Raw genomic sequence first — 56520 nt, forward strand, 5'->3', positions numbered from 1 at the left:
TATTATCATATCACCTTAGTTGGTGGTAAGTCAACTGTTTTTTAAAATTCTTTTTTAAATTCTTTTTTCGCAACCACCGTTATCAGCGGCAGGAATATAATATAACATGCTATAAAACATAAAGTCAATGAAAATAGAAAAAAACTCTTTTTTTTTTAAAAGAACAGTTTCTATTAAATTTTTTATAAGAATAATAAACAGATATCCATCAAATCCAGCCTTTCTCCTTTGCCATCCGAATCGCCTCAATGCGATTTTTCGCCTCTAGCTTTTGAATAATTTCAGACATATAATTTCGAATGGTTCCGGATGAAAGAAAAAGCTCTTTCGTCATTTCCTTTGTTGTTTTTCCTTCAGCAGCTAATACTAAAATTTCTCGTTCGCGTGTTGTTAATGGATTGGATTCATGAATCGTATCAAACATTAACTCAGGATTGAATACTCGCTGCCCTTTCATGACATTACGAATCGCTGTTGCTAAGTCTTCAATCGAACCGTCTTTTAATAAATAGCCATGCACACCCAGTTTAATAGCACGTTCAAAATAACCTGGCCGAGCAAAAGTTGTTAAGATAATAACTTTGCAAGCTGGCAAGACGGTCTTTAATTCTTCAGCTACTTCTAATCCGTTTTTTACTGGCATTTCAATATCCATCAAACAAACATCCGGTTTTAGCCTTTTAATTAAACCAACCGCTTCCTGTCCATCTGCGGCCTGCCCGATTATTTCCATATCTTCTTCTAGATTAAGTAGAGTACCAAGTGCACTAAGCAGCATTCGTTGATCTTCTGCAATAAAGATTCGAATCATACAAAAGCCCCCTCTTTCTGAATAATTGGGATGGTAATAGCTAGTAAAGCCCCATTTTGATTTGATAGGTGGAAATGGCCTTCAATTAATGCTAACCGTTCAGCGATTCCTTTTAACCCACTGCTGTGCATGTCTTTACTTCCTATTCCTATTCCATCGTCTTTCACTTCGATGTGAATATTCGCCTTCGACATGAATATGTTCATCGTACAATTTTTGGCTTGGCTATGTTTAACCACGTTGGTTGCCGCTTCACGCAAACACATGCTAATAATATTTTGCGTAAGGGGCGAGATAGCAGAAAGATCACTTTCTCCTTTGTAGTGGTAAGAAATATGAGCCGCCTTCAAAATCTCTTGAACATGAACTAATTCTTCAGCGATCGTGATCGCCCTCATGCTCGACACAAGCTCCCTGACTTGCTTCAAAGCCGCCCGTGATATTCTCTCAATTTCTTTTGCTTCTACCTCTGCTTGATCCGCATCTCTTTTAATTAACCGTTCAACTAGTTGACTTTTCAAAGTAATGAGCGACAATGTATGACCTAATGTATCATGTAAGTCACGTGCAATCCGCACCCGTTCCTCCCGCTTTACGAATTCTTTAATTTGTTCATTCGCTTCATCTAATTGTCTTTCAAGCTTCATTTGTTTATTCATTGAACGAATACCAAATGGAGCCATCAACATAATCAATAAAAACGGAAGAAAATAAGCATATTCAAGGCGCAGTCCCCACTTCAAGAAAGGAAGGCACTCCACTAATACAAGGAACAAGAAAGCGAATTTAAATTTTCGCTGATCTTGATCATTATTTTCATACCAGCCGATAAAATGTGCTGGAAAGAAGCCCAGAAATAACATATTCACATTAATAAAAGTACCCAAAATAAACACTGTCGCCATTTGAATTCCAAGCCAATAAGAAAATCGTTGTTTTCCGACAGAAAAGTATAGTTGACGATAGGTAACTAGAAATATGAGAAGTAAAGCGGCACTCATGAAGGCTTTAGGCCTTGGTTGGTTCATCACATCATAAACAGGCATACATAAGTATAATAGAAAAATATAAGGGGAAATCCCGAATTGCTTCGGGAAGAATTGAATATGCCAGTTCGTAAGCTTCATTTTTTCGATCACACCGCTTCTTGTTTTTTTCTAATATAGTTAGATAGTAACATGAATAAAAGAAAATAAGAGAATAAAACAACAATATTCTTCCAATTAGGCGCCTCGCCCCGAATAATTTGCCAAGCTCCACTGCCATAGTGATAGGAAGGAAGCCACTCACCGATGTTTCGCATTACTTTCGGCATAACCTCCATCGGCATCCACATACCACCAGCCATCGCTAAGATGATATATAAAAGGTTGCTCACTCCAGAAGCGGTTTCTACTTTTTTCATCGCTCCAAACAAAGTCCCTAACGCTAAAAAAGGAAAGGATCCAATTAAAATCCACAGACCACTCCCTAGCCACTCAGTAGCAGTAAGTGATACATCATTAACAAACGCACCCGCTGCAAAGATCACAATAATCGACAGTAAATGAACCAACGTTTGTCCTACCATTTGCGCAATGAAGTAAATAGTATTTGAAAGCGGCGTTACTCGCATATAAGTGGACCAGCCGAGCGAGCGCTCCTGAACCATGCGAATGCCCAATGTCATAATCGCAGAACCCATCACACTGAAGGCGGTCATCGACATTAAATAATGCGCTTGCCAAAGTTTCGGATTCGGTACATCGGTATTCATTACTTTTGTAAAAATAATATAGAAGAAGATTGGCATTAATAACGACCAAAACACGAAATAAGGATTACGCAAAATTCGAATGATTTCCGCTTTGCATTGCATGAATAATACCTTCATCTTAAATTGCCTCCCCCCTCATGAGCTGTCAACTGTTCAAAAGCCGTTTCCAACCTTCCTTGTTCAACTTGAATATCACGAGCTCCTGTTTTTTCAGCAAACAGCTGTGCCAATACGTCATCTGAATTATTTGTTTCAATGTAAAATCTTCCGTTTTGTTGGCGTACTTGTTGCACACTGGGCCAGGCTTTCATTTGTGTTAGGGGTATAGCTGTATTGGCTTGAAAAGAAACCGTTCGAGTTAAAAATTTAGCTTTTATATCGGTAGGTTTTCCATCAGCAATAATCTGTCCTTCTTTAAACAATAAAATTCGACTAGCCACGTCGTCTGCTTCCTGAAGATAATGGGTTGAAAAGATAATGGTCTTCCCCTCTTTCGCTAACTGTTGAATCGTTTTCCAAAAATGTTTACGAGAGGTCAAATCCATCCCAACTGTAGGCTCATCTAAAATAAGCAAATCTGGATTCCCCGCTAACGCTAACGCAAAGTTCAAACGTCGTTTTTGTCCTCCAGAAAGCTTTTCTACTCTCGTCTTTAAATCCTCTTCATTTAATCCCGTTAAAGCAATTAACTTGGTTAAAGAGTGCGGATGAGGATAGTAATGACGAACTAAATCGAGCAGTTCCTTTACTTTTAGCCCGTGCATTACACTGACATCTTGCAACATCGTTCCTAGCTTTTCTCGCACGCTTTTTTCCTTAGGCTTCTGATGAAACACTTCGACGTTTCCGCTTGAAGGATTCAAAAGCCCTAAGATCATCGAAATCATTGTCGTTTTTCCCGCACCATTCGGACCGAGAATAGCAACAATCTCTCCTGAATGAATAGAAAATGACACGTCATCAACTGCTTTTTTATCATGAAACAACTTTGATACCTGTTCTGCCTTAATCACTTCAGTCATCTTTCAGCACCTCCATATCATTAAATGTATAGCAACTACACTCTTGATTTTAGTCAATGATGTCATTTTTAAAAATGACAAATGTCATATTTTTCCGAAAACATTACAAAAAACCCTTCTCTTCTTTATTTGTTTAAACGGCTAGAAATCTGTTAACACTAGCAAAAAAAGGATTGTATTAAGGAGGAAGCAATGAAAAAGTCTAATTACGTTTTCATCGCAGTGATAACAGCCATCATCACCGCTGGATGTAATTTTAATAGCCATAGTAATTCAGCAGGTGAAATTGTAGAAACGAGTCAGCAAATGCCAGACTTAACGAATGGAATCAGTAAAGTCCAAACATCTCTAAATGAACTAGGAGAAGCAGTAGAACAGTCATCAAATAAGGTGAGAAAGATCCAAATCCTCGGACAACAACTTGAAGAAAATTGGGATACTATCGAAAAACAAGTAGAAGAAGCATATCCCGCAGACTATAAAAACATCGAAGAAAGCCTTTACCCTCTGATCAACGAGGCTAAAAAAGATCAGCCTAACATCAAAAACATAAAAACCTTACTTACCGACACAAAAAAGAAAATCAACACCTTCCAAGAAACTGTCGGGGCGTGACAGGCACGCCCCGAGTTTTGTCGAATCAAAAAACCCCCTTTTTATACCATTCTTCTATAATGGTATAAAAAGGGGGAATTAATTTGAGGTTATTTTTTAAAAGTTTAGGTTACTTCGTTTTGTTAGTGATTTTAACTGGTTGTGCAAGGGGAAAAGAGCAACAAGCCACTACTAACTCCACTTTAACAATCAAACCGTATGAATTAACAGAAAAAGAAGAATTACTTATTAGTAAAACCGGTGATCCAAACGTGTCTTTCTTCACGCTAGATGGTAAATTAAAGAAAGGTGAAGACCTCAAATTTTCCATAGAAATGTATGAAAACGGGAAGTTCAAAGAAAGTCTCCTAACTACAACAAATGAAATTGACAATAAATTTAACGATACTATCATTTCCTTTAGCGTAAGAGATCATGGTCCTGAGGCTAAAATGGTATCATTTGTAGCTGGGACCCCAAGCAGTGTAGCATCTACCGTCCATCCGAACAAAATGACGAATTTTTCCTATAATACGCTAGTTGAAGATAAAATCAAGCTAAAAAAAGACAAACCAGTTTATTTAGCTATCTGGCAAGGGACAACAAAAGACCATTTCTCCACCTATACTAGTGAAAATGGAAAACTTCCTAACTTAAAAAACGCAGAATTAGCTTTTGCTTATAAAGTCATGTTAATTGAAAAGTAAATGAAACCTTTCATCGTAAAACGCGTATATTCTACTAAAAAGGGAGGCGACAAAATGAATAATCACGAAATTGATTACAAGATTCACGGCGATGATATGCAATTTGTTGAGGTGGAGCTAGATCCACAGGAAACGGTGATTGCGGAAGCCGGTAGCTTAATGATGATGGAAGATGGCATTCGTATGGAAACAATCTTTGGAGATGGCTCTGCTGATCAAGGAAGCGGGTTCATGGGGAAACTGTTTGGAGCAGGAAAACGTCTCATCACTGGTGAAAGTCTTTTTATGACAACCTTCACAAATGAAGGAAGTGGAAAAAAACATGTTTCTTTCGCATCTCCTTACCCTGGGAAAATCATTCCGATGGATTTAAGCGAACTTGGCGGAAAAATTATTTGTCAAAAAGATGCGTTTCTAGCAGCGGCTAAAGGCGTTTCTGTTGGCGTTGAATTGCAACGAAAATTAGGTGCCGGTTTCTTCGGTGGTGAAGGATTTATTATGCAAAAACTTGAAGGGGACGGAATGAGCTTTGTTCACGCTGGTGGTACAATACATAAAAAGACACTCGCGCCTGGAGAATTGATTCGAATTGATACAGGCTGTTTAGTAGCCATGACACAAGATGTTCATTACGATATTGAAGCAGTCAAAGGAATTAAAACCGCTTTATTCGGCGGCGAGGGCTTATTTTTTGCCACATTGCGAGGCCCGGGAACGGTTTGGGTACAATCATTGCCATTCAGCCGCTTAGCGAGCCGCGTCTTCGCTTCAGCACCACAAACAGGGGGCTCCTCTAAAGGAGAAGGCGGCATCGGCGGATTATTTGATATGTTCAGTGACGACTAAACGCAAACCTTTTCACCCTAGAATCTACTCTAGGGTGGTTTTTTTGCTTCAAACCATAAGTTCAAATGGAGATCATCTCCAACTTGTTTTATAATTACTTTTATTAACTGTATAAGGGGAATGAGAATGAATAGAGAAATCATTGAATTAACAAATGAAACTCAATGGAGACAAGCGTTTCCGTTAATGGCACAATTGCGACCTACATTGACGATCGAGAGATATCTCGAGTTATTACCAAAAATGATGAAAAACAATTATCGCCTATTTGCCATGGTGGAACAGGATCAATTCCTTGTATTAGCTGGAGTAGACCTAATCACCAATCTTTATAACGGCTACCATGTTTTTTTATATGATTTAGTCGTTGATGAGAACCAGCGATCTCGCGGTTTAGGTGCTGAGATGCTTGAGTTTGTACACAACTGGGGAAGAAGTCAAGGAGCGGAGTACGTTTCATTAGAGTCTGCCCTTCACCGCGAGGCCGCTCATCGTTTTTATGAAAATCATGAGTATGATAAATGGTGTTATTCGTTTAGAAAGAAACTTTAAGCCTGGCTATTATTTTCTTAATCTTCTAAAAAAAATAACAGAAAGTGAGTTTATTTCATATGATCAAGCTAGTCAATTTCGCCACAGGATTGCCTAAAAAAGTGAAATACGGTCAAGATAAAGAAATGATTACAGGCATCTGTAAGGACAACGTGGAGGAAGCTTTTTTAACAAAGGATGGGTTTATTGGTGATGGCGTAGCTGATTTAAAACATCATGGCGGCCCTGATCGCGCCGTTTGTGTATACTCTCATGAGCATTACAAGCTATGGGATCATGAATTTCAAACGACGCTTCCTTCCGCGGCATTTGGCGAGAATTTAACTGTTACCAATATGCTTGAGAAAGATGTTCATATTGGCGATATTTATCAGTTAGGAGATGCCGTCATTCAAATTACGCAAGGGCGTGTCCCTTGCAGTACGATAACGAAAAGAACAAGCGTCACTCCTCTGCTTAAAAGAATCGTCGAAACAGGCTTTACAGGTTATCTGTGCCGCGTGTTACAAGAAGGAACAGTCCAAGCAAATTCAAGTATTACCTTGTTAGAACCCCACCCTCAAAAAGTGTCGATACTATTTGCCAATCAAGTTTATTTTCATCGCCCAAAAGATATCGAGGGCATGAAACAAGTATTAGCCGTTCCAGAACTAGCAGATGAATGGCGCAAGCAGCTGGTAAAACGATTAGAGAAACTAATCGATTGATAAAAATGGAACGCACATGAATGGAGGGATAAGTGCTCCATTCATGTGCGTTCTTTGGTGTTTGTGTAGTTTCTTTGACTTTTTGGGGACTTTGTTCAACCTTGGAGCCGCTTCTTTTACTCTTTGCTCGTCTTCCAATTCACTAAAAAGATCCCGACAAAAATGAATGCTCCTCCAAGCATAATATACCACTGCGGCTGTTCACCTAATAGAAGCCAGCCTGTAAGCACTCCAAAAAACGGAGCTAAAAAGAGAAAGGCACTTGTTTTACCCGGATCTCCTTTTTGAATTAAATAGAACCAACCTGCAAATTGAACAATGGAGGCCATAAACGCTAGCCAAAGCACAACTGCGACAGAAGTCATATTCACATCAATCAAGGGGGTTTCTAATAGAAAGCTAGCCATGAATAAAGTGATGCCGCCAAACAACATTTGATAAGCAGTCAGTACCCACGTATCTAATGGATATCCCCAAGATTTAATTAATAACGTCGCAATTGCCCAAGCGACGGCTGACGAAAGACCGTACACCGTTCCAACCTCTAGATTTAATTGTCCCCCCATCGTGATAAACACGCCCACAATGCCCAAAACGACACCAAGCCACTGTAACACCCGATACTTAACTTTGAAAATGATTGTTCCTAATAACACAACAAGCAATGGATTTGTAAATGTTAATATCGCTGATTCTCCTGAAGTGATCGTTCGCAAGCTCATAAAGATACAGCCCATCACCGCTGCCGTTTGAAAAAAACCGATGACCGCCATTTGTAGCCATTGTTTCACTGTTTGAGGATGCGGACGATTTAATACACGAACCGCAACGACCATTACCACGCCAGCAATCGAAAAACGAAGAGCGACTAACAAAAGAGGAGACACATAAGTGAGTCCAATTTTCCCCACCGCAAAAGAAGAACCCATTAAAGCTGTCGTCAGCACTACTAATAGACCAAAAACGAACGGATGGACTGCTGCTTCCTTACGTTCATGCAACTTCGCAACACTTTCGGCTTGAACTCCCACACACTCACACTCCTATTTGTCCCAAAGAGACTAATTTACATCAATTATACAGAATTTTCTAATTTTTAGAAATGTTTATTTGTACAATTTTATCAATAACAAAAACTACTCTTTGGGAACAGCTACTTTTATTTCATATATTTGAACTATCATCAAAGAAGAAAAAGCCAACCCTTTCCCTAAATAACCTATTATAGTAAAATATGTTAGTGCGGAAAAAGAAAGGAGAATATGAACAGTAATTAAAGATATAGACAAAATAATACAACATTAGTAAAAAAATGGACATAAAACAATATAAGCCTAAAGGATTTTCAGAAATGATTTCGAGAACAGCGCTCTTTGTCACGAAAATATCAACACTAAAAAAAGAGAGGTGAAAAAGCTGTTACTAAAAGAGCAAACATAAACAAAAACATTGTTAGAGTTCAAAAACTTCATGCTCGTTTAGCGAAATGGGGTACGAGGAAGCAGGAAATTTCTAAAAATGTATGTTTGTTTATGTTTTTAGTGGCAGAATACTATGACAACAATAGGAATTGATTTAGGTACAACTAATAGTCTAGTAACCTATTGGACGGATGATGGATCAAAAATCATCCCTAATGTACTTGAAGAACACCTGACACCATCTGTTGTCAGCGTTGGTGAAAACGGTGAAATCTTCGTGGGACATATCGCTAAAGAACGACTCACTACCCACCCTCATACAACTGCGGCTACATTTAAGCGATTTATGGGGTCAGATAAAACTTATGAATTGGGAAAATACACTTTTTCTCCTGAAGAGCTTTCCTCTTTTGTGATTAAAGCTTTGAAATTAGATGCCGAAGCCTTTTTAGGTGAAACAGTCACTGGAGCCGTCATCAGTGTTCCAGCTTATTTCAATGACATGCAGCGTAAAGCAACAAAACGCGCCGCTGAAATTGCCGGATTGAAGGTAGAACGACTGATTAGCGAACCTACAGCTGCCGCACTGTCTTATGGATTACATCAGGCAAAGTCAGAGACAAAATTTCTTGTATTTGATCTAGGTGGCGGTACTTTCGATGTATCTATACTAGATTTCTTTGAAGGAATTATGAATGTGCAATCAGTCGCTGGTGACAACTATTTAGGCGGTGAAGACTTCACTAATCTTCTTGTGACGTATTTTATAGATTCCCATGAGCTCCAGTTGGATTTTCTTGACTCTAAAAGCCTTTCCCTCATTCGTCATCAGGCTGAACGCTGCAAGCTGATCTTAGGCCGCGAGCCTTTTGGAGTCATGAACGCTACCATTAATGGTGAAACTTATACATCTCGCCTCACGCGAACGGATTTCGAGAAGCTGGCCACACCATTAATTTTACGCCTGCGATATCCAATCGAACGAGCTCTTCGTGATGCTTCTTTATCACCAGATGATTTAGATGCTGTTATTTTAATTGGCGGAGCAACTCGAATGCCGATGATCAAGTCCGTTATTGCCAAAATGTTCGGCTGTATACCATATTCTAATATTAACCCTGATGAAGCAGTTGCTTTAGGTGCGGCGGTGCAAATCGCCTTGAAGGAACGGAACGAGGCGTTAGAAGAAATGATATTGGCTGATGTTTGTCCTTTTACTCTAGGAACAGAAATAGTCCAAGAGATCGGAACAGATCAAATAGAATCAGGATATTTTTTCCCAATTATCGAGCGAAATACTCCTATTCCTGTCAGTCGAGTGAAACGACTTTATACCGCCCATGATCAGCAAAAACTTCTCACCATAGACATTTACCAAGGGGAAAGTCGCAGGGTGGAAAATAACGTGAAATTAGGTGGGTTGGAAATTAAAATCCCACCTGCTAAAGCGGGAGAACAGTCTATAGATGTTCGTTATACATACGATATTAATGGCATTCTTGAAGTAGAAGTGATCAGCACAACGACTGGAGAGAAAAAGAGAGCTATCATTGAAAACAATGGCGGAAGCCTCACTCAAGAAGAAATTGAAGCACGTCTGTTAGAACTACAGGAGATTAAGGTTCATCCCCGAGATCGCATTGAGAATAGATTACTAATAGCTAAAGGAGAGCGTCTATATGAAGAGTTGACTGGTGATAGACGTACAGAAATAACCTTACTGTTACAACAATTTGAAAGTGTATTAGCGACACAAAACGAGAAAGAGATTAATAAAGCCGCAGAAACATTAAAAGAAGTATTGGAGAATATGGAAAGATGGATAAACTACCTGTGACGATCTGGGAAACTCTAGAGATAGAACCTACCGATAATATTTCGATTATAAAAAAAGCTTACGCGAAAAAATTAAAAACCCATCACCCTGAAGATGATCCTGAAGGGTATCAGCGACTGCGAGAAGCCTATGATTCAGCTATAAAAAAAGCAAAGCAAATGGGGCTTGACTCCTCCTTACAAGAGGACACTAAACAGGAGGAAACATCCAACACTACTCGTTGGTTCGATGTCACAGATGAGCTGACCTCTACCACTACTTTGGAACGTCCTGTGAACACGTTTATGGAGGAAGTTGAAACGCTATATGACGACTTTTTCGCTCGAATCGAACTTAAAAACTGGGAAAAGCTCTTAAACTCTGATGTTGTTTGGGATGTTCAACATACCAATACATTGCAAAATCGATTGATTTTATTTTTGGAGGATCATTATTACTTACCTCGCCCGATCTGGGAGCTTTTCGACCAAATGTTTCACTGGTGTGAGCGAGAAAAGGAGCTAATTGAAGAATATAATGAAGAACTCATTCAGCTTTTGCTCCAACATATCAATGGTACTCGAGAAATGCGCTATCAGTTTTTTGAAAAAATTGATGATTTAGATTACGAGTTATTCTTACAATTGCGAGAAGAAGTACAACTAGCTCTTATGGAAAATGATCTAGAAGCAACCGAAGATTTGCTGAAAGAAGCGTATCAGTTATATTCCAAAGACCCAGATCTATTATACATGCAAGGGATTTATTACATGCGCACAGGGCATACAGAGCAAGCTCTACAATCATTCAACGAAGTACTCTCTATTTGTCCCAATGATCCTGATGGTCTAATGTATAGAGCTCGGATTCGATACGACAATAGTCAATTTTCCAAAGCAGTTAATGATTGTAAACAGTTACTTTCCCATCACCCTAAGCATGCAGATGCCATGCTGTTAATCGTGAAATGCTATCTCGAAATTGGTGAAGATGAACAAGCCTATAATTGGGCTGATAAGTGTCGAAAAATATCTCCTGGTCACCTAGAAATTTATTCTCGTCTTTCTCAAAGTGTGGACCCGTCTTCGGGAACATTCTCATCTGAGATAGAGGCTGAAGAAAAAGAGAGCATACAGTCAGGAAAGAAGCTAATTGTCCAATCAATATTTTTAAGACGTATTAGGGGTTATATAGGATTTTTTATTATAGCTCCTTTTACCCCACTGCCATTTAAATATATAGCTCTCATGTTTATCCCCCTCATTTGGGACATATGGAGATGCCGCCAACTTTTTAAATACCATAATCTATTTTATGGGGTATCTGACATACATGGTACATCTAAAGATAAACACCAGAAACAGCTTGAACTTTACCTACAGTTATTGTCATTACCTTTTGGTATCAATCCCTTGATGACGTATTATTTTGTTGACTATAAATTCACCCACATTCGAGACCGGCTAATTGGTAACAGACAGATAATGAAAACAATGAAAGTTCATCAGAATATTAACGATGCTACAGAGCTGAAAAATACCATTCATTGGTTATTAGACACTAACAATCATCAACAATTTAATCAAATTCGCTATCAATTATCTGCTCTTTCGGAAACAGCTCGAAATCAATACATTCAATCTTGGCATAAGGAAGGCTCAAAATACGCTGAGTTATTCATAGCAAACCAAGGATTACACGCTATACCTGTATCAGGTATTTCCGCCTTTTACTGGGGTTCAGTTATTTATTTATGCCGTGTTGGCAGAAGAGTTGGCTATTTAACAAAGAAAGAAGCACAGGATTATATAATAAAAACCGTTCAGCTTTTACAACAGTCCTATTCGGGATGGAATGAATATATGAACGCGTTGATTTTAGGTAACTATTTCTACAACTCCGACGCAGAGTTCAAATATGATCAGTATAATTTCCCTTATATTGCAATGTTTTTTGCCCATCCTAAAACACCTTTATCAAAAATAAAATGGGATCACGATTTGTTGAAAAGATTGGATTAAATGCGAAGATAAGAAAAATAATGTTCCTACCAAGAAAAGGGTCCGTCTCATAAGTGATTGAGACGGACCCTTTCTGCACCGAAAGCAAAGCCATAGGTACAAAAAACTAATTTAATGGCATTGTTAAATAAGAAGTATCGTCCAAAAAGTTTGCGAATCAGACTTTTTGGACACCTTTTTTAATCTATTACATTTTCGATGCTTCTATCTCCATTGCGCCCCATTCTTCTTTAGACGGTCCATAAACACCAGGAACTGTTAAACCAGCTTGACGCATAAGAACCGTCATTTGTCCGCGATGATGAATCTGATGATGGATTAAAGTCATTAAAAACAGAGCATTGGGCTGCTGTTGTCCAAAAAAATCATTTTGCTCTTGTAAACTATCATCTGTCCATTGAGTTTTGATCGCTTCAATCAATGCTTTGCTTGTCTTCGCGTAATGATCTGCAATAACTTTAGCAGAAGTTGGAACAGGCATGTCTTGAGCCGGAGAATCAAACTTCAGCCCTGTTCGAGAAATCAACACTTGAGCCACTGTAACAAGATGCCAAGCAACTTGTCCTAAATTCCAGTTGTCCGACGTAATTTCCTGTTCTAGAGACTCATTGGTAAGAGTATTGAGGATTTTCTGGGTTGCTCCTGACTCGAATTCCCATGATTTCAAAAAACCATTTAAGCTTTGAAACATTTAATCCCCTCCTACAAATTCATTTCAATGAATCATTTCGCCGTGTTTTTAAAATTCCCTTCATTCTTTAAAAAAAAGAAAGCACTAATAGCGCTCCCTTCTCTTCCATTTACATAATCGTTAATTTTTCCTCTGCTGGCGTTCGTGGTCTAGCATCCGGAATCTCCTCCGCGTCAAAATAACCTAAATGCAAGAAGCCAATGATTTTCTCCCCCGGCTGTACATTCATTAATTGTCTTGCCTTTGGATCCCAGTTATGCGGATTCGTTTTCCATACAACACCTAAGCCACGTTCCCAAGCGAGCAACTGGAAATTTTGAATTAACGCACTCGTCGCCGCAAAATCTTCTTCCCATTGCTTTTGGCGTGGATCCTCTTTCATCACAACGACTAAAAAGGCTGCTGGCTGGCTGAAATAATTTCTTCTGTTTTCATGTATATCTTTTGGGTATGTAAGAACCAATTGTTCAATAAATGCTTCTTTATTTTCCGTCGGCACAAAAATAAACCGCCATGGCTCTCTTAATCCATGGTTCGGTGCCCACACCGCATCATTTAGCAGTTCTACTACTACCTCTTTAGAAACGGCATCCCCTTTATATCCCGTTTTAATAGACCTTCTTTCACGAATCGTTTTAGCAATAGACACTCTAATACCCTCCTAATAATTCACAAATCAACTTTATATCATATCCACCTTAAATGATAATCATTTTCAATTTGTTTGTAAAGAGAGCAGTGCCTGTCACTCCCCGGATTTTGTCGAGCGGTACACATAGAGCTTGACAATATCATGAGAAAAATTCATGATATAATTATTGATTGTTGTGAAATATAAATAAAGCGCAAACAGTGAACTTTGTTTGTGAACTATGCTTTCTAGGGTTCCGCAGATAATAAATTGGTCTGGTCCGAGAGAAAGCTCACGGCGCTTTGCTGTGTCACGGAAGGATAAAAGCCTGGGAGATTATTTTTGATAATCTCTCAGGCTTTTTTACTTACATATTAAGGAGGACAATGCAATGGATAAAGATTGGTTAAAAGTATTTATAGCGGCTTTTTTTGAAGTATTCTGGGTGATTGGATTAAAGCATGCAGATACGTTTTGGACTTGGTCTGGAACGGCGCTCTCTATCATCATCAGCTTTTATATGATGATCATGGCTGGGAAAAAGCTTCCTGTAGGAACGGTCTATGCCGTTTTTGTAGGGTTAGGAACGGCCGGAACTGTTTTGTCGGAAACTTTATTTTTCGGAGAGCCGATTAAAATAGCAAAACTGTTGCTTATCCTCATGTTGTTAATCGGCGTAATCGGATTAAAACTGGTCACAAAAAGTAAGCATGCGGAAGGAGCAGAATCATAATGGCTTGGATGTCTCTCGTTTTAGCAGGTATTTTTGAAATGCTTGGAGTTGTGATGATTAATAAATTCCATCAGGATAAAAACTGGGCATCATTTATATATATGATTGTTAGTTTTAGTGCAAGTTTTCTGTTTCTTGCTATAGCGATGAAATCGTTACCGATGGGAACAGCCTATGCGATCTGGACAGGAATCGGTGCTGCTGGTGGTGCGATTTTAGGAATGCTTCTATACAATGAACCAAAAAATGGGCCACGACTGCTTTTTATTAGCATAGTGCTTGGAGCAGCAATTGGTTTGAAGCTCATTTCTTGATCTCCTTTAAAAACCGGTCATGTATCCTCGAAAGGAAAAGTAACGTAAGGATCGAACCGACCAATGTTAAAGACATATCCCATTGGGCATCCCATTGATCCCCCTGCATGCCTAAAAATCCTTGTGTTACCTTTCCTCCTTTCGCTATTTTAAACGCTAACCATTCAATGATTTCATACAACGCGGAAATAGCAAGCATGATGCTAACCACGATAAAAAATAACCAAGCGCCTGCCGTGATCGGTGTCTTACGTAGCACAATTTCCCGAATAACAATAGCAAATAACCCTTTCAGAAAATGGCCGAAGCGATCATAATCATTCCGCTTTAAATCAAGCTGGTCTTGCAACCACTCAAAGAGAGGAACGTCAGAATATGTATAATGCCCACCGATAAACATTAATACCGCTAATATCGCCATGATCGTATAGGAAAGTGTAGTAAAGCGAAAACGGTTGTATGTTGCAATAACAATAATCAGTCCAATTAGTGCAGGCACTACCTCTAACGCCCATGATGAATAACTTGCTGGTTTGATGATGGACCAGATAAAAACAGCTATCACTATGAATAGTAAATACAGATGAATCCTGTTTCTTTGAGACAAATTTTTCACTCCAATGGCAAAGATTTTTGCTTATAGTATGTGAAAAAAGCTAGTTTTTATCCGAAGTGAAAGTAAAAAGCCAGACTCGCAACTATATTTCTTTAATCTCTGACTGATAAACTACGCAAGATCTGTTGCTTAGTTAAAGATTGAAAAAACGAGGGGAATTGCTCACCTGAGTAATCCCCCTCGTTTTTATTTCACATTCCTAAAATTTGAAACAGGATAAAAAACAAATTCCCCTTTTCCCACAATGTTTTCTTTGTGGATCAACCCTAACCCATTGCGACTATCCTTACTGCGTAAACGATTATCCCCCATGACAAAATATTCATTTTCAGAAATAGAAATTGGTCCGAAATCTCCCGTTAATCTAAGCATTCCTTTTTGTTTCGCCATTTGACGGTTTTCTGTCAGGTAAGGTTCTTTCTGCAATTTTCCATTTACAAATAATTGATCATCAACCATTTCAAGTTCATCTCCAGGTAAGCCAATAATTCTTTTTATATAATGGTTCTCATTGTCTTCTCCTTGAGCAATGATGATGTCTCCTCGTTTCAAGTCATCCACAGATTTTAACTTATTCACAAAGACTCTTTCCTTATTATGAAAAGTCGGTTCCATTGATGCCCCCTTAACTGAATATGGGGCAAACATAAATGTCTTGATTACCATCGCTAGTCCAAACGCTACTAAAAAAGTTTTCAGCCAGCTTTTCCATTCTTCTTTTGCATGATTTTTTGACACATCCAACACTCCCTTATTGATTTTTCATAATCGTTCTCTTCGCCTTTTTTACAATGTGTTTTGTTTCTTTCGTATCTGATACCTTCTCCCATTCATCGCAAACGGAGAGCACCCATTCCGGTTGTGTCTTGCTCGCATCGTTTAGCCAATTGCCAACCGAATCTTGCACGTATTTTGATTCATCAGATTTCACTTGTTCTAAAATAGGGAGAGCGATTTGTGGCTCGTTCTTTAATCTTTCAATGTGTTTGCACCAAACACCTCGAGGCCGGATCGATTCAACAGCAAATCGACGGATATTCTCATCGGAGTCATTCGCCCATTCTTTCAATGGCTCAATGCTGGCCTCAAGTTCCTTCGCAAGCGCTCCTCTAACAGCCATCCAAGCAATCTCCCTCACACCAAAATGATGATCAGCAGCAAATTTTCTAATCTTAACTAGCAACTCTTTAACTCCAACATCCATAGTCGAACCAACTATAAAGGCCGCCCAACACCGAACACTGTCTGATGGATGATCGGCGAGTAAGAAGAACTTTTGATCAGCTGTTTCTCCATCTACTTTCTTGAGTATTTCGTGCAAATTTTCTCCGATCATCCTAACCGCTTTCATGCCATTCGTCATATTCGCCACTTCTAATTTGAATAAAAGGTCATTCAAATGCTCTGATAATCCAACTGTAGGCAACACTTTTTTCAATAACACCCTTTGATCTACCGCTAACCATTCGGTCAAATTGACACTTTCAATCTCGCCTAGGTTAAGTAAATTCAGCACCTGCTTTGGAATATTCGCAGCTTTAGTAGCACCTTTACGATCTATAATAGATTCCATAACGCTCACCTCTTCATTATCCCAACTTAAACATAGTTTACTATTTTCTATAATATTTCTAATCATTATCTTTTTATAAAAACATTGGTAATTACTATAATAGGGGAGAAAATATAAATGTTCAAATAAGAACTAAACTTCTATGAATAGGAGAAATCATTATATTATTGAAGCAACGCTTTACCATTGGTGAGATGGCTAAAATGTACCATATCGCGGAATCGATATTATACCATCGATCAATTTTTGATGCTGGGAACCAATAAAAGAGATAAGATGACAGGATTGGTTCTTGTTATTCCTTTACTATTTATTTTACCAGCTTGGCTTGGTGTCCATGGCCTTTGGCTCGTACTGCCTGTTGCTAAGGTATTGACCGCTTTGATGGTATTTATCATGAATCGTTGGCGGCATCCTGTACCAGTAGAGCACGTGAAAACTATTGCATAACTTTAACCTAAAAAAACCCTGTTTGGAATGATTCAAACAAGGTTCAATTGCTTATCTAATTTTCATTTCACTGGCAATACAAGAATAAAGAACCGCCAATGCCATTACAGCGCGCGGTCCAACGTTTATTTTTTTTCAATACAGAATGTCGTAACGACAAACAGAATGAAGCTTACTAATAACGTAACTCCTCCACCGATATAAAACACTAAAGAAACAGCTTTAGAAATATTAAACGGCTGTAAAAACGTCATCCACATTCCGATCGTTAAACCAGTAGAACCGATAATGGCAGTCCATGTATGCCATATTGCTAATTTTTTTGCTTTAATTTCAAACACTTGGTAATACACACCCCAAGCAAATAATGTTAACCAACCGACAACGAGTATATGAGCATGGATCGGACGAAAAGCATACGATCCTGAACCAGCCATATGTGCTCCTAGCATTGCTCCAATCACTGCAAAGATGGCTGAAAATCGTATTAACACTAAATTTTTTCCGTTCACGAAAATCCTCTCCTACAATTATTTTCTACTACCATTGTAGGGAATAAAAATGAACGGAAGATGAATAGAATGTTACATTTTCAAATGAACTACCCGATGTTGCTATCACTCTTACATTGTTTTATGACAGGTTTTAAAAAGAAAAGAGGGTAAATTAATAAATAAAGATTAGGTAACCACCACGTCCAATCGAAATCAAGACGAATGGACCAAAACACAACGGCTTGTAATCCTGCACAGAAAGTTAAAACTAACGAAATAAGCGCTAAGTGACTCCATAATGCACTCTTTTTTACCCACAGATAAAGACTAACAAACCCTGTAATCGAGACTAACATGTCCAGAGGTAAAAACGACCAATTCCATGCTACTAAAATAGGATTATGATAATCTTTAAATAAAAATTGTGGTGGTATAATATGAAGAAACGTAATCAGCCAATACAAGAGAAATCCAACGTCAGTGACTAAGAAAAAGTATTTTAACGTTTTCAGCTTTCTCTCTCCTCCACGGCTATCTGTTCCTTCCCTTCTTCCTTACCAGTTGCAAAATTTAACGTCACTACCCCAACAATGATTAACAAAATCGCAACTACTTTCAGGATATTCATCGTTTCACCAAAATAAAGAATACCAATAATACTAATAACGGAAATACCAATACCAGACCAAATCGCATAAGCGACGGACACCTCAATGGTTTTCAAAGCAAGAGCTAGAGAGCTAAAACTTCCTAAATAAAAAACAATCATTAATATACTCGGAAGCATTCTTGTTAAGCCATTTGACTGCTTCATAGAAATTGTTCCGGCTACTTCCATCACAATAGCAAACGCTAAATATACCCAATGCATAAATCTTCCCCTTTCTTTTGCAACATCATTTCACGACACCGTAAAATAAAATATCCATCATTGATTGTAGTAATTCACCCATCGATTGCTTATGTTTTAATTTAAACTGCGGATCATAGATTTGATTGATCATCGCTAAATATAACTCAATAAATAACGATAGCTGTATGTCTTTGATGACTCCTGCCTGTATCCCTTCATTCATTAATTGCTCTACAATCGCCCATTCTTCTCTCATGAAGCGATCCAGTTTGCACCATTGTTGATAGTGATGTTTTTTTAGCTCCAATAATAAGCGGATGTCCATCAATTCAAATTCCTTAGGGATGAAAACTAGTACCTCTCTTATTCTTTCCACTATCGTTAACGAATCATCTGCAGCAATTTGCTGTTCCTTCGCTTTAATCTTTGAAATGAATTGATCAATAACAACCTCAATAATTTCTTCTTTAGAAGAGAAATGTTCATAAATGGTGCGTTTACTCACCGCTAATCGACTAGCTAAATCACTAATGGTAAAAGCAAACCCTTTTAATTGAATTAATCGAATAGCTTCATCCATAATCCTTTGCTTCAATGAATAACATCTCCTTTAAACTGTTGGTACCAATAAAGTTTTATAAGTACCAATATATCATTTGCGACAGGTTCCTGTCATCCCCTGAGGTTTGTCGATTTTTGTTGATTGATAAATATAGCGTTAAATTTCGCAATAAATGGGGGACTGGTCACATATTGGGTGTTTTCAATAATAAATATTCTGTCAGTATAATATAAAAAAATATGCAGGGATTATTGGCACAGTATCAAGTAGATGAACGCCAAAAATCTTTAGGACAACATAAAGAGCAAAAACAATGGCCGCAAGAAAAGAACGATGAGATACTATAAATAATAGTTCCCCATCGTTTCCTTTTTGAATCGCTAACTTTTTCAGTGGCTTCTACCTACGTTATGTTACCTCTATAAAATACTATTCAGTTCGCTCTCAGCAATTGCAAGATTAAGCTTGGCTGCTGATTGGCTTGGGCCATCATCGCCATTGCGACTTGAGCCAAAAGGGATTGCTTCATGTATTCCATCATTTCTTTAGCCATATCAGCATCCCGAATTCGCGATTCCGCTGCGGTTAAATTCTCTGCGGTGTTTTCTAAGTTATTGATTGTGTGCTCAAGCCTTCTTGTATAGGCACCAAGCCTAGAGCGTTGTGATGATACCCTCTCAATCGCTTTATCAATGATCGAACTGGCTGATGAAGCAGATTCAGTGGATGACATATCAAGCGTACCCTTTGTTGTATATCCGCTGCCCGTGCCAGTTAATCCGATGGCCACCGCTCGCATATCAGCCATTTCAAGTGTCATCGTCTGCCCGGAATTTGCCCCCACTTGAATCTTAAACTCATTTTTTGAACCATCGAGCAACTTCATCGTGTTAAACTCTGTATTGCCGCCGATTCTCGTGATTTCTTTCGTGAGCTCATCTATTTCTTCCTGTATCGCTAATCGATCAGCCTCACTAAGTGTCCCATTGGCCGCTTGTATAGAAAGCTCGCGCATCCGTTGCAGAATGTCATGCGTTTCATTAAGTGCTCCTTCCGCTGTCTGAATTAAAGAAATCGCATCTTGCGCATTGCGTGATGCTTGATTCAAGCCGCGAATTTGTGCTCGCATTTTTTCCGAGATTGCCAGTCCTGCCGGGTCATCGGCTGCCCGGTTAATTCTCAACCCCGAAGACAGTCTCTCCATTGCCCGACCTTGTGCAGCTAACGCCCTATTATACATCCGATAAGAATGCATCGCCATTACATTATGATTAATTCTCATACCGATCATCATCGTTGTCAAAAATCACCTTACTTTGACAACATCGCACTCCTCCTCTCTATCTTGCTATCTGCTTTAATTTCTTGATGTATGTTCTTTATATCGGATAAGCAGAAAATTTCTAAATATATACAAGGGAGTTAATGTAAAACACAAACATTCTATGCTTCCGTTTTCGCCTCCCCAAAACCTTTACCAAACTTTATCGAGTGCAACTGACCATTAGATGCCCAGTTTTCCCGATCATACTCTTCAAAAATAACGGTCACCCATTCTTCTTTCACATTCAGCTTTTGCCCCGCTTCTTTCGTAACGGCTGCAACGAATTGTTGTTTTTGCTCAACTGTTCTTCCTTTTGCTAATTGTACTGTGATAATCGGCATTTTCTAGATCCCTCCATACTACTTTTATATTCGTTCTTACTCTTGAAATTCCTTGCCTATCCTCACAAAAAAAGCAGACCCCTATTAAGGTCTGCTTTCCTATATTATTCCCCTAAATCAACGTTGTGGTACACTTGTTGAACATCTTCTAAATCTTCTAATGCATCAATCATCTTTTCAAATTGCGCTTGGGCTTCTTCGGATAGCTGAACTTCACTTTGCGGTAACATCGTTAATTCAGCTACTGTAAATTCCGTCACTCCTGCTTGCTTGAATGCTTCTTGCACCGCATGGAATTGATCAGGCTCAGCATAAACGATCACCGCTTCGTCTTCTTCTAAAATATCACGTGCATCGACATCCGCTTCCATTAATAATTCAAGCACGTCATCAGCCGTTTTTCCTTCCACACCGATAACAGCTGTTGCATCAAACATATAAGCAACTGATCCGCTCACGCCCATGTTTCCGCCGTTTTTCCCAAAGGCTGCGCGCACTTCAGAGGCTGTGCGGTTCACGTTATTTGTCAGCGCATCAACAATGACCATTGATCCGTTTGGTCCGAAGCCTTCGTAACGAAGCTCGTCGAAGTTCTCTTCTGACCCGCCTTTCGCCTTTTCAATCGCTCGATCAATAATTGCTTTTGGCACACTGTACGTTTTCGCGCGCTCGAGTACTACTTTTAACGCCTGATTGGATTCTGGATCTGGCTCGCCTTGCTTCGCTGCTACATAAATTTCCCGTCCAAACTTAGCATAGATCCGACTAGTATTGGCATCTTTTGACGCTTTTTTTTCCTTAATATTGTTCCATTTACGGCCCATCATGACCACTCTCTTTCTGCATTAAGTCTGCACCCATAATTATATTATAAAAGTAGGTGACTTCTTCAACATTTTTTTCTAGAAAACCATAGTTACTTTCATTGTAGTATTTCATTTTCAAGCAACACAAACTTAAAGCCTTGCTCTCGTAAAGCTGGCACCGCTTGCTTGACCCCTTCAGCTGTTCCGCTTTGTGGCTGGTTCATATGTAAAAGAGCAATCGAACCTGCCTTCGCACCCGTTAGCGCTTGTTTCACTTGCTCACTAGAAAATGTTGCTCCCGCATCACCGAGCACATCAAAATTAACGACTTGATATCCGAGCTCTTCAGCTAACTGAACAGCCACCTCATCGTAATAAGCTGTACCCGATCGAAACATCGTCATCTCCTTGCCTGTCAATGCCTTTACCGTTTGATGATTGCTCATAATCTCATCATAAACGGCTTGCGGCGAGGCAGTTGCTTCAATTCCCCACGCTTCTCCGCCTGCGACAGACAGCGGAGCATGCTTCGTTCCATGGTTTTCAACTTGAAACAAAGGATCAGCTGCTAGCTCTAAAAAGAGCGCCTCATTCGTCTGAATCCAACGTTCATTTAAAAACAACGTAGCTGGGATCTGTTCCGCTCGTAAAAAGGCGATGAGTTCTTCATCATAGCCACTTCCATGAGCCCCTCCACATGCATCAAACGTAAGTGCCATTTTCTTCTCACTCGTTTTCATTCTCGTCTTTACTCCATCTACCTGTTCGCCCCATTGCACAGGCTTGCGTTCAAACGCACTTAAATCAATAGATTTCACTGCTTCTTCAGGCACCTTTTTTGACACTTCTGTTGCTTCCTTTTTCTCTATCGGAATCGATTCTTTCTCCTCTTTCTGACTACATCCTTGAAGCAAACATAAAGATAAACACGTACTTAATAGTAAAAATCCTGCCTTCATAATTTCCCCTCATTCTTTAGCATCAAACACAAGAAACAAAACTTTCTATCCATCATTTATATTATAACGTGTAAAATAGATATTTTTTTAACAACAAAAAACTGTCACACAATATGACAGTTTATCGTTTAATTGTGTTAAACTAACCGACTCTTCGCAATCGATCGAGCCACATGAATCCCGCTCGTCGCCGCTCCGATTGTTCCTCCCCCAGGAAAAATATGATCGCCACAAAGATAAAGATTGTTGAGACCTGAGCGGTGTGAAATGGAGCGGAATAAAGCGTGAGCGACTGTTTGCGGAAAGCCGCCGACGTAGCCGTTTGGTCTTTTCGTGTAGTTTTCCCACGCCTTTGGTGCTCCGTATTCGATGGATTCAATCGCTTCCCGGAAAGATGGCACGACCACTTCGACCGCTGTTAACATTTTTTCTGCCAAGGTAGCCCGATAGTGGTCGTATTTTTCTTTTGTTGCCCAGTAAGCTGGATTCGAATGCGTAGAGATCGTAATCGTTTGATAATCGTCTGGCGCTCGCCTGTGATCTCCTAACGCGGAGGCAGACATGAAAAAATGCTCTCCTTCTGCCATATTTCCATTATGGCTCGTTGAAATTTGCCGAAATAACGGCAACGGCTGGCTTAGCTTTTGCACATTCACGGTGATATACAGTGTGAGCGTCACCCACGTAGGTTCATTCACATGCCGCTTCAGCGTTTTTTTCAGCTGCTGAACTAGCTTTGGTTCCAGTAATTGCGGCAGTTGCTGAATGGCGCTATTTAAAATCACAAAGTCGGCTTCATACGATTGATCACGATGATCGTGTACGAGCCAGCCATTATCAGATGGCACAACCTTTGTCACCGTTCTTCTTTTCTTTATTGTACCACCATTCTCCACTACGCTTTCGCCCATCATTTCAGCTAGCCGATACAAACCGCCTGGAACATAAAAAGCTCCTTCGTGATAAATATCGAGAGCGACTGCTGCTAGCAAATAAGACACGTCCCGGCTCCCCGTCTGCATACTATCAATGAGCAACCCATCAAGCATATGAACGAAAGGGCGCAATGTATGTAGAGAGTGTTTTTTTAACACATCATGTAATGTTCGGTTAAAATCAGGCAACAGCTTCACATGAACAGGGCGAATCGATGCCATTAAGTAGCCCCACTCCCGAACGGTCGTTGGCGGTAAAATCGGTAATCGCTGCATCAATGTTCGCACGATGCGTGCCGTTTCAAAGACTTCCTGATAAAATGCCTCAATCCTTTTCGCCTCTTGCGGGAATTGAGCTTGCATTTGCTCTACATGCCGGATGCGATCGCGATAAAATGTAAAAGTATGAGTAGGGTGAATCATCTCCATCACCACTTCTAACGGTTCGATCGGAAACGGCTTCTGTAAAAAACGAAATACCCGTTCGTGGATGCCATTTGGCTCAAGTCCCATTCCTAACGTTGCTCCTGCTGGGTATAAAAACTGATGCCTTTGAAATTTACCAGCACAACCTCCAAGTTCAGACGATGCTTCTAACACTGTCACTTGATATCCGACTTTCGCAAGCAACGAAGCAGCTGTTAACCCGGCTATACCTGCTCCTACAACCATGACACGTTTTGACATATCCATTCCTCCTACCCTCATTATGAAGGGGAAAAATGAATAAACTCAACTTCTAGCTCTTTCTCCGGTCAGATGGTAAGCATTGCTTCCTTCCGTCCCTCCTCGATATAATGAAACTACCACGTATTTGGAAAGGACAAAATGTCATGACAATTACCCGAGCATTATCGATTGCTGGCTCAGCTGCAAGAGGAGGAGCTGGCATTCAAGCAGATATAAAAACATTTCAAGAACTAGATGTATTTGGCATGAGTGCAATTACCGCGATCGTGGCTAGCCATCCACGCACCGAGCAAGGTATTTTCCCGCAAACGATCGAAGCGATTGAAGCACAAGTACATACCGCTTTACACGACATCGGCGCAGATGCGATTAAAACAGGCATGCTATTTACGGAAGAAATTATTGCGAAGGTGGCACAGTGGATTGAAGAAGCGAATGTAAAAAGTATCGTCGTCGATCCGGTGATGATCGGCAAAATGGGGTCTACCTTACTAAAGGATGACGCTATTCATGCTATGAAAACCAGACTATTACCGCTGGCGACGATCATTACACCCAATATGCCAGAAGCAGCCAAACTATTAGAAGTTGATCCGCTTACATCTGTCGAAGAACTAAAAGAAGCAGCACAAGCACTGCACCGTCTCGGACCGAAATATGTTCTCGTCAAAGGCGGTCGCTTAGAAGGACCAGCCATTGATGTCCTATTTGATGGCAAACAATTTTATTTATTGGAAGCCCCGCGCATTGATACAATCCACACCAATGGAGCAGGCTGTACATACTCGGCAGCGATTACCGCTGAGCTGGCGAAAGGAAAAAGCGTGCCAGAAGCAGTGGAAAAAGCGAAAAAATTTATTACAGCAGCCATTCGCCACTCCATTCAGTTTAAAAGAGGCGTCGGACCAACGAATCATGCGGCTTACGTAAAATATAATGAAACAGGCTGTAAAGTGACGGTAGAATAAGAGGCAAAAGGAGAACTTCACTCGAAGCTCTCCTTTTATATTGCTTTAATTCTTTGTTAGCCCTTCCTTCATCACATTTAACAGAAAGATAGTTAAAGAAAACATAGCTACTGGTAAAAGAACAATCCAAGGTGCTACAAATACTTCTAAACGATCCATAGAGATTAGGCCACTCCATTCATTACTCAAGGAGCGATGTTCTACTTTCTCAATCCCGGATTTCTCTACTTGCCCGCCTAGATAAATATTAAAAAAGCCTAAATAAATGAATAATAAACAAACTTGCACACACTGTTGGAGAAATAAAATAATCACTGGACCTTTTAAGAACGGCCAAATATGAACTCTCCACAAATGATATTTACCTGCTCCAAGCAGGAGAGAAGCTGTTATGTATAACTCCTTCATAATCAACTCAATCTTATGTGCAATTAATACCGTTACTGAAGGCAACATGACAAAAATGATAATCATACATTGCAACAGTAACATTGGAAAACTCACATCTTCCAACTCTATCATCATCATCGGCATCATAAAAATAATAGCTAGAAAAATAGTAGGAATATATTGAAAGGATTCCAGTATAGTATATATGTGCTTTTTGAATCGCCCTCCCCATAAAACGAGAATCCCTGCGAGAATCACCCCTAACATCACTTGAAGAAAGCTGACCACTAGCATTAAACTGAGTGTATATTTTGCTCCATCCATGACTTTGTAAAACATACTATTACCATATTTATCACTTCCAAACGGCGGGAGATCTCTTGGGTGGTAAGGGGCTGACAGCCAAGTTCCATCTTCCTTCTGTTGAACAGAGGGATTTGTTCCGTCTTCTACAAATGGGATGCATATACTAACTACTAATAACAAAATGATACCAATGAACCCCACTAAGAACCCCTTAGATTGAAACGCTTTATTCATATCCTCCCCCCCCTCTTCTTTAACCAAATAGAGCCCACCTGGAAGTAAAGAAAAAAAGTAGTGAACAGCAAAGAAAGCCAAACGAACAATGTGGCTGGCGTCATAATACTACGTAGCAAAAATGACATATAACCGTTTATATTGAACACATATTCAATAATCAGCATCGAAGATAACATAAATAAAAATACCGACTTAGAGTGATAAAAAAGTGGCGGTATAATATTACGGAATAAATGCTTATAAAAAATTAAATGATGATCGATCCCCTTTGCATAAGCAAATTCAATATAGGTTTTCTCTGATTCATCATGTAGATAATGGATCGCCATTTTAGTGAGTTGCATCGTTGGAATGACCGTTAAACAAAACACCGGCAACACAATTGGGCGACCATCCCCTGAATCTGCAATACTCAACCATTTAATCCCTGTTGATTGATAAATATAAATAACTACTAACTGAATAGTCCAAATAATCATAAGATCAGGAATCGACTCTATTACTGTTAAGCCTCTTCTCAAAGCACGTCTCCAACGTTCAGAAACATAATAATAGAAATTTAATAAAATAAAAGTTCCTAAAAGAGCCATTCCAAAAGAAAGAAAAAATATAGAGAAAGAATACGAAAATAAAAAAAATAAATAAGGAAATAAAGGACGTTCTATAAAACCAGAGCGACTAACATAAGTCATTGATAATGGTGACTGAAGTTGCTGAAACGTTTCAGCAAGAATAGATAGAAAAGGTTGTCCTCCAATCAGAAAAATGAGATGTGACATCAAAAAAAATACAAAAATCGTTAGAATATATTTACCCAAATATGTCCTCCTCTAAAATATTTTATTTCTTCAAATAATTCGTATTTTCAAAAAATAAAATCCAGACAAGCAGCTTATATCATTAATGATCACCTAATTGGATATCATTATTTTACCATAAAATATCAGTTTTTTGACCCGATAACCAAATATATGATCCATGAAGAATAAAAAAGAGACTCAAAAACAAGTCTCCCTTTTTTATTAATTAGAACGATGGCTATAGCCAACCTCTGCCTCATTGATGCTTGATTTCGCCCACTTCGAACTGATAAGCAGACAAATCATAATAATGACCGATCCGAAAATATATGGGAAATTTAAGTTCATATCCAATAAAGCGCCGGCAATAGCGGGACCGATCACATTGCCAATGCTCATGTACGCATTATTCATGCCAGCCGCAAACCCTTGTTCATCACCGGCCATTTTCGATACCATCGTATTAATTGCTGGACGCAACAGCGAAGTAGCGATGAAAAAGACCGCTGAAATGATTAACACTGACCAAAACCCTTGCGCTAGCAGCAGTGAAAGCATTGTGATGGCCGCGACGATCAGACTGCCATTAATCACCGAACTTTCTCCGAAGCGTCTAACCATCCGTTCGAGAACAAATGCCTGCACAATAACACCCATTAAACCGGCGACAACAATTAAAATGGAGATATCCATTGGGGTAAAACTAAATTTAATATCAGAAAATAAACTAATCGTGGATTGAAAATTGGCTAACCCGAAAGATACAGTAAACACCATAATTAATAAAGGAAAATAAGGAGTTTTCACTGAGTGAACAAGCTGTTTAAGTAAGCTTTCTCTTTTTTGCGGAGAAGAAGTAGTTTCTTTGCGCTTTGTCTCTGGTAAAAGAAATGTTGATAAAATAGCAGCGGTCGCAGCCACTGCCGCCGCCGTAAAGAAAGGTGCTCTCATACCAAACTCCGCTAATAATCCGCCCATACCAGGACCAATGACAAACCCTAAAGACATTGACGCTCCTAAACGCCCCATTCCTTTCGCACGATTTTCTATTGTCGTAATATCAGCGACATAGGCCATCATGGAAGGAATCATAAACGCTCCTCCAATACCGCCAAGCGCTCTCGATACAAATAATACCCATAAATGTTCAGAAACAGCAAACAACAACTGAGAAACAGAAAACAAAATAAGACCTGCAATAATTGTCTTTTTTCGCCCTAACCGATCGGATAAATCTCCAGCCAGCGGCGAGAAAAGAAACTGAGCAAATGAAAAAGTGGCGATTAATAATCCAAATGTTTTTCCGCCAGCATCAAATTCGTGAATAATCGTTGGCATAATCGGAACGATCAGCCCGATACCTGTCATGACAATAAACATATTCACCATCAAAATGAAAAGTGAAAAACGGCTGTTTCGTTCTATACTCAATACTACCTCACCTCTCTCCGCATTCAATGAAGAAAAGTGTAACATATTTTATTTTTTTCGGCACCGAAAATGTTTCGACATTCGAAATAAAAAAAGTCTTCATGAGAGAAGTGCTTCTCTCATGAAGACTCTTTCTTTCAACTAAACAACTGATGGTACAGCTTTTTTGCTTTTACTATATCTTTCGTTCCATGAATCAGCATTCGTCCGTCTTGAAATAAGACTATTCGCTGATCGGATAGGTTCGCTGACAACAAAAACCCATTTGATTTTACATCGATTCCCTGTTTTTGAAGCATGGAGGCGAGCTCATGTAACTGATAACTTCTTCCTTGTGGCGAGCGAATTTGAACGGTGTCTCTGCCGCATAGCACAGCCGCTCTCGTTTGATTTTCTCTTTGTAAAAAGGGATAGGTTGGGTGACTGCCGCATGAAGGACAATCCTTCTTTTGTAAGGAGGCAACTCGAATGGATGAAAACGTGTTTTTCCATAAATCAAAAGCAACGAGCTTTTGACGAACAGCCTCCATCTTTCCCGAAAGAATTTTCAACGCCTCTGCGCCTTGATAAGCGACAGTCATTTGAACAGCTGGTGCGATTACCCCTGCTGTATCACATGTCATCCCTTCAACTGGTAGCATATCGAGTAAACAATGAAAGCATGGGCCAGCTCCAGGAATAATCGGATAACTGATTCCTTGACTGCCAACACAAGCGCCATAAATCCAAGGAATATGATATTTTTGCGATAAATCATTGATCATAAAACGCGTTTCAAAGTTATCGGTTCCATCAAGAAGTAAGTTGGGTGATTGCTTGTTGATCAGCTCCTCTAGCTCCACGGGGCCTGCATCTGCTGTAATAGCTGTAATTTGAATATCGGAATTAATTCCCTCTAATCTTTGCTTTGCCGCGACTGCTTTCGGAAACCCATCCTTTGCGTGCTGTTCGGTAAATAGCTGCTGTCGCTGCAAATTGCTCCAATCAACATAGTCGCGGTCGATTAATGTCATATGACAAACACCAGCACGGGCAAGCATTTCCGCTAGAGCGGAACCTAGTGCCCCTACTCCTACCAACAGAACATGTTTATTCGTAAAGGAGCCTTTTTCTTGCAAAAAAAGCTCTTGCCTAGAATAGCGATCTTTCATGACCTCATCCCCCACCAACAAAGTGAACGATCTCAATTCGATCACCGTCAGCAATCGGAGTCGTATCTAGCTCTGCTTTTGAAACAATCTCCCCGTTTCGTTCAATAATAACCGCTTTACCATCGAGAGCATATGTTTTCAACAACATCGCAACGGTTGGTGAAGCAAGCTGAAGCTCTTCTTTTTTTCCATTGATGGTTATATTCATTGTGACATCCTCTCCTCTTTCTTAATCGCTTCACGATAGGCGATCGCTTGCTCGAGCGGATTAGAGTGACCAAAAATTCCTGACATGACAGCGATACCGTCTGCTCCAGCCTGCTTTAACTCCTTCACATGATGAGGCAAGATCCCTCCAATTGCAATAATAGGAACCCTGGATAAAGCCGAAGCTTCTTTTACTGCCCATAACCCAACAGGCGCAAGTGATGGCTTGCACGAGGTTTCGTAAATATGTCCAAACAAGATAAAATCAGCCCCGTGTTCCGCATATATCGATGCTACTTCCGGATCATGAACGGAACATCCCACCGTGAGAGCAGGTTCAATTTTTTTCGCTTCAACGACAGGCAAGCTGTTTTCCGTCAGTTGCACACCCGCTACTCCTGAAACTAATGCTACATCTAGTCGATCATTGACAATGATTTTTTTTGCAGGCACCCCCACATCGATAAAGCTTTCCACCCACTCCAATATCTCTTTCGCCGACCGGTGCTTTTCACGAATATGAACATAATCGACAAAAGGATGAATTTTCGAGGCGATATTCGCTGCTTGCTGTTGATCTAGTGTTCCTGTTGTGACGGCATGAAGTTGAAAAAACATCGCCACACCTCCTATACCGTTAACATATCCCAGTCTTTACTTACTGGCTGATAGCCTAGTTGCTTCAACCTGGCTTTCACTTCTTCCACGGAACGGGAATCTGAGATTTCAAACTGACTATTATCTTCTTGTCTAGTGGTCGCATAACCACCGACCACCGTCGAAGAAGCGGCGGACATTTTCGTCACACCTAATTTAATGAGATGATCACGAAACGCAGCCTCTTCTCGCGTCGATAAGGTAATGCCTGCTCGCGGCATAAATAAACGAAAAGCGAGCATCGCCTGCACCAAGTCTCGATCACGAACCTCTACTTTTGGTGCGAATCCACCTAAATTTGGTCGAATGCGTGGAAAAGAGACGGCAATATCCGTTTGAAGATATTTTTTCTGTAAATATTGAGCATGAAGAGCTGTAAAGTACGATTCTTTTCTCCAATCATCAAGACCTAATAATGCCCCAATATTGACTGAACGCATTCCAGCCAGACAGCCTCGCTCAGGAGCATCAAGGCGATATTTATAATTTCTTTTTGGCCCCTTCAGATGAAGCTCTTTATAAATCTCTTCATTGTATACTTCTTGAAAAACCGTCAATCCATCGATTCCTGCTTGAAATAGTCGTTCATATTCTTTCGTATCGAGCGGCTGCACTTCAATCGAAATTGAAGCGGCTTGCTCCTTCAATATTTGCGCTCCTTCGATTAAATAATCAACGGACGAATGGATGCGTGATTCTCCCGTTAACAAAATCACATGCTGAATCCCCATTTGTTTTAATGCCTTTGCCTCTTGATGGATTTCAAGTGCCGACAATTTTCGTCTAGGAAACTCATTATCAAAGCTAAAACTACAATACGTGCATTTATTGACGCAATAATCGGTTAAGTAAAGCGGCGCAAACAGCACGATCACTTTCCCGAAATGCTGAACCGTTAGCTGATGGGCTTTCTGCGCCATTTCTTCTAATCGCTGCTCAGCAGCTGGTGATAATAAAGCCAATAAATCATACTCATCAAGTGTTGATTTCGACAGAGCTCTGTCAACATCTGCTCGTGTCATTCGTTCAAACAGTTGGTCATATGGCTCATCTTTCATGTCATTATATAGATCATAAAAACTCACAATACCACCTCCTTTTAGTTTAAAAATCCAGTCAATGGCGACGAAGCTTGTGCTTGTTGAGAAATGGGGCCTAATCCGGCAAGATAAGCTTTTCTGCCTGCTTGGACAGCTAAATGAAAGGCTATTGCCATATTAACCGGATTCTTTGCTGTCGCAATTGCTGTATTGACTAATACGGCATCTGCTCCCATTTCCATCGCTTCCGCTGCTTCAGACGGTCTGCCAATTCCGGCATCAACAATAATTGGTAACGTTTTTTCTTCAATCAAAATGCGAATCATTTCTTTCATCTTAATCCCTCTGTTTGAGCCAATCGGTGAACCAAGAGGCATCACAGCGGCCGCTCCTACATCTGCTAGCTTTTTCGCCGTGATCAAATCTGGATTTACATAAGGAAGAACAACAAACCCTTCCTTCGCTAATATCTCTGTCGCCTTAACCGTTTCTTCATTATCTGGCAGTAAATACTTTTGGTCTGGAATTACTTCGATTTTAATCCAATTGCCCATCCCTGCTGCTTGAGCTAAATGAGCAATTCTTACCGCTTCCTCCGCTGTTCTCGCACCGGAAGTATTCGGAAGCAACGTCAATCCTTTTGGAATATCATGCAAAATATTTTCTTTCCCTGCCTGTAAATCAACCCTTCTTAAAGCAACTGTGACAACTTCTGTCCCTGACTGTTCAAAAGCTTGCCTCATCACTGCATGATCAGCAAATTTACCTGTTCCTGTAAACAATCGATTCGTTAACTTCTTCCCACCAATAAACAATTCCTCCATGTTCTTCTCTCCCTTTTTAAATTAAAAGCGAAAGGCGTTCGCCCATCGGTGACAAGCAAAAGACGAGCTGGCTGAAAGGTTGCTCTTTAACCTTTTGGACAGATTGACTTTTGACCTCGAGCCGATAACGCCTGTAGCTAGACCCCAATAAAAGCGAAAGGCGCGGCGCAGAGCTCAGCTTTTTCCTCAAAAAAAGAGCCTACCACGACGGCAGGCTCAGTTTCTACGCATACAAAAATAAGCATAAAAAAGTAAGCTTCCCTCCGTTGGTATTAACCAAATCAGGTTCAAGAGTTGGATTACATCCTCTCAGCCATAACGGCACCCCTAGCTTTTATTTAGAATATTCAATTATTCATCTAGTATAACGCTCATATATGTTTTTGTTAAGGCTCTTTTGCACATCCAGCTATTATTTATATCGTTCCACATTCATCCCCATCGGACCATTAATTGATCTAATGCTCGAAAGCCAACTAAATTCCTCCATTGCAAATGCTGTGTCTCTAGCTGAAGATGTTCTAACCGTTGGATGAGCGGCAAGATCGCCATTTTTGCTTCTAATTTAGCTAACATCGCGCCAATACAGAAATGAGAGCCGATCCCGAATGCAAGGTGAGGATTCGGATTTCGAGTAATATCGAGTACATTGGGATGCGCAAATTTGGCGGAATCACGATTTGCCGCTCCGATTAAAATATACACTTGCTCTCCCTGTTCAATACAAACATTATTGATATGTATATCATCCCCAGCCACGCGAGCGACCATTTGCGTCGGACTTTCATAGCGTAAAAATTCTTCTACAGCCGATTCCATAAGAGATGGCTGTTTTTTTAATAACTGAAGCTGCTCACGATTTCGCAATAGCGCCAGCACGGAATTACTAATGAGGTTGACAGTTGTCTCATGCCCAGCAATGACAAGCAAAATACAGGCCGAAAGTATCTCTTCATTTGACAATTGATCATTTTGTTGCGCTTCTAGCAGTTGACTAATGAAGTCATTCTCAGGAGATTGCCTTCTTTTTTGAATAAGAGTGTTAAAATAATCGATCAGGCCCTTCATCGTCTCATTTCCATGAAGCAGCGTCTTTCTTGAGCGAGTAAAGTCAATCGATTCTATTAAACTGATCGCCCATCCTCTAAATTGCCAACGGTCTTCCGCAGGTATCCCAATAATTTTAGCAATGATCAGACTAGCTAACGGAAACGCAAAGTCGGCAATGATGTCCATCCGTTTTTGATTGTACACATCATCCACTAAATCGTGAGCCGTTTTCTCGATGTAAGGGCATAGATCATTTAATGCTGCCGGTGTAAAGAACGGGCTCATCAACAGGCGCAACCGGCGGTGATCTTGATCGTTTTTAAACAGTAGCATATCGTTTTGTACATTTTTGAGCTGTGCAAACTTTTTCGTTGTCTGAGGTAGCGGAATCCGATTTTCAAAGCGGGGATCTTTCAAGATCATGGCCGCCTCTTCATATCCGGTTACGTACCAACCTGGTTGTTTAAGAGCTGTCCCCTTCATGATTGGACTCTGTGACCGCAATTCATCATAAATAGGATAAGGATTTTCTATTAGCTGAGGAGAAGCTAGCATTGCAGGTGAAACGAGTACATCATTTGCCATGTTTGACCCTCCAATTTATTGAATGATATCTAATTCTTTGCCAATAACATAAAATGCTTGTAATAAAGCTTGGATATCTTCATCTGTATGATCAGCAGTGACAGTTAACCGAATGCGGCTTTCTCCTGCTGGTACCGTAGGCGGACGAATGGCAGGGGCGTAAATGCCGTTTTCTGCTAATTTTTTCGCAAAAGCAAGTGCCGTATCATTTTCTCCAATGATGACCGGAATGATTGGTGTGGCATCCCCTTTTACAACGAATCCCATTTCTGCTAAACATGTTTTAATGTCGGTGATTTTCGCCAACAATTGCTGACGCTTTTCTTGACCTTGTTCGATCAACTCAATCGCGGCATACGAAGCGGCACAAATAGCTGGAGGAATCGACGTTTGAAAAATAAAAGTGCGCGCATGGTTGAGCAAAAAGTCGATTAATATGTTGGAACCAGCGACAAACCCACCTTCTGTCCCCACCGCTTTGCTTAACGTGCCAATCATAACATCTGGCTGCACATCAAAAAATTCACTCGTCCCTCGCCCATTCTCGCCTAACACACCCGTGCCGTGAGCATCATCAACAATCACAAAAGCATGGTATCGTTTCGCTAGAGACATGATTTGATCAAGCGGCGCAATCGTCCCATCCATACTAAACACGCCATCTGTCACAATAAAACGCCGTACATACGACTGAGTTTCTTGTAACCGCTGTTCAAGATGCGGCATGTTGATGTGATCATAAACAACGGTATCCGCTTTCGATAACCGGCATCCATCAATGATACTGGCATGATTCAACTGATCGCTCAGAATTACATCCCCTTTTTCAGGCAAGGAAGAAAGTACACCGATATTCGCTAAATAGCCGTTTGAAAATAAGAGAGCCGCTTCCGTCTGTTTAAAGTGGGCAATCCGTTCTTCCAGGTTTTGATGCCATTCCGTGTGACCCGTCGTTAACCTCGAACCGCTGCTGCCTACCCCGAATTCATGCAAAATGGTTTCGGCAGCATACACTAAGCCTTGTTCATTTGCTAACCCTAAATAATCATTCGACGAAAAGATAAGCTGACGCTTCCCTTCCATGACCCTTTCTGAACAAGGCGCTGTGCTCATTGTTCGCAACTGGCGATACAAACCAGACGCTTTTGTTTGATTCAGACGATGACCTAACCATGCGTTTAGTTCCATGACGTACCTCCCTTATTATTCTTCCTCCCATTGAATAAGAACCGGTTGTTTTTCCAAGAAACGTATGTAAGAATCCATGTCACTGAATCCGTCAACGAAAAAGATACGACAGCCTTGCTCATCTCCATGCTCTTTTAAATGTGAGATGCGTTGATAACCTAACATGTTACTAGCCACATACCCCGTTATATATTCAGGATCGTCAGACCAGCACAGCTCGGCGACCGTTGCTGGATGCACACTCACCTTTGTGGCCAACACGAGTGCTTCCTTTACTCTCGAATGGCTCGGCTCATTAAAATGGTCCGCCCACTTTTCAAAATTGGCATTCACCCAGTCCATGCGCGACACACGCACACCTTTTTGGTGACGATCATCAACTCGTTCGCCAGAATGAACATCGACCAACATGGCTCCTCTCATCCCCGGATCATTCACCAGCTTTTCATACACTTTGTTGATCACTTCTTTTTTGATTCCAGCCTGCTCTAACAACTCACGTGCCAACGCTTGTCCCGCTTCCACTGATTCCACTTCATTCGTCTTGATTGACAAAGGCTCGATTCGTTTAATCGGCTCGTCAATCACATCAAATTGAATTTGTACAAAATCCGGATTTCCCCTTGAATGAGTTAACGCCTTATCTAATAAACTATTTACAGCTTCTCTCATATTTGGATAAGTAGAAAGCAATTCCCCACCAGAAATATGCTTTCCCCCTTGCTCATGAGGTCCCCCCTTAGCCGCTCTCATCCGAACACTATAAAACGCTTCCTCTTGCATCCTTTCACCCCCGATTGTTAACCGAAACTCCATATATGTAAACTATATTAATATTTAAGTTTACTTTTTTCAATGTTTATTGCCATTAAATAGAGAAATGATCCATATAGTGAATGAAATTGGGCGGGAATGAAAGAAAATCGGGTGCAAACCACCTTCAATTTGGCGCGAACTTAGTCGAATTGGGCACATCTCTTTCATCCACACAAAAAAGGCTGTCTAAAAAGTCAGCTTTCACTAACTTTTTAGACAGCCTCGCGATCTCTCATAATGACCAATAACATATATACACTAAATGCTAATATAATTGAAACGATGATCATCAATCCATACGAATCAGGCATGTTTAACAATAAAAGGTTTATGAAATGAAATACGCTCATAGATAGCAAGAAACCTAAATAAACATTTTTCCTCTTTGAATGTCTTCTTCCATCATCAGCAAACTTGATATAGCTAAATGATAACCAAACAAAAAGTGGGAAATAAAAAGTCACTAAACAGACAAAAACTATACCATTATAGTTCAAAATTAGCAGCTCCTCGTCTACATAAAATACTATATAATAAAAAAGATTTTTTATGTTTTATATTCTAATTATTCCATTGATTTCTTTGGTAACAACTATCATTACATAAGGAGTAAATACAATATGACATGGATTGCTATTATTATAATATCAGGTATTATCAAATTATTAATGAGTCCTCCAAGTATACTTGTGGGATGGATTGTAAGTAAATTTGCACTTCATCCACAACTAGATTCGAAAGATGTGACTGTAACATTTAATGGAAAACACTTACAAGAAGAAGAAAACGCTAAATTTATTGACCATTTCAATAAAGCTTGCTTTCTAAAAAAACATGATATGTTTCTGGGCAATGAAAAAGCATTTCTACATCCAGAGACTAATGTTACGCCATTTATCATCAATTTAAAAACAGGCAAACAAGATGTGAACTTCTTCATTTATAATTACGATCATCACGTTGATGTCGTCAAGCAGTACAAGAGGAAAATTGTTTCTTATAGTATTAGCTCTGATCATCTTCAAAAATTCCCCACACCAACTATATAAACGTAGTAAGTTTGATTTATATAATTACACAAAGCGAAAACTTTATTGTGGATTAGTAATTACCACAATAAAGTTTTCGCTTTTTCACCTCTAATTAAAGTTTCACTTTATAAACTTTGAGACAATCGAACCATATCTCGACACTGTATTCCATTCTCAAAAATTTCTTCTGAATAATGTCTAATAAAAAAGTCTTGATCTATACCAATCATTCGAAAGCCACATTTTTGATAAAGAGCAAGCTGTCCAATACTAGAATTGCCCGTACCGATTTCAATCGTTTTGTAACCTTGTGCTTTCGCTCGTTGAATCGCATCCTTCACTAACTGCTTCCCGATTCCTTTGCCATGTTCACTCTCCGCCACAGCAATATTCACTAATTCCACTGTTTCTGGCCTTGTCGGAAGCAGCACGTACACACCAACTATTTTTTGACCGACTTCAGCGACAAAGCATTCCCCTCTACTGACATATTCTCTCACTAGCTTTTCAGAAGGGTCCGCTAACAATAACAACTTTATCGGCGGCTCTTCGTTTGGAGTTAATGTCCTAATCCGCATTATATATCTCCTCTCTATTCGCTTTGTTAGAAAGTGAAACCACATCATACGTTTCATGCTGAATGATCATTTTTAACGTCGCATACGCAAAAACCAGCATGAAAAACAAAATGGGAAAACCAGCAATCGTCGCTATTTGTTTCGTTGCATCAATTCCGCTAATCTTACCGCCAGCTGATAATAAATTAATAATCGCCATAGAGGACATGACGATCCCCCAGTAAATCTTGATTCTTCCCGGTGCTTCCACCATGTCATAATTGGAACTATGAATGGTTAAAGAGGAAACAGTAGAAGTCATCGAATCCGCCATTGTCACAATCGAAATAAACACGGTGAAGATGAAGATCAGACTAGTCACTGTCGTTAAAGGGTAATGTTCTAGGAAAGAAAAAACAGAAACCTCCATGCCGTTTTTTTGTATTGACTCCCAAATACCAGCCCCATTTAACTGAAGGTTGATCGCCGCTCCCCCAAACACAGAAAACCAAACAACACCAGCCGTCCCTGGCATGACGACATTCATCAACATAAATTGTTTAATTGTACGACCTTTTGATATTCGCGCTAAAAACATGCCCATTAGTGGCGCATACGCTAACCAGATTGCCCAATAATAGATCGGCCACCATCTCGGCCATTCTGAACCATCAATAGGACTTAAATATAAAGACCTCTCAAAAAAGTTATCTAAATAATGTCCAATGGATTGTGTCCCTAACGATAAAACAAAAGAAATCGGCCCGAAAATAAAGATAAAAATAACCATTCCAATAAATATTTTGGAGTTTATATCCGAAAGCCAACGAATCCCTTTATGTAGACCGCTATAACTTGAAATAATATATGTAGCCACAATCATGCTGACAATGATAATCCATGCCACTTTTCCATTAGGAATACCCGCAATGATCTGTAAACCGGTGGCAATTTGCATCGTGCCAACCCCAAGAACAGCTGCCACACCACCTGCCATCGCAAATAAGCAAATGTTATCAATCACTGCTCCGACAGCACCGTTCATTCTTTTACCAAGCAATGGATAAAGAATTGAACTTACTTGATAAGGAAGCTTCGCATTGTACACAGCAAAAGCCATTCCTACACCCGCTAACCCATAAATAGCATACGGCGAATACGTCCAGTGGATAAAGGTTTGAGTCATTGAAAACATCGCCGCCGCTTCACTTCCAGCCGTTAAACCAAGCTCTTCTGGCGGGCTCATAAAATGGGTAATGGGCTCGGCAATCCCCCAAAACAAAATGCCGGTCGCAATACCCGCTGTCAATGTAATCGCAAACCAATTCCAGGTCGACAATTCAGGCTTAGCTTCCGGTCCGCCAATTTTAATTTTTCCATACTTTGAGACCATCAAATATAAACAAATGACTAAAAATACTACACTTGCTAGTTGAAACAACCATCCAAACCGTTCAAAAGCAAACTGTACGATCGTATTTTCTGCCTCATAAAAAGATTCAGGAGCGATCACCCCAACAATAATAGCCAATATAAGAATGATACTCATCGGCACGAACACTGACCATCTAACTTTTGAATGTGTCATACTTCCCTCCCTATTTAAAGTTATACTAATATGAAATAGTCTTACATAAAAAATGGTTTGAAGAAAGCATAAATAGGCCGGATTCCTATACAAATAACCGTTATGATTTCATTAAGGAGTGAGCGATATGGGATGGGTAGAATCGATTCAGACAGCTATTGATTATATGGAGGAGCATTTGCTTGAAAATATAACAATTGAAAGCATAGCAAAACAAGCCAATGCCTCCCCCTTTCATTTTCAAAGAACATTTGCCATCTTAACAGATATGTCAATTGGAGAATATCTTCGGCAGAGACGCTTAACACTCGCTGCACAGGAGTTAACCAATACTAGCCACAAGATTATCGACATCGCCTATAAGTATGGCTATGAAACTCCTGAGGCTTTCTCGAAAGCCTTTCGCCGACAACATGGTATAAAACCTAGTGATGTGCGAAAAAACATCGGCAAACTAAAGTCTTATAACCGCCTGGTCATTCAGGTGAGTCTGAAAGGAGCAGAACCTATGAAGTATAAAATTGTAGAAAAAGAAAGCTTTCAAGTAGTAGGTGTAAGACGAGAATATTCATTCGCTAACGGCGAAAACCTGAAAGGAATCCCCGAGTTTTGGCGCAATATTCATCAAGATGGTACAGAAAAGTTCTTAGGTACATTAAACAATGGAGAATTAAAAGGAATGCTTGGTGTATGTGTGCCTAATAAAAAAGAACCCTCTCATCAAATGATGGATTATTGGATTGCTACAGCGCATGTTGGAGAAGCTCCTGAAGGATTACAAACCCTTGAGATTCCTGCCTCCAAATGGGGAATCTTTGAAGTTCATGGTCCAATGCCAGATGCGATGCAAAAAACATGGCAAATGATCACTTCAGAATGGTTTCCTTCCCATCAGTATGAGTATGCTGGCACCCCTGAACTAGAAGTATATACGAGTGAAGATCCATCAAACCCTGATCTATACTCTGAAATCTGGATACCGCTAAAATAAGAGACAAAAAACACGCAAATGTGTAAAAAGAACATTTGCGTGTTTTTTAATGATGGCTCACACTACTGCACAATCGGTAACGGATCTTCCAATCGTCTCCAATCACTTTTCAATTCATTATCCGTCAATAAACAAGCATCGAGCATCGCTTTAATCTGGTCTGCATCCATTTCATGACCGATAATGACTAGCTGCTGTTTGCGGTCTCCCGTGACGGGATCCCACATTTGCCGCAATTCAGGCTCTTCTTTAAACAGTTGCTCTCTTTCTTGTTCGGATAAATCAGCGACCCATTCACCCGCATATTCAAGCATAATCGATGGCCCTGCTTGCGAAAGCAAAATCGTTTCACTCGGCCGAGTAGCAAGCCAAATAAACCCTTTCGAACGGATCACTTCAGCAGGAAGGTCATGCCAAAATTGCTCAAATCGTCCGGGATGAAACGGAATATTTCGCTCGTAGACGAAAGACGAAATGCCAAACTCCTCTGTTTCTGGTGTATGCTCCCCATTCAGCTCTTTCAACCAACCAGCACTTTGACTCGCTTGTTCAAAATCAAATAAATTCGTTTGAAACAACTGATCAACAGGTACTTTTCCAAAAGAAGATTCAATAATATTAGTTGTTGGATTCAGCTTTTTCACAAAACCATATAAAGCGATTTTCGTTTCCTCGTCAATCAGATCTATTTTATTGAGCAAAATCACATCAGCAAATTCAATTTGATCAATCAACAAATCGACAATTTCCCTTGTATCTTCTTCTCCTGCTGCTTGTTTGCGGTCAATCAGCGATTCACCGGAAGAGTAATCGTGCCAAAAACGAAACGCATCAACGACTGTAACCATTGTATCTAATTGACAAGAAGCCGTTAAATCAATTCCTAGCTCTTCATCTTGATACGTAAACGTTTGAGCAACTGGCAACGGTTCACTAATTCCTGTCGACTCAATCACAATTCCGTCAAGGTCGCCCTGCTTTGCCAATTTATCGACTTCAATCAGTAAATCTTCCCGCAATGTGCAACAAATACAGCCATTTTGCAGTTCAATGAACTTCTCCTCTGTTCGTCTGAAACCGTTCTGATTCACAAGATCGGCGTCAATATTAATTTCACTCATATCATTGACAATGACTGCCAACTTTTTCCCTTCACGATTAGCTAGCAAGTGATTTAGCACCGTTGTTTTCCCTGCCCCAAGAAAACCGCTTAAAACGGTGACCGGTATTTTCCCCATCTTTCTCCCCCACTCTTTTTTTGAAAATCGTTATTATTTCGTTTTATATTTGATAAATGATTCTCCGGCATGCACTTCTAGCGCCAGAAATGTTGCGAGCGCTTGGTCCAAGCTCAAGCTCTGCCAATGCACCGATCGCATAAAGACCGTCCGTCCACTGCAAATTGGTCGTCAAGATCGGGTAGCCGCATGAAGCCGTTGGAAGCTGTTCTTCTTCAATCAACGCTTGTAGCCAGTCAAAGGTTGATAGATCGGAAGAAAAGCCTGTCGCTAAAACAATTTGTGCTGCACGAATCTGTTTTTCTTGTTTTGTTTTTAATTGGAGCGCATGAAGTGGCTTTTTCTCACATAACGTTACTTCATCATACAGCACTTGAATTAGCCCTTGCTGCATGTATTTTGTTAACTTTTTATACAGCGCAGGCGGCAAAGAACCGCGATGACGAGCACTCATAATCATCTCGCGCCTTTTCGTATAATCATTGACTGCTAAAAATCCGCTCATATATTTCGGCCCGAGCCAGCCCGGATCGCTGTCAAACTCGTGCACACGGAAGGAATGACGGCTAATCATCGTCACCGCTCGATTGGCTCGAACTAGTTGACACGCGAAATGAGCTGCGCTAATCCCTGCACCGATCACCACAACCGGATCATCGCTAGGCAATAAGTCGAGCTCGTCTTTTTGAAACAGATGAACCACCTGCTTCGATGTTCGATTTCTCCATACTGCTGCCCACTCCGGCCAAGCGAGTTGTTCGGTACAGCCGGTAGCAAGCACCACATTTTTGGCCTGCAGATGTTGCTCGTTCGTCTCTACTCGCCACAATGTGCCTTCTCTTTTTATACTTGTCACTTGGCCCTTAATCCAAGTAGCAGCCGATAAAGCCGATTGAATGGCCGCTTTTGAGTGCTCATTAAATAGTTCAAGCTGCGGCTTTTTATAATAACCTACTAATTGATCAGCTTTCCGTTGTTTACGAGCAAATGAATGTAAGCTCGCCGGTTCATAATCAAGATGATGAACTTGGGGCGAGCGCAAATAATCCATCCCTGTTCGATTGGTGTACATTTTCCAATTCATCAATGGTGCTTCATGACGATCTAAAATTGCCAGCCGTTCCGGTGCTGCTTTTCCCGATCGGACAAGGTGAATCGCCAATGTGCATCCCTGTATTCCCCCACCGATAATCAGCCAGTCCACCATCGTTTTATTTCGTCTCGCGATGAAGTGTGTAACGCTTTAAACGCGGACAATATTTCTTTAACTCTAAACGCTCCGGATTATTCCTTTTGTTTTTCGTTGTAATATAATTACGGTCTCCCGTTTCTGTGCATTGTAATGTAATATTTACTCTCATATTGGTCACCCTTTCTTTTTAATCGTAATCATTACGATTTATTTTATATGCTATTGGCTCTTTTGTGAAAAGTCAAGTGTTTTTAGAAATAAAGTATCTAATAATAAGCACATTGAACGATCTTGCTTATTCCATAAAACCTTCACGTTTTCCAGTAAATATCCGGAATCTATATAGTAAAATAGTTGTAGAAAACTGATTATAATGACCTAAAGAAAGGAATCCGATTATTTTGCAGCTGACTTTAACCTTTGTCATTTTAGTAATTACGATTGTTTTATTTATGACAAATCGCTTGCGGACGGATCTTGTCGCGATTCTCTCCTTGCTTGCGTTTGTCTTAGTTGGCATTTTAGATCCGACAGAAGCTTTTGCTGGGTTTTCCAACTCGGTTGTCATTATGCTAGCTGGTTTATTTATTGTAGGGGCCGGGATCTTTCGTACAGGGCTTGCACAAATGGCGGGAAATCTCCTTCTTCGCTTTTCAGGGGACAGCGAGAAGAAATTATTTATTTTGCTGCTCGTTATTGTCGCTTGTGTGGGAGCCTTTTTAAGCAATACGGGTACGGTTGCTTTAATGATACCGATCGTTGTCAGCATTGCGATGAGTATCAATAGCAGCCCATCCAAGTTCTTAATTCCGCTGTCTTATATGGCCAGCTTTTCGGGGATGTTAACGCTCATCGCTTCCCCCTCTAACTTAATTATTAGCCAAAGTCTTGTCGATCACGGCTATGAAAAGCTTGGTTTCTTTGAAATCACACCAATTGGTATCATCGGTGCTATCGTTGGTATCATTTATCTCTTTGTCGTTCGTAACCGCTTGTTGCCTAACGAAAAAAATAATAACCAGTCAAAAGCTGAACATAAGCTCTCTCCTAAACAACTGGCCGTTGATTATCAATTAGGTGGCCGGTTATATCAAGTAAAAGTACCAGCTGATTCAGAGATGGTTGGGAAACGACTCGCCCAATTGAAAATACCAGTTCAGTATCAAGTATGCATACTGAAAATCAGCCGAAAATCGACCGATGGAATCAGCCTTTTACCAATCACTTATCAGGAAATGGCTGGTCCAGAAAGTATGATTCAGCCGAAAGATGTGCTGTATATTCAAGGTTCTCTAGATAACATCAAAAAATTAGCCTCTGATTATTCGCTAATACTTGAAGAAGAACAATCAGAAGCTGACGAGCTTGTATCTAAAGAGCTGGGCATCGCGGAAGTGCTGTTAACTCCTCATTCTAGTTTAATTAATAAAACTGTTAGAGAAGTTCGGTTCCGTGAAAAATATAATTTAAATATTATCGGAATTAACCGACAAGGCAAATATGTGTTGCAGCAAATGTCGAAAGAGCGGCTGCGGTTTGGCGATGCGCTTCTAGTTCAAGGAGCATGGGAAGAAATTGAACTGCTAGCAAGAGAAACGAAAGATGTGGTTGTTATCGGACAACCGAAAGAACATGCAAGTATGGCAGCGGCAAGCGGAAAAGCTCCGATTGCTGGCGGCATTATGCTATTGATGATTTTATCTATGGCATTTGAAATATTCCCTGCTGTGATCTCTGTTTTACTCGCGGCGATCTTGATGATTGTAACTGGGTGCGTTCGCAATATGGATGACGCGTATAGCCGAATCAACTGGGAAAGCATTGTTTTAGTGGCGGCGATGCTACCGATGGCCACTGCCTTAGATAAAACCGGCGGCATGAAAATTTTATCAGAAGGAATTGTTCAATTGCTCGGCGGATTCGGCGCAATGGGCGTTCTTGCTGGCATTTATTTTTTAGCAATGGTCTTCAGCCAATTCATTAGCAACACTGCTACGACTGTGTTATTTGCGCCGATTGCTTTCAATGCTGCGATGAGCTTGGATGTCAACCCTGCTACGATGTTAATTGCGGTAGCCGTCAGTGCCAATATGGCGTTAGCTACACCTGTCGCTTCTCCGACAAACGCTCTTGTGATGACCGCAGGAGGTTATAAGTTTATCGATTTTGTCAAAGTAGGTGTACCTTTGCAACTATTAATGATGATCGTCATGATGGTGATCATTCCATTGTTCTTCCCTTTATAATTAAAATTTTCAAAAAAGTATTTGACAATCATAAAAAAGCATTTTAATATATAGAACATACCTTTCAACAAATTACTTAAAACACATTTGAATAATTGGAATTTATCACGAGTGACCGAGGGACAGGCCCTATGACGTCCGGCAACCCCCATACATTGGGAAGGTGCTAATTCCTACAGAATGGATTTCATTCTGAAAGATAAATCGACCGTTTCTTTAACGATGCTTCTTTCAGATATCTGAAAGAAGCATTTTTTATTGTTCAGGAAATTTATACATAGATAAGAGGGATTTCTTATGTTATCAATTCAGAATCTTACGAAAATATACGAAACAAAAAAGAAACAAGTAAAAGGTGTAGATGATGTATCGCTCGACATTCAAAAAGGAGAAATTTTTGGCATTGTTGGCTACTCAGGTGCTGGAAAAAGCTCGCTGTTGCGCTGTATTAATTTATTAGAGCGTCCCACAAACGGGAGTATCATCATCGATGGACAGGATTTAACGAAGCTACAAGGAGAAGCTTTGCGTAAAGCCCGCTTAAAAATCGGAATGATTTTCCAACATTTCCACCTAATTAGTCAAAAGACAGTCGGTGAAAATATCAGCTTCGCTTTACGGGCAGCGAATACACCAAAAGAACAGATTGCTAGCCGAGTGAGCGAACTGTTAAACATGGTCGGACTTGCCGACAAGATTGACGTCTATCCTGCTCAGCTTAGCGGCGGACAAAAACAGCGAGTAGGCATCGCAAGAGCGTTAGCCAATAATCCATCCATCCTACTTTGTGATGAAGCGACGTCTGCACTTGATCCAAAAACGACTGTATCGATTTTACGATTATTGAAAAAAATTAACCGAGAACTAAATATCACCATCGTCCTTATCACCCATGAAATGGACGTCGTGAAAGAAATTTGTGATCGCATGGTTATCATGCAAGACGGAAAAGTAATTGAAGAAGGACAAGTATATGATATTTTCGCGAATCCGGAAAAGCCGCTAACGAAAGAGTTCATTAGCAGTATCGTCTCCTTTGACTTACCGCCATCGATCGTTCAAAACGTTCAAGGGAAAATCGTGAAAGTGTTATTTAAAGGAGATGTCGCTGGTGAAGGTGTCATTTCTGATATGCTTCAAAACTTTGACGTTCGAGGAAATTTTCTGCACGGAACGATTGAATATATTCAAGAGAAGCCGCTAGGAATCTTCCTAATGGAATTACAAGGACAAGGTGACAACATTGCAAAAGCGAAATCTTATATGGAAAGCCGTGGCGCTTATGTGGAGGTGATTGAACATGTTATTTGATATTCAGCATTTCATCGAGATGCTACCAGACATTTGGAAAGCGTTTGGTGAAACATTATTAATGATTGGCATTTCTTTAAGCATTTCACTCCTTGTCGGTTTACCTCTTGGCATTATTTTGTTTGTCACAGATAAAGGTCTCTTCTGGGAGAACCGCTTTATAAAAGGAACTTTAGGCTTTATCGTCAATATGGTTCGCTCGATTCCATTCATTATTTTACTGGTGGCCTTATTCCCTTTAACTAAATTATTAGTTGGAGATACGATTGGACCGATTGCCGCGAGTGTTTCACTCTCTGTAGCGGCGATTCCCTTTTTCGCTCGGCTTGTCGAAACATCTTTGCGGGAAATTGATAAAGGCGTCATTGAAGCAGCCATTGCCGTTGGAGCCACGCCCTGGATGATTATTAAAGACGTACTGTTGCCTGAAGCAAAATCAAGCGTTGTACAAGGAATTACCTTAACGATTATCAGCCTAGTTGCCTATTCCGCAATGGCTGGCATCGTCGGCGGTGGAGGTATTGGCGATTTAGCGATTCGCTTTGGCTATTACCGCTATGACAACACGATCATGATTGCTACCGTCGTCATTTTAATCATCATCGTCCAACTGATTCAACAAACAGGAGATTTAATTGCTAAAGCGATTGATAAAAGATAAAAAAGGAGAAAGTGACATGAAAAAATTTTTACTAACCGCACTTATATTCATATTAGCTACCGCGCTAGCCGCTTGCGGAGGAAAGGATAAAGCAAGCCAATCAGTTAGTGACAATAAAGAAATTAAGCTTGGCGCCACAGCCGGACCATACAGTGATATGTTGAAAAAAGCGATCATTCCACAACTTGAGGAAAAAGGCTACAAAGTGGAACTGGTCGAATTCAGTGACTATGTTCAGCCAAACAAAGCATTGGATGCCGGCGATATCGACGCCAACTTATTCCAACATAGCATCTACCTTGAGAACTTCGCTAAAGAAAACAAGATGAAACTAACAGATTTAATCATCGTCCCAACGGCACCAATGGGCTTTTTCTCTAAAGAGTTTCAATCGATTGATGACATTAAAGATGGTGCTCGTGTAGCGATTGCTAACGACCCATCAAACGCTGCACGTACTCTGCTTTCTTTGCAAGAACAAGGTTTAATTAAAATTGATCCAAATATTGAAGAGTTAAAAGCATCAGAGAAAGATGTCATTGAAAATCCAAAAAACCTACAATTTCAACCTATTGAAGCAGCTGGCCTGCCACGTGCCATTGAAAGTGCGGACGTTGCCGCTGTCCCTGGTAACTTCGCATTAGCAGCAGGATTAGACTTACAAAAAGCATTATTTTTAGAAAATATGCCTGATAAATTCCGTAACATTGTCGCGGTAAAAGAAGAAAACAAAGACTCACAGTTATCAAAAGACATCGTTGAAATCGTGGAATCAGCGGAATTTGAAAAAGTGATCGATGCTGACTTTAAAGGTTTCGGTAAACCAGAATGGATGAAAAATCGATAATAGCAGTAAGTGACTGATTTTCTCACATTCACGACTAAAAATGCTCATTTACGGCCCAGCCCCATAGTCAATAGAAAAAAGCCGTGCAAAACACGGCTTTTTTCACTATTCCTTAGTCCATATTCACCCAAACACTCTTTACTTCTGTGAAGTTATCTAAAGCATAACTTCCCATTTCGCGTCCGATACCAGACTGTTTGTATCCACCAAATGGAGCAGCTGCATCAAATACATTGTAAGCATTGATCCATACCGTTCCAGCTTGTAATTTATGAGCAATGCTATGAGCTTTTTTCAAGTCTTGAGTCCAAATACCAGCTGCTAACCCGTAATGAGAGTTGTTCGCTTTTTCTACTAAATCATCAATATCATCAAATGGCATTGCAGCAACAACCGGGCCAAAGATTTCTTCATTCGCAATGGTCATTTTGCTATCAACGTCCGCAAAGATCGTTGGAGATACGAAATAACCTTTATCAAACGGAATCGTACCGCCCGTTAATACTTCTGCGCCTTCCTCAATTCCTTGATCAATGTAGCCTTTTACGCGTTGCTGTTGTGCCGCTGAAATTAAAGGCCCCATCGTTGTATCTAAATCTAAACCGTTTCCTTGTTTGACAGATTTAGCTGCTGTTGTTAAGTCAGCCATGACGTTATCGTACATGTTCTTTTGTACGAATAGACGGCTTCCTGCACAGCATACTTGACCTTGGTTAAACATGATGCCCATTAACGCCCCTGGAATCGCTTTCGTTAAATCAGCATCCGGTAAAATAATATTAGGTGATTTACCACCAAGTTCAAGCGTTACACGTTTTAATGTGTCCGCTGCCGATTTCATAATTGCTTTACCAACGGCCGTTGAACCTGTGAAAGCAATTTTATCTACTAGCGGATGATCAACAAGCGGTTGTCCAGCAGTTTTACCGTATCCTGGAACAATGTTCACTACCCCTTTAGGGAAGCCAGCTTCTTCAATTAATGTGGCTAAGTATAAAGCAGAAAGCGGTGTGTTTTCTGCCGGTTTAAGAACAATTGTACAACCAGTAGCGAGTGAAGCACCTAGCTTCCACGCAGCCATTAATAATGGGAAATTCCAAGGAATAATTTGACCAACTACTCCAACTGGCTCATGTCGAGTGTACATAAAATAATTTCCTTGTACTGGAATCGTTTGACCTACAATTTTCGTTGACCAGCCGGCAAAATAGCGAAAATGTTCAATCGCTAAAGGAACATCCGCATTTAACGTTTCTTGAAGTGGTTTACCGTTATCTAACGTATCTAATTGAGCTAGCTCTAGTTTATTCTCTTCCATTAAATCTGCTAATTTATAAATTAAGCGGCTTCTTTCCGCTGAGCCCATTTTCGACCAAGCACCGTGATCGAATGCTTCTCTTGCCGCACGAACCGCTAAGTCGATATCTTCTTCTACTGCTTCTGATACAACAGCTAACACGTCTCCTGTTGCAGGATTCAGTGTTTCAAATGTTTTTCCAGATACAGACTCAACAAATTCACCATTAATGTAAAGCTTCTTCAAACCTTCTAAAAACGAAACTACTTTTGGACTTAATTGACTTGTCATAAGTTGCTCTCTCCTTTTGATTTGAAAACTATGAAGCAACTAAATTATAATCCTCCAACATATAACAAAACAAGAAATTTGCACTATTAATTTAGCTTATATATACCAATTATACCTGTATATTTACAGGTGCAAAATGAGAAGCGAGCCAATAAACCTATGTAATACTTCCTTTTGGCTGTTTCAGTTACATATAGATAAAAGATAAGGTTGTATTAAAATTCATACAAAAACAGCTCTTCTTCCGCAAAACGGAAAAAGAGCTGTTTAACTGCCTTACAAACCAAAAATTATTCCTACAATAGAGTACACAATCACGGTCGAAAACAAGATTGTCATATGAAGAAGCGAGTATAAAAATAGCGATTTTGCCCATTTCTCCGAATCCATTTTTCGATAACCCGATACACTCAACACGAGCCAAATGACACTTAAGAGCAGTGCTACTAGCGTGATCCCTAAACTTAATGACATAAACAGAAAACTTGTTGCAATTAAAAGTACTAAGTACACATTCGTTTGAATATAGGTGCGTTTAAAGCCTTTCACTACCGGCAGCATCGGTACATTCGCTGCTTTATATTCGCTGTGCTTTCGGAGGGCAATGGCGTAAAAATGCGGCATTTGCCAAATGACCATTACAATAAACAAGCCAAGAATCGCCGGATGTGTGATATCTGGATGAACAGCCGCCCAGCCAATCAGAGGAGGCATCGCTCCAGAAATACTTCCTACCTCTGTATTATAAATGGTTCGGCGCTTCGTCCACATCGTATAAGGTACAACATAAAAAAACAAGCCTAAAAATCCTAGAAATGCTGCTAAAGGTGTCGTTAGTGCGAGAGCTCCAATACCGAGAACCGTTAGCAAAATACCAAGCCACAATACAAATTTCGGTGTGATTTCACCCGTCACAGTCGGTCTCGTTTTCGTTCTTTCCATCACCGCATCAATATCGCGATCATACAGGTTATTAAACGCACCAGCCGCTCCCATAATGAAAGCTGAGCCAACGAACGCAAAGATCATTGTCGGGATGTTCTCAACTAAATCCATTTGATACGTATATAAAGCCAATGTTAGTCCTGCAAACATCGGAATCAAATTAGATTTAATGATTCCTGTCTTAACCGTCTGTGCCAAAATGATTGACCAAGACCTTTCCGATGTCGTTGCAGAGTCTGTTTGAACCCTTTTAGCCATCTTTAATTCACTTCGCATGATTTTATTCTTCATTCCTTTTTATCATTTCACACTTTCTTCAATTTTATCATAAAACTTCATACATTCGTTGACTCATTCTTTCATTCTGTTATCAATATAAGCATAAGTCGTCATACTATTGTCATTTCTTTCAATAAGTTCACAGAAAATACATGATTGCGGTCATGTTTTTATCTGGCAAATAAACAGACAAGTGAGACATTCAAAGCACTGAACGTCTCACTTATCTGATTTTTATAATCCTTTCCTTTGCTGCAATAAAAATAAAGCTAAACCCATTAAAATAAGAGCGATACCGATCGCTTGCTGAAAAGAAATGACCTCACCTAAAATAAAATAAGCAAGAATACAAGTTCCAATCGTTTCTCCTAATATACTCATCGAGATCACAGAAGTACTCAGCCATTTTAACAGCCAATTAAACACGGTTTGCCCCAAAATCGTGGCGATAAACGCCAACCCAAGAAAAGACCACCACGTTTGGGCAGGATAATCCACAAAAGAGACTTGCTGGCTAAGAGCAAACACACTTAAAAATACAGAGCTGCTTGCATAGCCAATCATCGAATAAGGAACGAGAGAAAGACTTTTACGCACATGCTGGCCAACAAGAAAATAAGCCGTGATGACACCGGCTGCAATAAAAGCTAAAATGTCGCCAAACAGCGCCTGTCCGCTCACCTGAAAATCTCCCCAGCCAATGATTACGCTTCCCCCAATAGCAATGAGAAAACCAACAATTGCCCCTTTACTAAAGCGCTCTTTAAATAAAAAATAACCGCCTATCATCGAAAACAATGGCTGTAACGTCACAATAACCGTCGAGCTTGCTACGGACGTATAATTTAATGATTCAAACCACAACACATAATGAGCGGCTAAAAAGAAGCCAGACAATACCCCGAATCCCCACTGCTTTTTTGATAACGAACGCAATTCTTGACGATTCTCTTTGTTCATAAGTAAAAACGGCAAAAGGATCAAGGCCGCGAAAAATAGCCGATAAAACGCCGTAATGGCTGCTGGTGCATCTGCCAGCTTCACAAAGATCGCAGAAGTTGATAAAGCGACTACCCCCAAAAACAAGGCTACATAAGAAATAAACGGTGATTTCAATCCTGTTCCCCCTAAGCTGTCATACCCAGTAATAAAAACACTCCAATAATTAGTATAAAATTTTTATGCTTTTTTCAAAAGTAGGAATTCCCTCTGTTTAGTAAGTCAGCACAAAAAGCATAAAATAGACATGATAGTAGAAAGAACAGAATGTTTTAAAAAAAAGCCAGCAGTTGAAGAGCATTTTCAAAATCTTCAACTTGAATAACCTCCTTTTTACTTTGCTTAATATAGTCAAATAATTTTTGGAGTCGCAAAAAGATATCAAGATGACTAAAGAAAAATTCAATATAACAATGATCGTCCACGCTATTCACACTTCCCGTCAAACAGCTTCTTCTAACATCAATCAAGAGAACTGCAAATTTCAATATAGTTTTCATCATGTCATAGACCTTATATGATCAGAAACGTATAAAATCACATACCTTATATTCACTTTCTTACTACTTCGTCAAAAATTATCTTTCTCTGCAACCATCCTGCTTTCAGTAGAAACTTGAATTCTCACCCTGTATACTTAAAAACAAGGAGGGTGAAAATTTTATGAATATGACGATTAAAGAATTGCCGGACTATGAAGTGGCGTATATTAGACACGTAGGAAGCTACTTAGAAACTTCTAAAGCTTGGAGTAAATTGGCTGAATGGGCAAGTAAAAAAAGACTATATCATGACCAACACTTTATTGGTATATCACTAGATAACCCTCAACTCGTGGAAGAACAGGCTTGTCGCTACGATGCATGCATCACCATACCTAAAGGGTTCCACAAAGAGGATAACGATATAGTCGCTTATAAAACCCTTGAAGGCGGAATATATGCTTTATATCAGTTTTACAACTCCCTCGATAAATTTGCTCTCGCCTATCAAAGTATATTTGGTCAATGGCTTCCAAATAGTGAGTACGATGCTGACGATAAACCATGCCTTGAATTTTGCCTCAATAACCCTGCTACAGACCCGGAAGGAAAAGCGAAAGTGGATCTTTATATTCCAATCAAACAACGAACGTAACTTTTGATATGAAAAGAGCATGCTTTGATCAAAAATATCAAAACATGCTCTAACTGTATTAACAAAGCTCAAGAATTCGCTCTTTTTCTCCCTTCAAAATTTGATACAACTCATCAAGCTGTTGAATCTCATAAGTTGAAATAATATCAGTGTCATTGGATTTCATATTAGGATTGAACCAGCACGTATCTACACCCGCTAACTGCCCGCCTTTTATATCGGCACTTAAGGAGTCTCCGATAATCAATGCTTGATCTACAGAGAAGTTAGGAATGCGGACAAAAACATAATCGAAATACTCCTTCATCGGCTTTTGATAGCCGGTATCCTCTGAAACGAAAATACCTTTAAATAACGGATATAAGCCTGAATCACGTAACCGTTTGTGCTGAGTCTTAGACACGCCATTCGTCACAATATATAAGTCATATTGGTGTTGTAAATTTGTGATTAGTTCAAAGGCTCCATCTATCAGCTGATGTCCCTTCTCCAAATAGCTTCGGTACTTGTTGTCCAGTGCAGCTCCGTCCACTTCTTGACCATACGCCTCAAATAAAACAGAAAAACGTGTATTTAATACACCATCACGACTTATTTTTCCTTCTTCAAAGGCTCTCCAAAGACCTTGATTAATTTGCTTATATTGAGCTTCTACCTCTGCCGTTAGAGAGATGTCTTGACCCTCAAAAAGCAAGCGCAACGCTAAGTTTTCCGCTGCCCCAAAATCCAATAACGTATCATCTACATCAAATAATAATGTTTGATATTTCTTCAATATGCTCTCTCCATTCAATCTATCGTCTAATATTCATAAATATTGCTGGATCACCCGATTGAGATGTCTATAGCTTGTTCCAATTAAGTTAGCTGCGTCCTTTAAATTACGAATCCGATTCATCAAAAGAGACGGACAATATCTTCGCCTTTCTGATAAGCTTTCCAATTACTTTCCTAGCGCAGCGGCCTAAGAAGCAAAAGAGCCTGACCCGAAAAAATATCTAGTACCTAAAGAAGATCAAACCTTCTTTATTTAGATATCTTTTTGGATCCAGACTCTATTAAACCGACACTTATGCCTTTTTCACAAATTCCGACTTTAATTTCATCGCACCAAAACCGTCAATTTTGCAATCAATATTATGATCGCCATCTACTAAGCGAATGCTTTTTACTTTCGTTCCGATTTTTAATGTAGATGAACTTCCTTTTACTTTAAGATCTTTAATGACAGTGACAGAATCACCATCTTTTAAAATATTACCATTGGCATCTTTAACAACTTTTTGATCTTCATTATTTTCGGCTTCTGATTGTAACGTCCACTCATACGCACATTCTGGACATACAAAAAGACTTCCATCCTCGTATGTATATTCTGAATTACATTTTGGGCAATTTGGCAAATTCGACATAAATTTAATTCCTCCCGTCGTTATGGTTCATTTTATCACTATACATTAAACCACTACCACAAAGCCACCTTTTCATTAGAGAAAGCACTCTATACCATCTAGATAGAGTGCTTCCTCTTTTATATGTCATTATGTCCTCTAAGCAACTTCTTCAACAAACGTCGTATCAACGAATTCTAGGCTACTCGAATGTCGGAAAGTTGGCAGTGGATTCTGGTCGATAAAACAAGAAAGCCCTTGGCAATGGAAACTCATTGCACATAGCTCCTTTTTTTGTTCCCTTTTCATGGCTTTGGCAAAGTAACGTATTTCATCAAGTAACCGTTCATACTCTTCCATCTCACTTAAATAAGACATATGTATTTCCGCTAAAATGTCTAATTGATTGTCATATGCCTTCGTGATTAAAGTAGCTGTCCACGCATCATGAACATTAGGCTCCGCACTAACCCCATAGATCCCTTCACAAATTCGAAAGATTGTCCACAAAATCCCTCACTCCTTTGGTTGAATCATTTCTTCTGGACGAACGAACTCGTCAAATTGCTCTTCTGTCAATAAGTCTAGTTTCAACGCCGCTTCTTTTAACGTTAAACCTTCTTTATGTGCCAATTTCGCAATAGATGCTGCGTTTTCATAACCGATATGAGGGTTTAATGCAGTTACAAGCATGAGCGAGTTTTCTAAGTTTTGCTGAATAACTTCTAAATTCGCCTCAATTCCGACAGCACAATGCTTATTAAATGACTCCATAGCATCAGCTAAAAGCCGTACAGATTGGAGGAAATTATAAATGATCACCGGTTTAAATACGTTTAACTCAAAGTTTCCTTGACTTGCGGCCATACCGATTGTCATATCATTGCCCATCACTTGGCAAACGACCATCGTTAATGCTTCACTTTGCGTTGGATTGACCTTCCCCGGCATAATGGAACTACCTGGTTCATTCGCAGGAATTACGATCTCTCCTATGCCACAACGTGGACCGCTAGCTAACCACCTAACATCATTTGCTATTTTCATTAAATCAGCCGCTAACGCTTTTAATGCACCGTGTACATGAACAATCTCGTCATGACTCGTTAAAGAATGAAATTTGTTTGCAGCAGTGACAAAAGCTTTTCCCGTTAGTTGACTAATTTGTTCAGCCATCATTTCCCCGTATTTTGGATGAGCATTAATCCCTGTACCTACAGCTGTTCCACCAATGGCTAATTCCCTCATTGACTTAACACTATCTGTAATCATTTTCTCCGTTTTTTCAAGCATACGAACCCAGCCACTAATCTCTTGTCCTAACGTCAACGGAGTGGCGTCTTGCAAATGAGTTCGTCCAATTTTAATAACATCAGCAAACTCTTCTACTTTCTTTTCTAATGTTTCTTTTAACTGGCGTAGTGCCGGCAGCAATTGATCTTCAACAGCCAATACACCTGCTATATGCATCGCTGTCGGAAAGGTATCATTAGAGCTTTGTGATTTATTCACATCATCATTCGGATGAACCGTAACATTCTCATTCATGTTTGATAATAGCTCATTCCCACGGTGGGCGATGACTTCATTGACGTTCATATTTGATTGTGTTCCGCTTCCTGTTTGCCAAACGACAAGTGGAAAATGTTCATCTAGCTTTCCTTCTAAAATTTCATCTGCTGCTCTCACGATGACTTCTGCTTTCACAGATTCAATCTTTCCTAATTTCTCATTAACTAGAGCGGCACTTTTCTTTAAAATCGCAAATCCCTCAATGACTTTCTTAGGCATGTGTTCCGTTCCTATTTTAAAATTTTGACTGCTGCGCTGAGTTTGAGCCCCCCACAATTTATCTACTGGCACTTGAATTTCCCCAATCGTATCCTTTTCTATTCTGAATTCCATTCTATCTTCCTCCTGTATTCGTTTACTAATGATTATTTTCACCAAGTAACAAATCTATTCTCTTGTATAACTGTGCTATTTAATATATTCATCATCATTGTCGCGATATAACACCATATTAATTGATTATGATTATCATTGTCAAACTATTGATGTCATATTTTACAAAGTATTGGCTTCTAATGCAAAAAGAACGTGTCTTGAACTAGTTGCTCAAAACACGTCATTTATAATCATTCAACGAACGTCTTCATCAGTTAGCTTTAATAAAAATAAAAATGTGCAAAGGATTTTATATCCTTTGCACATTTTTTCAATAAATATTTAACTCCGCAGGCAAGATTCGAACTTGCGACCGATCGGTTAACAGCCGATAGCTCTACCACTGAGCTACTGCGGAAAGAAGTGGGCCTGAATGGACTTGAACCATCGACCTCACGCTTATCAGGCGTGCGCTCTAACCAGCTGAGCTACAGGCCCATTTAAAATTAAATGGAGCGGGTGATGGGAATCGAACCCACGACATCAGCTTGGAAGGCTGAGGTTTTACCATTAAACTACACCCGCATAGACTAGACATGGAGGCGGCAACCGGATTTGAACCGGTGATAAAGGTTTTGCAGACCTCTGCCTTACCACTTGGCTATGCCGCCCTTTATATGGGATGGCTGGGCTAGCTGGATTCGAACCAGCGCATGACGGAGTCAAAGTCCGTTGCCTTACCGCTTGGCTATAGCCC

Annotated in this window: 60 protein-coding genes, 4 tRNA genes, 3 pseudogenes and 3 riboswitches; of the genes and pseudogenes, 20 read left to right on the plus strand and 47 right to left on the minus strand. The window is 39.9% G+C overall.

Annotated elements, in window-relative coordinates; translation table 11 throughout:
- Positions 1 to 208 precede the first annotated feature (208 nt).
- Genes IRB43_RS15210 through IRB43_RS15225 form a run of 4 tightly spaced genes read right to left on the minus strand, consistent with a single transcriptional unit; the run spans position 209 to position 3589 of the window.
- Positions 209 to 811, minus strand: a complete 603-nt coding sequence (locus tag IRB43_RS15210) for a response regulator transcription factor (protein WP_203364340.1) — start codon at positions 809 to 811, stop codon at positions 209 to 211.
- Complete coding sequence (locus IRB43_RS15215; RefSeq protein WP_203364341.1) at positions 808 to 1938, minus strand: sensor histidine kinase; 1131 nt, start codon at positions 1936 to 1938, stop codon at positions 808 to 810. Before IRB43_RS15215 ends, IRB43_RS15210 begins: the two co-directional genes overlap by 4 nt.
- A gap of 8 nt (positions 1939 to 1946) precedes the next feature.
- Positions 1947 to 2684 (minus strand): ABC transporter permease, encoded by a 738-nt coding sequence (locus tag IRB43_RS15220; RefSeq protein ID WP_203364342.1) that lies wholly within the window; start codon positions 2682 to 2684, stop codon positions 1947 to 1949.
- Positions 2681 to 3589, minus strand: coding sequence for an ABC transporter ATP-binding protein (locus IRB43_RS15225; RefSeq protein ID WP_203364343.1), 909 nt, complete (start codon positions 3587 to 3589; stop codon positions 2681 to 2683). The genes IRB43_RS15220 and IRB43_RS15225 overlap by 4 nt, the downstream gene beginning before the upstream one ends.
- A gap of 192 nt (positions 3590 to 3781) precedes the next feature.
- Between IRB43_RS15225 and IRB43_RS15230 the strand changes: the two genes are divergently transcribed.
- From IRB43_RS15230 to IRB43_RS15250, 5 genes are all read left to right on the plus strand, one after another.
- Positions 3782 to 4204, plus strand: a complete 423-nt coding sequence (locus IRB43_RS15230; protein WP_203364344.1) for a hypothetical protein — start codon at positions 3782 to 3784, stop codon at positions 4202 to 4204.
- A gap of 83 nt (positions 4205 to 4287) precedes the next feature.
- Positions 4288 to 4890, plus strand: coding sequence for a hypothetical protein (locus tag IRB43_RS15235; protein WP_203364345.1), 603 nt, complete (start codon positions 4288 to 4290; stop codon positions 4888 to 4890).
- A 54-nt stretch (positions 4891 to 4944) separates the two neighbouring features.
- Entirely contained in the window at positions 4945 to 5736 is a 792-nt protein-coding gene (locus tag IRB43_RS15240; RefSeq protein ID WP_203364346.1) for a TIGR00266 family protein, read from the plus strand.
- Positions 5737 to 5862: 126 nt separating this feature from the next.
- Positions 5863 to 6288 carry a GNAT family N-acetyltransferase gene (locus IRB43_RS15245; protein ID WP_203364347.1) on the plus strand — a complete coding sequence of 142 codons (426 nt, stop codon included), beginning with the start codon at positions 5863 to 5865 and terminating at the stop codon, positions 6286 to 6288.
- Between the two features lie 59 nt (positions 6289 to 6347).
- Positions 6348 to 6995 (plus strand): MOSC domain-containing protein, encoded by a 648-nt coding sequence (locus tag IRB43_RS15250; protein WP_203364348.1) that lies wholly within the window; start codon positions 6348 to 6350, stop codon positions 6993 to 6995.
- A gap of 116 nt (positions 6996 to 7111) precedes the next feature.
- On the opposite strand, the gene IRB43_RS15255 is transcribed toward IRB43_RS15250, so the two are convergent.
- A complete protein-coding gene (locus IRB43_RS15255) occupies positions 7112 to 7996 on the minus strand; it encodes a DMT family transporter (protein WP_275296786.1) in 885 nt (294 codons plus the stop codon).
- A 357-nt stretch (positions 7997 to 8353) separates the two neighbouring features.
- Between IRB43_RS15255 and IRB43_RS15260 the strand changes: the two are divergent.
- The 3 genes and pseudogenes from IRB43_RS15260 to IRB43_RS15270 form a co-directional block, all read left to right on the plus strand.
- A pseudogene (locus tag IRB43_RS15260) lies at positions 8354 to 8479 on the plus strand (RNA-guided endonuclease TnpB family protein); the annotation flags it as partial.
- Positions 8480 to 8549: 70 nt separating this feature from the next.
- Entirely contained in the window at positions 8550 to 10253 is a 1704-nt protein-coding gene (locus IRB43_RS15265) for a molecular chaperone HscC (protein WP_203364349.1), read from the plus strand.
- Positions 10235 to 12253: a DUF1266 domain-containing protein gene (locus tag IRB43_RS15270; RefSeq protein ID WP_203364350.1), complete on the plus strand. Its 2019-nt coding sequence runs from the start codon at positions 10235 to 10237 to the stop codon at positions 12251 to 12253. Before IRB43_RS15265 ends, IRB43_RS15270 begins: the two co-directional genes overlap by 19 nt.
- 187 nt (positions 12254 to 12440) lie before the next feature.
- Here IRB43_RS15270 and IRB43_RS15275 read toward each other — a convergent pair whose 3' ends face one another.
- Both IRB43_RS15275 and IRB43_RS15280 read right to left on the minus strand, forming a co-directional pair.
- Positions 12441 to 12944 (minus strand): DinB family protein, encoded by a 504-nt coding sequence (locus IRB43_RS15275; protein ID WP_203364351.1) that lies wholly within the window; start codon positions 12942 to 12944, stop codon positions 12441 to 12443.
- A gap of 109 nt (positions 12945 to 13053) precedes the next feature.
- Entirely contained in the window at positions 13054 to 13593 is a 540-nt protein-coding gene (locus IRB43_RS15280) for a nitroreductase family protein (RefSeq protein ID WP_203364352.1), read from the minus strand.
- A gap of 219 nt (positions 13594 to 13812) precedes the next feature.
- Positions 13813 to 13912: riboswitch (guanidine-I (ykkC/yxkD leader) on the plus strand.
- Between the two features lie 54 nt (positions 13913 to 13966).
- Here IRB43_RS15280 and IRB43_RS15285 point away from each other — a divergent pair.
- Both IRB43_RS15285 and IRB43_RS15290 read left to right on the plus strand, forming a co-directional pair.
- The gene (locus IRB43_RS15285) at positions 13967 to 14308 is read left to right on the plus strand and encodes a DMT family transporter (protein ID WP_203364353.1); all 342 of its coding nucleotides are present in this window, start codon (positions 13967 to 13969) and stop codon (positions 14306 to 14308) included.
- Positions 14308 to 14622: a DMT family transporter gene (locus IRB43_RS15290; protein ID WP_203364354.1), complete on the plus strand. Its 315-nt coding sequence runs from the start codon at positions 14308 to 14310 to the stop codon at positions 14620 to 14622. Before IRB43_RS15285 ends, IRB43_RS15290 begins: the two co-directional genes overlap by 1 nt.
- Here the strand turns inward: IRB43_RS15290 and IRB43_RS15295 are convergent.
- From IRB43_RS15295 to IRB43_RS15305, 3 genes are all read right to left on the minus strand, one after another.
- Entirely contained in the window at positions 14612 to 15229 is a 618-nt protein-coding gene (locus tag IRB43_RS15295) for a DUF2238 domain-containing protein (protein WP_238942046.1), read from the minus strand. The two genes, IRB43_RS15290 and IRB43_RS15295, sit on opposite strands and share 11 nt — an antisense overlap.
- Positions 15230 to 15424: 195 nt before the next feature.
- Entirely contained in the window at positions 15425 to 15976 is a 552-nt protein-coding gene (gene lepB, locus IRB43_RS15300; RefSeq protein ID WP_203364356.1) for a signal peptidase I, read from the minus strand.
- Positions 15977 to 15989: 13 nt separating this feature from the next.
- Entirely contained in the window at positions 15990 to 16811 is an 822-nt protein-coding gene (locus IRB43_RS15305; protein WP_203364357.1) for a HEAT repeat domain-containing protein, read from the minus strand.
- A 161-nt stretch (positions 16812 to 16972) separates the two neighbouring features.
- Between IRB43_RS15305 and IRB43_RS18320 the strand changes: the two are divergent.
- Together IRB43_RS18320 and IRB43_RS15310 are read left to right on the plus strand one after the other, a co-directional pair.
- A pseudogene (locus tag IRB43_RS18320) lies at positions 16973 to 17062 on the plus strand (MerR family transcriptional regulator); the annotation flags it as partial.
- A gap of 31 nt (positions 17063 to 17093) precedes the next feature.
- Positions 17094 to 17261: pseudogene (locus IRB43_RS15310) on the plus strand (MATE family efflux transporter); the annotation flags it as partial.
- A 125-nt stretch (positions 17262 to 17386) separates the two neighbouring features.
- Here the strand turns inward: IRB43_RS15310 and IRB43_RS15315 are convergent.
- The 9 genes from IRB43_RS15315 to IRB43_RS15355 all read right to left on the minus strand — a co-directional run bounded on the left by IRB43_RS15315 (position 17387) and on the right by IRB43_RS15355 (position 24222).
- A complete protein-coding gene (locus IRB43_RS15315) occupies positions 17387 to 17773 on the minus strand; it encodes a hypothetical protein (protein WP_203364359.1) in 387 nt (128 codons plus the stop codon).
- 89 nt (positions 17774 to 17862) lie between these two features.
- Positions 17863 to 18267, minus strand: coding sequence for a DUF5360 family protein (locus tag IRB43_RS15320; protein WP_203364396.1), 405 nt, complete (start codon positions 18265 to 18267; stop codon positions 17863 to 17865).
- On the minus strand, positions 18264 to 18626 hold the full coding sequence (locus tag IRB43_RS15325; protein ID WP_203364360.1) for a DMT family transporter: 363 nt from the start codon (positions 18624 to 18626) through the stop codon (positions 18264 to 18266). Before IRB43_RS15325 ends, IRB43_RS15320 begins: the two co-directional genes overlap by 4 nt.
- Before the next feature lie 25 nt (positions 18627 to 18651).
- Positions 18652 to 19203 carry a TetR/AcrR family transcriptional regulator gene (locus tag IRB43_RS15330; RefSeq protein WP_203364361.1) on the minus strand — a complete coding sequence of 184 codons (552 nt, stop codon included), beginning with the start codon at positions 19201 to 19203 and terminating at the stop codon, positions 18652 to 18654.
- Between the two features lie 400 nt (positions 19204 to 19603).
- Positions 19604 to 20452 carry a flagellin N-terminal helical domain-containing protein gene (locus IRB43_RS15335; RefSeq protein ID WP_203364397.1) on the minus strand — a complete coding sequence of 283 codons (849 nt, stop codon included), beginning with the start codon at positions 20450 to 20452 and terminating at the stop codon, positions 19604 to 19606.
- 161 nt (positions 20453 to 20613) lie between these two features.
- Entirely contained in the window at positions 20614 to 20835 is a 222-nt protein-coding gene (locus tag IRB43_RS15340; protein ID WP_203364362.1) for a tautomerase family protein, read from the minus strand.
- 104 nt (positions 20836 to 20939) lie between these two features.
- Entirely contained in the window at positions 20940 to 21659 is a 720-nt protein-coding gene (locus tag IRB43_RS15345) for a YebC/PmpR family DNA-binding transcriptional regulator (protein WP_203364398.1), read from the minus strand.
- 98 nt (positions 21660 to 21757) lie between these two features.
- Entirely contained in the window at positions 21758 to 22600 is an 843-nt protein-coding gene (locus IRB43_RS15350; RefSeq protein ID WP_203364363.1) for a polysaccharide deacetylase family protein, read from the minus strand.
- Positions 22601 to 22737: 137 nt separating this feature from the next.
- On the minus strand, positions 22738 to 24222 hold the full coding sequence (locus IRB43_RS15355) for a phytoene desaturase family protein (protein ID WP_203364364.1): 1485 nt from the start codon (positions 24220 to 24222) through the stop codon (positions 22738 to 22740).
- Between the two features lie 146 nt (positions 24223 to 24368).
- Here IRB43_RS15355 and thiD point away from each other — a divergent pair, with 146 nt between their 5' ends.
- Positions 24369 to 25193: a bifunctional hydroxymethylpyrimidine kinase/phosphomethylpyrimidine kinase gene (gene thiD, locus IRB43_RS15360; protein WP_203364365.1), complete on the plus strand. Its 825-nt coding sequence runs from the start codon at positions 24369 to 24371 to the stop codon at positions 25191 to 25193.
- A 45-nt stretch (positions 25194 to 25238) separates the two neighbouring features.
- On the opposite strand, the gene IRB43_RS15365 is transcribed toward thiD, so the two are convergent.
- From IRB43_RS15365 to bioW, 11 genes are all read right to left on the minus strand, one after another.
- A complete protein-coding gene (locus IRB43_RS15365) occupies positions 25239 to 26123 on the minus strand; it encodes an ABC transporter permease subunit (protein ID WP_203364366.1) in 885 nt (294 codons plus the stop codon).
- Positions 26120 to 26944 carry an ABC transporter permease subunit gene (locus IRB43_RS15370; protein ID WP_203364367.1) on the minus strand — a complete coding sequence of 275 codons (825 nt, stop codon included), beginning with the start codon at positions 26942 to 26944 and terminating at the stop codon, positions 26120 to 26122. Before IRB43_RS15370 ends, IRB43_RS15365 begins: the two co-directional genes overlap by 4 nt.
- A 204-nt stretch (positions 26945 to 27148) precedes the next feature.
- On the minus strand, positions 27149 to 28357 hold the full coding sequence (locus IRB43_RS15375) for an MFS transporter (RefSeq protein WP_238942047.1): 1209 nt from the start codon (positions 28355 to 28357) through the stop codon (positions 27149 to 27151).
- Between the two features lie 137 nt (positions 28358 to 28494).
- Positions 28495 to 29508 carry a ThiF family adenylyltransferase gene (locus IRB43_RS15380; RefSeq protein WP_203364369.1) on the minus strand — a complete coding sequence of 338 codons (1014 nt, stop codon included), beginning with the start codon at positions 29506 to 29508 and terminating at the stop codon, positions 28495 to 28497.
- 4 nt (positions 29509 to 29512) lie between these two features.
- Positions 29513 to 29716, minus strand: a complete 204-nt coding sequence (gene thiS / locus IRB43_RS15385) for a sulfur carrier protein ThiS (RefSeq protein ID WP_203364370.1) — start codon at positions 29714 to 29716, stop codon at positions 29513 to 29515.
- Positions 29713 to 30333, minus strand: a complete 621-nt coding sequence (locus IRB43_RS15390; RefSeq protein WP_203364371.1) for a thiamine phosphate synthase — start codon at positions 30331 to 30333, stop codon at positions 29713 to 29715. The genes thiS and IRB43_RS15390 overlap by 4 nt, the downstream gene beginning before the upstream one ends.
- A gap of 11 nt (positions 30334 to 30344) precedes the next feature.
- Positions 30345 to 31457, minus strand: a complete 1113-nt coding sequence (gene thiH, locus IRB43_RS15395; RefSeq protein WP_203364372.1) for a 2-iminoacetate synthase ThiH — start codon at positions 31455 to 31457, stop codon at positions 30345 to 30347.
- A gap of 14 nt (positions 31458 to 31471) precedes the next feature.
- Entirely contained in the window at positions 31472 to 32236 is a 765-nt protein-coding gene (locus tag IRB43_RS15400; protein ID WP_203364373.1) for a thiazole synthase, read from the minus strand.
- A 241-nt stretch (positions 32237 to 32477) separates the two neighbouring features.
- Positions 32478 to 32575, minus strand: a riboswitch (TPP riboswitch).
- 93 nt (positions 32576 to 32668) lie between these two features.
- Positions 32669 to 33871 (minus strand): cytochrome P450, encoded by a 1203-nt coding sequence (locus IRB43_RS15405; protein WP_203364374.1) that lies wholly within the window; start codon positions 33869 to 33871, stop codon positions 32669 to 32671.
- 15 nt (positions 33872 to 33886) lie between these two features.
- Positions 33887 to 35059 carry an 8-amino-7-oxononanoate synthase gene (bioF, locus tag IRB43_RS15410; protein WP_203364375.1) on the minus strand — a complete coding sequence of 391 codons (1173 nt, stop codon included), beginning with the start codon at positions 35057 to 35059 and terminating at the stop codon, positions 33887 to 33889.
- Between the two features lie 15 nt (positions 35060 to 35074).
- Positions 35075 to 35842 carry a 6-carboxyhexanoate--CoA ligase gene (gene bioW / locus IRB43_RS15415; RefSeq protein WP_203364376.1) on the minus strand — a complete coding sequence of 256 codons (768 nt, stop codon included), beginning with the start codon at positions 35840 to 35842 and terminating at the stop codon, positions 35075 to 35077.
- A 653-nt stretch (positions 35843 to 36495) separates the two neighbouring features.
- Between bioW and IRB43_RS15420 the strand changes: the two genes are divergently transcribed.
- Positions 36496 to 36924: a YfmQ family protein gene (locus IRB43_RS15420; RefSeq protein WP_203364377.1), complete on the plus strand. Its 429-nt coding sequence runs from the start codon at positions 36496 to 36498 to the stop codon at positions 36922 to 36924.
- 107 nt (positions 36925 to 37031) lie between these two features.
- Here IRB43_RS15420 and IRB43_RS15425 read toward each other — a convergent pair whose 3' ends face one another.
- Both IRB43_RS15425 and IRB43_RS15430 read right to left on the minus strand, forming a co-directional pair.
- Positions 37032 to 37484, minus strand: a complete 453-nt coding sequence (locus IRB43_RS15425) for a GNAT family N-acetyltransferase (RefSeq protein ID WP_203364378.1) — start codon at positions 37482 to 37484, stop codon at positions 37032 to 37034.
- Positions 37474 to 39051 (minus strand): BCCT family transporter, encoded by a 1578-nt coding sequence (locus IRB43_RS15430; RefSeq protein ID WP_203364379.1) that lies wholly within the window; start codon positions 39049 to 39051, stop codon positions 37474 to 37476. Before IRB43_RS15430 ends, IRB43_RS15425 begins: the two co-directional genes overlap by 11 nt.
- 127 nt (positions 39052 to 39178) lie before the next feature.
- On the opposite strand from IRB43_RS15430, the gene IRB43_RS15435 reads away from it, so the two are divergent.
- Positions 39179 to 40042 carry an AraC family transcriptional regulator gene (locus IRB43_RS15435; protein ID WP_203364380.1) on the plus strand — a complete coding sequence of 288 codons (864 nt, stop codon included), beginning with the start codon at positions 39179 to 39181 and terminating at the stop codon, positions 40040 to 40042.
- Positions 40043 to 40104: 62 nt separating this feature from the next.
- Here the strand turns inward: IRB43_RS15435 and IRB43_RS15440 are convergent, their stop codons facing one another.
- From IRB43_RS15440 to rpmG, 3 genes are read right to left on the minus strand one after another with little or no spacing between them, the layout of a single operon-like run.
- Positions 40105 to 41280: a GTP-binding protein gene (locus IRB43_RS15440; RefSeq protein WP_203364381.1), complete on the minus strand. Its 1176-nt coding sequence runs from the start codon at positions 41278 to 41280 to the stop codon at positions 40105 to 40107.
- A gap of 43 nt (positions 41281 to 41323) precedes the next feature.
- Positions 41324 to 42487, minus strand: coding sequence for an FAD/NAD(P)-binding protein (locus tag IRB43_RS15445; RefSeq protein ID WP_203364382.1), 1164 nt, complete (start codon positions 42485 to 42487; stop codon positions 41324 to 41326).
- 4 nt (positions 42488 to 42491) lie between these two features.
- A complete protein-coding gene (rpmG, locus tag IRB43_RS15450; RefSeq protein ID WP_203364383.1) occupies positions 42492 to 42641 on the minus strand; it encodes a 50S ribosomal protein L33 in 150 nt (49 codons plus the stop codon).
- Positions 42642 to 42867: 226 nt separating this feature from the next.
- On the opposite strand from rpmG, the gene IRB43_RS15455 reads away from it, so the two are divergent.
- The 4 genes from IRB43_RS15455 (at position 42868) to IRB43_RS15470 (ending at position 47537) form a co-directional block, all read left to right on the plus strand.
- Positions 42868 to 44718: an SLC13 family permease gene (locus tag IRB43_RS15455; RefSeq protein ID WP_203364399.1), complete on the plus strand. Its 1851-nt coding sequence runs from the start codon at positions 42868 to 42870 to the stop codon at positions 44716 to 44718.
- Between the two features lie 99 nt (positions 44719 to 44817).
- Positions 44818 to 44924: riboswitch (SAM riboswitch) on the plus strand.
- A gap of 91 nt (positions 44925 to 45015) precedes the next feature.
- Positions 45016 to 46029 carry a methionine ABC transporter ATP-binding protein gene (locus IRB43_RS15460; RefSeq protein ID WP_203364384.1) on the plus strand — a complete coding sequence of 338 codons (1014 nt, stop codon included), beginning with the start codon at positions 45016 to 45018 and terminating at the stop codon, positions 46027 to 46029.
- Positions 46019 to 46690 (plus strand): methionine ABC transporter permease, encoded by a 672-nt coding sequence (locus IRB43_RS15465; RefSeq protein WP_203364385.1) that lies wholly within the window; start codon positions 46019 to 46021, stop codon positions 46688 to 46690. The genes IRB43_RS15460 and IRB43_RS15465 overlap by 11 nt, the downstream gene beginning before the upstream one ends.
- A gap of 16 nt (positions 46691 to 46706) precedes the next feature.
- A complete protein-coding gene (locus tag IRB43_RS15470) occupies positions 46707 to 47537 on the plus strand; it encodes a MetQ/NlpA family ABC transporter substrate-binding protein (RefSeq protein WP_203364386.1) in 831 nt (276 codons plus the stop codon).
- Positions 47538 to 47649: 112 nt separating this feature from the next.
- Here the strand turns inward: IRB43_RS15470 and IRB43_RS15475 are convergent, their stop codons facing one another.
- The 4 genes from IRB43_RS15475 to IRB43_RS15490 form a co-directional block, all read right to left on the minus strand.
- Complete coding sequence (locus IRB43_RS15475) at positions 47650 to 49125, minus strand: aldehyde dehydrogenase family protein (RefSeq protein ID WP_203364387.1); 1476 nt, start codon at positions 49123 to 49125, stop codon at positions 47650 to 47652.
- Between the two features lie 276 nt (positions 49126 to 49401).
- Positions 49402 to 50328 carry a heme o synthase gene (gene cyoE, locus IRB43_RS15480; RefSeq protein ID WP_238942048.1) on the minus strand — a complete coding sequence of 309 codons (927 nt, stop codon included), beginning with the start codon at positions 50326 to 50328 and terminating at the stop codon, positions 49402 to 49404.
- A gap of 255 nt (positions 50329 to 50583) precedes the next feature.
- Positions 50584 to 51465, minus strand: a complete 882-nt coding sequence (locus IRB43_RS15485) for a DMT family transporter (protein ID WP_203364388.1) — start codon at positions 51463 to 51465, stop codon at positions 50584 to 50586.
- A 155-nt stretch (positions 51466 to 51620) separates the two neighbouring features.
- Positions 51621 to 51851 carry a hypothetical protein gene (locus IRB43_RS15490; protein WP_203364389.1) on the minus strand — a complete coding sequence of 77 codons (231 nt, stop codon included), beginning with the start codon at positions 51849 to 51851 and terminating at the stop codon, positions 51621 to 51623.
- Between the two features lie 160 nt (positions 51852 to 52011).
- On the opposite strand from IRB43_RS15490, the gene IRB43_RS15495 reads away from it, so the two are divergent.
- Positions 52012 to 52485, plus strand: a complete 474-nt coding sequence (locus IRB43_RS15495) for an AraC family transcriptional regulator (protein WP_203364390.1) — start codon at positions 52012 to 52014, stop codon at positions 52483 to 52485.
- Between the two features lie 58 nt (positions 52486 to 52543).
- Here the strand turns inward: IRB43_RS15495 and IRB43_RS15500 are convergent, their stop codons facing one another.
- From IRB43_RS15500 to IRB43_RS15535, 8 genes are all read right to left on the minus strand, one after another.
- Positions 52544 to 53260, minus strand: coding sequence for a YjjG family noncanonical pyrimidine nucleotidase (locus tag IRB43_RS15500; RefSeq protein ID WP_203364391.1), 717 nt, complete (start codon positions 53258 to 53260; stop codon positions 52544 to 52546).
- Between the two features lie 295 nt (positions 53261 to 53555).
- Complete coding sequence (locus IRB43_RS15505; protein WP_203364392.1) at positions 53556 to 53897, minus strand: zinc ribbon domain-containing protein YjdM; 342 nt, start codon at positions 53895 to 53897, stop codon at positions 53556 to 53558.
- A 138-nt stretch (positions 53898 to 54035) separates the two neighbouring features.
- The gene (locus IRB43_RS15510; RefSeq protein WP_203364393.1) at positions 54036 to 54386 is read right to left on the minus strand and encodes a hypothetical protein; all 351 of its coding nucleotides are present in this window, start codon (positions 54384 to 54386) and stop codon (positions 54036 to 54038) included.
- Between the two features lie 6 nt (positions 54387 to 54392).
- On the minus strand, positions 54393 to 55781 hold the full coding sequence (gene fumC, locus IRB43_RS15515; RefSeq protein WP_203364394.1) for a class II fumarate hydratase: 1389 nt from the start codon (positions 55779 to 55781) through the stop codon (positions 54393 to 54395).
- Positions 55782 to 56109: 328 nt separating this feature from the next.
- Positions 56110 to 56181: transfer RNA gene (locus IRB43_RS15520), tRNA-Asn, on the minus strand.
- A 6-nt stretch (positions 56182 to 56187) separates the two neighbouring features.
- Positions 56188 to 56261, minus strand: a tRNA-Ile gene (locus IRB43_RS15525).
- A 13-nt stretch (positions 56262 to 56274) separates the two neighbouring features.
- A tRNA-Gly gene (locus IRB43_RS15530) sits at positions 56275 to 56348 on the minus strand.
- Between the two features lie 12 nt (positions 56349 to 56360).
- A tRNA-Cys gene (locus IRB43_RS15535) sits at positions 56361 to 56434 on the minus strand.
- Positions 56435 to 56520 lie beyond the last annotated feature (86 nt).

It is taken from the genome of Bacillus sp. REN10 (genome assembly GCF_016820555.1).
Classification (GTDB): domain Bacteria; phylum Bacillota; class Bacilli; order Bacillales; family Domibacillaceae; genus Bacillus_CE.

Excerpts from the sequence above, each read along its gene's own strand:
- IRB43_RS15210 (WP_203364340.1), bottom strand. The coding sequence starts at position 811 with ATGATTCGAATCTTTATTGCAGAAGATCAACGAATGCTGCTTAGTGCA.
- IRB43_RS15215 (WP_203364341.1), bottom strand. The coding sequence starts at position 1,938 with ATGAAGCTTACGAACTGGCATATTCAATTCTTCCCGAAGCAATTCGGG.
- IRB43_RS15220 (WP_203364342.1), bottom strand. The coding sequence starts at position 2,684 with ATGAAGGTATTATTCATGCAATGCAAAGCGGAAATCATTCGAATTTTG.
- IRB43_RS15225 (WP_203364343.1), bottom strand. The coding sequence starts at position 3,589 with ATGACTGAAGTGATTAAGGCAGAACAGGTATCAAAGTTGTTTCATGAT.
- IRB43_RS15230 (WP_203364344.1), top strand. The coding sequence starts at position 3,782 with ATGAAAAAGTCTAATTACGTTTTCATCGCAGTGATAACAGCCATCATC.
- IRB43_RS15240 (WP_203364346.1), top strand. The coding sequence starts at position 4,945 with ATGAATAATCACGAAATTGATTACAAGATTCACGGCGATGATATGCAA.
- IRB43_RS15245 (WP_203364347.1), top strand. The coding sequence starts at position 5,863 with ATGAATAGAGAAATCATTGAATTAACAAATGAAACTCAATGGAGACAA.
- IRB43_RS15250 (WP_203364348.1), top strand. The coding sequence starts at position 6,348 with ATGATCAAGCTAGTCAATTTCGCCACAGGATTGCCTAAAAAAGTGAAA.
- IRB43_RS15265 (WP_203364349.1), top strand. The coding sequence starts at position 8,550 with ATGACAACAATAGGAATTGATTTAGGTACAACTAATAGTCTAGTAACC.
- IRB43_RS15270 (WP_203364350.1), top strand. The coding sequence starts at position 10,235 with ATGGATAAACTACCTGTGACGATCTGGGAAACTCTAGAGATAGAACCT.
- IRB43_RS15275 (WP_203364351.1), bottom strand. The coding sequence starts at position 12,944 with ATGTTTCAAAGCTTAAATGGTTTTTTGAAATCATGGGAATTCGAGTCA.
- IRB43_RS15285 (WP_203364353.1), top strand. The coding sequence starts at position 13,967 with ATGGATAAAGATTGGTTAAAAGTATTTATAGCGGCTTTTTTTGAAGTA.
- IRB43_RS15290 (WP_203364354.1), top strand. The coding sequence starts at position 14,308 with ATGGCTTGGATGTCTCTCGTTTTAGCAGGTATTTTTGAAATGCTTGGA.
- IRB43_RS15305 (WP_203364357.1), bottom strand. The coding sequence starts at position 16,811 with ATGGAATCTATTATAGATCGTAAAGGTGCTACTAAAGCTGCGAATATT.
- IRB43_RS15325 (WP_203364360.1), bottom strand. The coding sequence starts at position 18,626 with ATGCATTGGGTATATTTAGCGTTTGCTATTGTGATGGAAGTAGCCGGA.
- IRB43_RS15335 (WP_203364397.1), bottom strand. The coding sequence starts at position 20,452 with ATGAGAATTAATCATAATGTAATGGCGATGCATTCTTATCGGATGTAT.
- IRB43_RS15340 (WP_203364362.1), bottom strand. The coding sequence starts at position 20,835 with ATGCCGATTATCACAGTACAATTAGCAAAAGGAAGAACAGTTGAGCAA.
- IRB43_RS15345 (WP_203364398.1), bottom strand. The coding sequence starts at position 21,659 with ATGGGCCGTAAATGGAACAATATTAAGGAAAAAAAAGCGTCAAAAGAT.
- IRB43_RS15350 (WP_203364363.1), bottom strand. The coding sequence starts at position 22,600 with ATGAAGGCAGGATTTTTACTATTAAGTACGTGTTTATCTTTATGTTTG.
- IRB43_RS15355 (WP_203364364.1), bottom strand. The coding sequence starts at position 24,222 with ATGTCAAAACGTGTCATGGTTGTAGGAGCAGGTATAGCCGGGTTAACA.
- thiD (WP_203364365.1), top strand. The coding sequence starts at position 24,369 with ATGACAATTACCCGAGCATTATCGATTGCTGGCTCAGCTGCAAGAGGA.
- IRB43_RS15365 (WP_203364366.1), bottom strand. The coding sequence starts at position 26,123 with ATGAATAAAGCGTTTCAATCTAAGGGGTTCTTAGTGGGGTTCATTGGT.
- IRB43_RS15380 (WP_203364369.1), bottom strand. The coding sequence starts at position 29,508 with ATGAAAGATCGCTATTCTAGGCAAGAGCTTTTTTTGCAAGAAAAAGGC.
- thiS (WP_203364370.1), bottom strand. The coding sequence starts at position 29,716 with ATGAATATAACCATCAATGGAAAAAAAGAAGAGCTTCAGCTTGCTTCA.
- IRB43_RS15390 (WP_203364371.1), bottom strand. The coding sequence starts at position 30,333 with ATGTTTTTTCAACTTCATGCCGTCACAACAGGAACACTAGATCAACAG.
- IRB43_RS15400 (WP_203364373.1), bottom strand. The coding sequence starts at position 32,236 with ATGGAGGAATTGTTTATTGGTGGGAAGAAGTTAACGAATCGATTGTTT.
- IRB43_RS15405 (WP_203364374.1), bottom strand. The coding sequence starts at position 33,871 with ATGGCAAATGATGTACTCGTTTCACCTGCAATGCTAGCTTCTCCTCAG.
- bioF (WP_203364375.1), bottom strand. The coding sequence starts at position 35,059 with ATGGAACTAAACGCATGGTTAGGTCATCGTCTGAATCAAACAAAAGCG.
- bioW (WP_203364376.1), bottom strand. The coding sequence starts at position 35,842 with ATGCAAGAGGAAGCGTTTTATAGTGTTCGGATGAGAGCGGCTAAGGGG.
- IRB43_RS15420 (WP_203364377.1), top strand. The coding sequence starts at position 36,496 with ATGACATGGATTGCTATTATTATAATATCAGGTATTATCAAATTATTA.
- IRB43_RS15425 (WP_203364378.1), bottom strand. The coding sequence starts at position 37,484 with ATGCGGATTAGGACATTAACTCCAAACGAAGAGCCGCCGATAAAGTTG.
- IRB43_RS15430 (WP_203364379.1), bottom strand. The coding sequence starts at position 39,051 with ATGACACATTCAAAAGTTAGATGGTCAGTGTTCGTGCCGATGAGTATC.
- IRB43_RS15435 (WP_203364380.1), top strand. The coding sequence starts at position 39,179 with ATGGGATGGGTAGAATCGATTCAGACAGCTATTGATTATATGGAGGAG.
- IRB43_RS15440 (WP_203364381.1), bottom strand. The coding sequence starts at position 41,280 with ATGGGGAAAATACCGGTCACCGTTTTAAGCGGTTTTCTTGGGGCAGGG.
- IRB43_RS15445 (WP_203364382.1), bottom strand. The coding sequence starts at position 42,487 with ATGGTGGACTGGCTGATTATCGGTGGGGGAATACAGGGATGCACATTG.
- rpmG (WP_203364383.1), bottom strand. The coding sequence starts at position 42,641 with ATGAGAGTAAATATTACATTACAATGCACAGAAACGGGAGACCGTAAT.
- IRB43_RS15460 (WP_203364384.1), top strand. The coding sequence starts at position 45,016 with ATGTTATCAATTCAGAATCTTACGAAAATATACGAAACAAAAAAGAAA.
- IRB43_RS15465 (WP_203364385.1), top strand. The coding sequence starts at position 46,019 with ATGTTATTTGATATTCAGCATTTCATCGAGATGCTACCAGACATTTGG.
- IRB43_RS15470 (WP_203364386.1), top strand. The coding sequence starts at position 46,707 with ATGAAAAAATTTTTACTAACCGCACTTATATTCATATTAGCTACCGCG.
- IRB43_RS15475 (WP_203364387.1), bottom strand. The coding sequence starts at position 49,125 with ATGACAAGTCAATTAAGTCCAAAAGTAGTTTCGTTTTTAGAAGGTTTG.
- cyoE (WP_238942048.1), bottom strand. The coding sequence starts at position 50,328 with ATGGCTAAAAGGGTTCAAACAGACTCTGCAACGACATCGGAAAGGTCT.
- IRB43_RS15490 (WP_203364389.1), bottom strand. The coding sequence starts at position 51,851 with ATGATGAAAACTATATTGAAATTTGCAGTTCTCTTGATTGATGTTAGA.
- IRB43_RS15495 (WP_203364390.1), top strand. The coding sequence starts at position 52,012 with ATGAATATGACGATTAAAGAATTGCCGGACTATGAAGTGGCGTATATT.
- IRB43_RS15505 (WP_203364392.1), bottom strand. The coding sequence starts at position 53,897 with ATGTCGAATTTGCCAAATTGCCCAAAATGTAATTCAGAATATACATAC.
- fumC (WP_203364394.1), bottom strand. The coding sequence starts at position 55,781 with ATGGAATTCAGAATAGAAAAGGATACGATTGGGGAAATTCAAGTGCCA.